Origin of the sequence: Micromonospora sp. NPDC049257 (assembly GCF_040678915.1) — a bacterium.
Lineage (GTDB): Bacteria > Actinomycetota > Actinomycetes > Mycobacteriales > Micromonosporaceae > Micromonospora > Micromonospora antibiotica.
This window is the reverse complement of sequence record NZ_JBFAQU010000016.1, coordinates 113,347-159,616: the sequence shown is the minus strand read 5'-3', so window position 1 is coordinate 159,616 and position 46,270 is coordinate 113,347. Positions and strand designations below refer to the sequence as shown.

The window sequence follows — 46,270 nt, the reverse complement described above, 5'->3', positions numbered from 1 at the left end:
GGGTAAGGCCCCCAGCTAGACGACTGGGTTGATAGGCCGGAAATGTAAGCCCGGTAACGGGTTCAGTTGACCGGTACTAATAGGCCGAGGACTTGATAACAAGGCTGCTACGCGTCCACTGTGCAACTCTGAACAAACACCAAACAACCCCCCACTGTGTGTTGTGTGGGTGTGTGTGTTGTTTGATATGTTCATAGTGTTACGGCGGTCATGGCGGAGGGGAAACGCCCGGTTACATTCCGAACCCGGAAGCTAAGCCCTCCAGCGCCGATGGTACTGCACTCGGGAGGGTGTGGGAGAGTAGGACACCGCCGGACAATCTTTGGTTGAGGCCGACCCTTCGGGGTCGGCCTCAACTGTTTTCACGCCCCGAACACGCCACCGGGCCGCCCCGTCCGCTCTGCTGCCGATTTCGGTCGGCAACAGCAGTCGCGGTTCCTGGCGTTCTGCGATCCGCCCAGGCCTGCGCAGCCCCGACGATACTGCGACCGTATCGACGAATGCAGATCGCCCCCATTTTTGTTGACCTTTATTGCGTCGTCATTCTGACATTCATGACTCTTTTTCCGTTGTCTCGGGAAGATGTAGTGGATGGACGAACTGACCAACCGGAAGCAGTCGTCGTCGGATCCGGGCCGGCCAGCAGAAGCCGAATCGTCGACGATCCGGGTCGTCGTGGTGGGTCCACCGGGCCTGTTGCGTACCGCGCTGGCAGCGGTGTTGGCCGCCGCCCCCGGGTTCGAGCTGGCGGGGGAGAGTGACCCCGACCACCAGGTCACCGATCGGGTCGTCACCCGTCGTCCGCACGTGGTCCTGGTCGACCTGGACGGGATCGACGACCCGGCCGTCCTCACCGGACGGTGGCACGCCAGGGTGCCGGAGTGCGCCGTGGTGGTGTTGACGTCCCGGCGGACCGCGCGGGTGCTGCGGCGGGCGCTCGGGGCGCGGGTGCGGGGCATCATCGCCAAGGACGTCCCGCCGCAGGAACTACTGGCTCAACTGCGGCTGGTCGCCGAGGGCAACCGGATGATCGACCCGGTGACCGCGCTGGCCGCGCTCGACGCCGCGGTCAACCCGTTGAACGAGCGGGAACGGCAGGTGACCGCCGCAGCTGCACGCGGTCTGTCGACCAAGGAGATCGCCGCCCACCTGCATCTGGCCCCCGGCACCGTCCGCAATCACCTGTCGGCGGTGCTGGGCAAGACCGGTGCCCGCAATCGTTGGGAAGCTGTCCTGCGCGCCCAGGACGCAGGCTGGATCTGACCAACCGTGAGAAGGGGTGTCGGTTCAGTTACGAGTTCAATAAGATTCCCAACCGTGCGTCATGGGTTGCGCACATTTCGTCAACACCTGCTTGATCTCGGGAGTTGCTTATGGTCCGCACACTGCTCGCTCTCCAGGGCGGGCTGCTTCGTGGCGCCCTCGCTCAGGTGCTCTCGGCCGAGCACGACATCCAGATCGTCGGCGAGGTGGACAGCCCGCACCACCTACGCGCTGCGGTCCGGGCCGAACGCCCCGACGTGGCCGTGATCGAGTTCGACATGCTGACCGTGGCGGAACTGATCCACCTGGCGACTGCCGACCCCGGTGCCGACCCCATGGCCGGTCCCGGAGCGGGGGCCATCGGCCGGGCCGACACCGTGACGGCGGGTTGTGGTCCGGTGGCCACGGACATCGCCGGTGCTGCGTCCCTGCGGCAACGCACTGCTTCTCCGGTCACCCCCGTAGGGTCCCTGCTGGTCCTGGTGGAGCAGCGGCGGGCCGGGCGGCTCGGGTCGGTGCTCGCCGAGTACGGGAACCGGATCGGCTTCCTCAGTCGGGACGTTCCACCCGGGCGAATCGTCGATGGGGTGCGCCAGCTCGCCGAGGGCCGGGTCGTCCTCGATCCGGATCTGGTGGTCGCCGCCCTGGAGGTCGCCGCCAGCCCGTTGACCAATCGGGAGCGTGAGGTGCTCGACGTGGTCGCCGAGGGGCATCCGGTCCAGGAGATCGCTGATCGACTGGTGCTGTCGACCGGGACGGTGCGCAACCACCTGTCGCGGATCATGGCGAAGACCGGGGCCCGGACCCGTTGGGAGGCGGTGCGTATCGCCCGCGAGTCGGGCTGGCTGTGACCCGTCCGCCCTACCTCGTTGCCCGCCCCGCCTCGTCGCGTGGTGCAACCCCCGGTGACGACCCGGCACCGGCGGCCTACGCGGCACCCCCCGCTCCGGTCGTCGACCCCGTTGCGGTCCGGGCTGTCGCATCCGACCCGGCCCGAGCCGTCGCCACCCTCGCGCCCCGGACCGTCCCGGTGCGGGGCGTCCTGTCCGTCCCTACGGCCGGTTCCGTCCCTGGCTTCGACGCCGGGCCGGTCCCCGCCTCGCCGTCCGGTGTCGTCCAGCAGGTGGCGATCGCCGGCGGCTCGTCCTGCGTCTCGCCGTAGCCGACCAGGGCGCGGTAGGCCGCCGAGCGGGTGAGCAACCCTTCGTGGGTGTCCAGCAGCGCGGTCCGTCCGTCCAGCAGCAGGACCTGCCGGGCCCGCAGGGCCGAACTGACCCGGTGTGCGATGACCACCAGGGTCCCCGGGCGGGTGGCGAAGACGCTCTCCAGTCGGGCCTCGGTCGCCGGGTCGAGGTGGCAGGTGGCCTCGTCGAGGATGATCAGCGGGGCGGGGGAGAGCCAGGCCCGCAGCAGCGCGACCTGCTGGCGTTCCCCTGCGGACAGTTTCCCCGGGCACAGCAGCGCGTCGTGGCCGCCGAGCCGGGCCAGCAGCCCGGTCAGGCCGAGCCGGGCCGCCGCCCGGTCGACCGCCTCGTCCGGCAGGCCGGGCGCCAGGTAGCCGAGGTTGTCGCGCAGCGTGCCGGTGAAGACATACGCCTCCTGGGGGATGAGCACCCGCCGGTCGGCCAGCTCTCCCGGTGTGGCGCCGGTCACCGGCAACCCTGCGACGTGGATGGTGCCGGACTGCGGATACAGCACCCCGGCGATCAGACCCGCCAGGGTCGACTTGCCGATCCCGCTGGCCCCGACGATCACCAGGTGGTCCCCGACGGGCACGTCGAGGTCGAGGTGGTCGAGCACCGGGTCGGCGTGGGGGCCGTACCGGAAGGTCACCGCACGCAGCGACAACGCCGTCGCGGCCCGCCGCGCTCCGGGGGGCGACCATCCGGGCGGGCCGGCGGCGGGCCGGCAGTCGTCAGGGGGGACAGCAGGTGCGGCAGCGGCCGGGCCGGCGGGCCGTGGCGCGGCGGGCCGGCCGCCGGTGGTGCCGGGGGGTGTGGTGTCCGCCGGTGCGGCGGTACGTAGCAGCCGGTCCAGGGTGACCGCGAACCGGAGGCCACCGGCAGCCACCCCCTGCACCAGGCTGTGCAGCGCCGGCTGCACCCCGCGCGTCACGTAGACCAGCGCGCCGAGCACGGCACCCGGCCCCAGGCCCTGGCGGACCAGCCAGGGCGTGGCCAGCAGCAGCACCGGAACGGGCAGCCAGCCGCCCAGTGCCAGGCTCAGACCGCGCGTCGCCGCCATGGTGGCCAGCCGCCGCTCCACCCGGGCCTGGGCGTCGACGGACCCGCCGACCCAGCCGGTGACCTGGTCCCGTGCGCCGCTGGCGGCGACGTCACGGTGGCCGGTCACCGCAGTCACCACGGCCCGGCCCAACTGCTCGTCGGCCTGCACGTACTCCCGTTGCCGGGTCACCATCACCGGCAGTGCCACGGCGAACAGGACGAGACCGGCCAGCACCGGCACCGCCACCACCAGGGCAACCGGGGCGGCCAGCGAGAACAGACCGAGCACGGCGGCGCCGAGCGCGAACAGGAAACCGCGTACCACCATCAGGAGACCGGCGTAGGTGTCCCGGACCAGCTCCACCTGGTGGGTGAGGCGGGCGACCGCCGCATTGTCGGCCCGGCCGCCGGCCGCAGCGGCGACCGCGCCGCGTACCACCCGGCGGAGCAGGTCGTCGCGGAACGGCTCGACCACGGCCCCGAGCAGCGCGTACGACCGGTGGGTGCCGGCCGCGCCGACCAGCACCGCCAGCCCCAGCAGGGCCAGCCAGGCCAGCCCGACGTCCGGCCGGCCGGCCAGGAAGCCGCTGTCGACGGCACGGGCGGTCAGCAGCCCGGACAGGGCCGCCGGGAGCACCTCCGCCGCCGACCAGCCGGCCAACCGCCACAGCTGCGCCCGCCGGGCCCGCAGCGCGGCCCGGGTCACCCCGACGACGGTGCTCACGACCGGAACACCTCCCGGTAGTCGGGGTCGGCCCACAGCGTCGGGTGCGGGCCGACCGCCCGGACCCGACCGCCCGCCACCCACGCCACCAGGTCCGCGCGGGCGGCCATGCCGAGCCGGTGACTGACCACCACCCGGGTACGCCGGTCACCGGGGCCGGTCAGCGCCCGGGTCACCTGGTATTCGGTGGCGGTGTCCAGGCTGGACGTGGCGTCGTCGAGGATGAGCAGCCGTTCGGCGCGCAACGCGCGGGCCAGCCCGAGCCGCTGCCGTTCACCGCCGGACATGGCGACCTCGGCCAGCGGGGTTCCGTACCGGTCGGGCAGCCGTTCGACGAAGTCGTGGATGGCGGCGGCCCTGGCCAGCGGCACCGGGTCCACGCCGACCCCGACGGCGGCGCCCACCGTGTCGCCGACCAGCACCGGCCGTTCGAACCCGTAACCCACCGCGGCGTGCAGGGCTGCCGGGGCCAGCTCCGGCAGCGGTACGCCGTCCAGGAGCACCACGCCGTCGTCGGGGTCGCGCAGCCGGCCGGCGACGGCGGCGAGCAGGGACTTGCCCGCACCCGAGGCACCCACGACGGCCAGCAGGGTGCCACCGGGCACCCGCAGGTCCACCCGGTCGAGCAGGGCCCGGCCCTCGGCGTCGCGCACGGTGACACCGCGCAGTTCCAGGGTGCCCGGCCCGGGTGGCAGGGCCCGGGTGCCGTACGGCCGGGCGGGTTCGGCGAGCACCTCGGCGGCCCGGCGGCAGCCGGCGCGTACCCGGACGGCGGTGTTCAGGGCGGCGACCACGGTGCCGAGGCCGGCACCGAGCGCGGCGTACTGGATGGCGGCCAGCAGTTCTCCGGGTGTCAGCCGGCCGGCGGTCAGCGACAACCCACCGACGGCGACGATCGCGACCTGGAGCAGCGGGTTGAGCACGGCACCCCGGGTCGCCGCCCCGGCCAGCACCGTCCAGGTGCGCGCGCCGTGCCGGTGCAGCGCGGCGAGGGGGGTCAGCACCCGGTCGACCTCCCGTTCGCCGGTGCCGGCGGCGGCGATGGTGCGCGCCCCGGCGAGGGTCTCCACCAGCCGGCCGGCGAGGTCGCCCTGGGCCTGCTGGTAGCCGGCGACGGCGGCGGAGGCGTCGGCGACGAAGCCGCGCAGCAGCAGGGCGAGCAGCAGCAGGCCCAGCACGAAGGTGACGCCGAGCCACGGGTCGATCAGGGTGAGCGCCACCAGGCTGCCCACCGGCGGCAACGCCACGGTGGCGGCCGTGACGACCGTGGGCGCGGCCTGCCCGGCGTCGGCCACCTGCCCCACCACCCGGCCGGCCAGGTCACCCACCGGGCGGCGGGCGGCGGTGCGCGGGTCGAGGGCGAACAGGTGCCGGACCAGGGTGTGCCGCAGGTGCGCCACCGACCGGGCGGTGGCCGCGCCGGTGCCGTAGTCGCGGATGACGCCGACGACGACCAGCAGGGCGACCAGGGCGGCGACGGCGGCCAGCCAACGGCCGGGGGAGGACTGCGGGGCGGCTCCGACGGCGGCGTCGACGGCCCGTCCCAGCACGGCCGGCAGGGCCAGTTCGGCTGCGGTGCCGGCCACGGTGACCACGGCAAGCGTCGGGGTCCACCAGCCGGCGGCGCGCACGGCCCGCAGCAGGAGCCGGTCGTCCGGTGTCATCGCGCCCCTTCCCACGCCGCGCGGCCCCGGACCGGCAGGTGCCGGTCCGGGGCCATGCGATACCGGTCGATCAGTTGCAGGTGGTGACGCTGAGCGAGCTGTCGCCGCAGAGCAGCAGGCTGGCCTGGCTGCCGCCGCCGGTACGCTCGGTGGCCGGCAGTTCCATCGCCTGGAGGTCGAGCAGAGCCATGGTCTTACCTCTTTCTGTCGTCATTGGACGTGCCTGGTGGTGAACCTCGTCGGGTCGTCGGGTCGACGACCGTCGGCTCAGTTGCAGGTGGTGACGCTGAGCGAGCTGTCGCCGCAGAGCAGCAGACTCGCCCGGCTTCCGCCGCCGGTACGCTCGGCGGCCGGCAGCTCCATCCCCTGAAGGTCGAGCAGGGCCATGTCTTTCCTCCTTTCCACAGGTGTCGGGTCGGGTGGCCCCGGGGTGACCCCCGGGGAGCGGGTGGGCCGTCAGTCGGCCGGGGTGGTGTCGGTCGGGCCCAGCAGCGGCAACCGCACCGGGTCGGTGGGCCGGCTGGCCGCGACGGCGGCCAGCACGCCGGCGGTGCCGGTGGCCAGGTCCATGGAGAGCCGCAGCAACTGGTCGCCGGGGAAGGCGGTGCCCTCGGCGTACGGCAGGGCGTGCCAACCCAGCAGCCGGGCTTGGGCGTGGGCCACCTCGTGCTCGCCCCGGCCGGCCAGGTAGGCCACGATGCCGGCGCGTCCGGCGAACAGTCCGGACTGGGCGTAGAACGGGAAGTCGGCGCAGCGGCGGATCTCCTCGGCCTGCTCGGCGAGGCCCTCGTCGGGCCGGTGACGCAGGTAGCGGTCGAGCACCAGTCCCACCCCGACGCTGCCCTCGGCGAGGTACGGCATGGTCCGCCAGCCCTCGTTGACCTCGAGGTGCCCGTCGTCGCGGCGGACGCACCGGCGCAGGTCCTGCCGTAGCGCGGTGGCGGCGTGGTCGAGTAGCCGCTCGTCGGGTTCCCGTTCGTGCCGGCCCAGCAGCATCAGCGCCACCCCCGCCCCGCCGCGCATCAGTCCCGCGTACGGGTGCCGGCCGCCGCTGACCTCGGCCACCGAGTCGACGTCGCCGAGCCGGTCGACGACCAGGTCGACGGCGTGCCGGGCGGCGGCTTCGTAGCGTTCCTCCCCGGTCAGGCCGGCGAAGTGGGTCAGGTTCAGCGCGATGCCGGGCAGCCCACCGACCAGGTCGTTGCCGAGTTCCGGCCACGGTTCGTCGAGGCAGCGGTCGAGCAGCCGGCGGGCCTCGTCGCGGTGCCCGAGCAGGTCCAGCACGTACGCCACCCCGTGCAGCCCGTCGAAGAAGCCGAGTCGGCTGCCGGAGGCGGGTTCCCGGACCCGGTCGATCAGCCACCGGACGTGGCGAGGGTCGACGGGGGCGCCGGTGGCGTGCAGCGCCCAGAGCACCCCGGCCGCGCCGTGGGCGAGGTTCAGCCCGCCGTCGTTGCCGCTGAACTGCCGGATGTCGCCGGGGAAGAGCCGGTCGTCGCGCTGGGGCGTGGCGCTGGCGGTGATCGCCCGGACCAGCCGGTCGCGCAGGCCCGGCCAGTCGTCCGGGTCGATGCGCACCACGTCCGGGTCCAGCCGGGCCCGGGTGGCCGTGTCGGGAGGGGTCGCCGCGTCGGGTGTGCCGGTGGTCGGTGGGTCGCCGACGATCACCGCGACGGTTTCGTCGAGCACCGCCCGGTCGACCGGGAAGTGCTCGGCCACCACGTCGGCCAGGTGCGCCGCCTTCGTCGGGGCCAGCCGCAGCATCGCGGTCAGCGGCAGGAACAGGGCCAGCCGCAGGCAGGCCAGGGCGTACCGGTCGACGTCGGGGCCGACCCGGTCGCGGGGCGCGGCGAACGCCTGGTTGCGCAGCGCCGGGCGGCTCGCCTCGGCGGCGGGTGCGGCGACCTCGAAGTCGATCAGGGTGACCGCCCCGTCGTCGCCGACCATGATGTTGAACATGTGCAGGTCGCCGTAGACGATGCCGTGCGCGTGGATGGCCTCGACCGCCTCGGCGACCTGCCGGTGCACGTCCAGCGCCCAGCGGGTGTAGCCGGCCCGGTCGGCGTCGGGGTGCACCAGCGGGTAGCGCTGCACCACCTCCTGGTTGAGCGGGCGGCCCTCGACGAACTCCAGGGCCAGGAACTCGTGCCCGCCGAAGCTGAACTCGTCGTGCACCCGGACCAGGTGCGGGACGTCGGCGAGTTGGCGCAGCACCTCGGCCTCCCGGCGCAGCCGGGTCACCGCGTCCGCCCCGGTGGCGTCGAGGCCGGCGTGCGGGCGGGCCTCCTTCAGCACCACCCGGGTGTCGGTCCGGGTGTCCCGGGCCTCGTACAGGCCGCCGCCGTTGGAGAAGTGGACGACCTTCTCGATCCGGTAGGGCAGCTCGGTGGTGCTGGCGGCGTTGCGGGCGGCCAGGTGCGGGGCGAGGAAGTCCGGCAGGGTCACCCAGTCGGGCAGGTGGAACACCGGGTCGCGGCGGTCGGGGACCAGGGTCCCCGTGGCGTCGGCGATCGCCGGCACCACCTGACCCTCGGGTGAGAGGCAGTAGCGGGCGGCGAAACCGCCGTAGCGCAGGTAGACCGGGCCGTCGCCGTAGCGCAGGTCGCTGAGGATGTAGGGCCCCTGCTCGCCGTCGAGCAGCGCCGACAACTCCTTGGCGGTCAGCTCCAGCTCGGCGTCGTCGCGCGGGTAGACGGTGACGAACTTGCCGCTGCCGCCGCGGCGGGCGTACTTGCTGTTGCGCATCAGCAGCATCCGGGGGCCGCGCAGGTGCTTGAAGGGGATGCCGCGCGGCTGGCAGTAGTCCATCACCTGGGTCAGCACCCGCTCGGCGTTGTCCAACCGGGCCGAGACGTGGATCTTCCAGCCCTGGGCGGGCAGGGTGCCGCCGACCGGCGCGTGGATCAGCCAGTCGTCCTTGACCTCGGACTCCCAGCCCGCCGGCTGCGGGCGGTCCGCGGCGTAGCCGATGCCGGTGGCGGTGGCGCTCGCGCTGGACAACGAGTCGTAGAAGAGCGGGTCGACCGCGCAGTACGCGTCGTATCTGTCGTCCATCTCGGCTGCCTCCCATCCCCTGATCGGTTGATGTCAATCCTGCGATCAGTGGGCCGTCGGGCACAGTGCGATGCGTCATCGACCAGCGGTGAGATTCCGGGCGGAAACTCGTGACAATGGCGGAGTTTGAAATCGTGAATACGGCATCACCTGCGGGGCGGCGCAGGTGGACACCCCCGGGCGGTCAGCGCCGTGCCGGGGCGGCTGCCCCGATCCCGGCCCCCTGCGGGCGACGTGGTCGGTGCTGACCACCCGGGCACGCCGACTCCGCGCGTCGCCGGTCGGGCGACGCGCGGAGCCGTGCGGGAGTACGCCGGCCGTGCCACGACCCGGTCGGCGTCGGTGGCCCGGCTGCGTCGCGGGCCGAGGTGTCGTCAGACGGTGTAGAGGACCTTCACGCCGCTGACGGTGGTCGCCGAGACGGCGGTGCCCCGGACGTTGGAGTTGAGGTTGCGCCAGCCGTTGTTGCTGGCGGCCTCGTGCACCAGGCCGCCGACCACGGTGTAGATGATCTTCACGCCGTTGAAGCTGATCGCGGCGAGGGCGTCGGAGTTGACCCCGGAGATGCCGGTCCACAGGTTGCGCCAGCCGTTGTTGCTGTTCGCCTCGTGCACCAGGCCGTTGACGACCGTGTAGATGTATTTGACGCCGTCCATACTGATCACGGCCAGGGCGTTGTTGCTGACGCCGGAGATGCCGGTCCACAGGTTGCGCCAGCCGTTGTTGCTGGCCGCCTCGTGCACCAGGCCACCGACCACGGTGTAGATGATCTTCACGCCGTTGTGGTTGATGGCGGCGAGGGCGTTGTTGCTGACCCCGGAGATGCCGGTGTTCAGGTTCTTCCAGCCGTTGGCGCTGGACGCCTCGTGCACCCAGCCGCCGACCACGGTGTAGATGTACTTGACGCCGCCCACGTTGATCACGGCGAGGGCGTTGTTGCTGACGCCGGAGATGCCGGTCCACAGGTTGCGCCAGCCGGTGTCGCTGGACGCCTCGTACACCCGGCCGTCGTTGACCGTGTAGAGCAGCTTGTTGGTGCCCATGACCATGGCCGCGGTGGCCGAGCCGGTGATGCTGTTGACCGGCAGCATCTGCCAGCCGCTGTGGCTGCCGGACTCGTACACCTGGCGGTTGGCGGCCTGACCGCAGTTCTGGCTGGTCATGTTCCGGGCCGGCGAGGTGGGGCCGGAGACGTAGAGCGGGCCGGTGGACGGGCTGCCGTCGGAGGTGATGCCGGAGGGCACGCCGTTGAAGTACGACTCGGTCTTGACGCCGTCGCGCACCTGCTCGTAGTGCAGGTGCGGGCCGGTGGAGTTGCCGGTGCTACCCACCCGGCCGAGCTGCTGGCCGGTCGACACCCACTGCCCGGCGCCGACCATCGGGGTCTCGATCATGTGCAGGTAGAGCGTCCGCCAGCCGTCGCCGTGTTCGATGACCACGTACCAGCCGCCGCTGCTGCCCCAGCCGGCGAAGGAGACCGTGCCGCTGGCGGAGGCGAGGATCGGGCGGCCGTTGCTGGCCCCGCCGGTGAAGGTCAGGTCGATGTCGTAGTCGTCGTGACCGTAGTAGGTGGCCATCCGCCAGGTCTCGCCGCAGGGCACCGGCATCTGGAAGTTCGGTCGGGGGCCGGCGGCCTGGGCCGGGGTGGTCACGACGGCGGCGGTGCCCGCGAGCGCGAGCACGGCGACGCCGGCGGTCGCGAGCGTCAGCCGGGCGGTGGCGAGGAGTCGGGTGAGTGGACCCGTCATGCGCGGTTCCCTCCAAAGTGGAGTGTGGGGTTGAAGGATGTCGATCCTACGGTCCCGAACCCCGTCCGGAGGGTCCGCGCCGCTCAGCCGACGGCGACCGAGACGGCGACGACCACCATGATCACGGCGATCACCCCGTCGATGACCCGCCAGGCCGCCGGATGGGCGAGCACCGGACCCAGCCGGCGGGCACCGAGCCCCAACCCGGCGAACCAGGCCAGGCTCGCCGTCACCGCTCCGGCACCGAACGCCCACCGGTTCGGGTCCTGATGGGCGACCGTGCCGAGCAGCACCACCGTGTCCAGGTAGACGTGCGGGTTGAGGAAGGTGAACGCGAGGCAGGCCAGCAGTGTCGCGCGCAGCGTGGCCGGCGGACGGTCCAGCGGGGTGAGAGTGGTCGGGCGCAGGGCGCGGCGGGCGGCCAGCACCGCGTACCCGAGCAGGAAGGCGACCCCGCCCCACCGGACCGCGGCCAGGACGGCGGGCGTCCCGGTGAGCAACGCCCCCAGGCCGGCGATGCCGGCGGCCATCAGTGTGGCGTCGCCGGCCACGCAGATCGCCACCACCGGGAGTACGTGCTCCCGGCGCAGCCCCTGGCGCAGCACGAAGGCGTTCTGCGCCCCGATGGCGACGATCAGCGCGAGGGAGAAGCCGAAACCGGCGAGCACGGAACCCATGGCGGCCAGGCTAGGGCGGGCTACTCCCACACTCCAGCTAAAGATTCTTCAGTAGCATTAGAATTGCTCATGTCACTCGACCCGGTCCAGCTGACGACCTTCCGGGCGGTCGTCACCCACGGCAGCTTCGACGCCGCCGCGCAGGCGCTGCGCGTCACCCCCTCAGCGGTCAGCCAGCGCATCAAGGCCCTCGAACGCGCCGTCGGGCAGGTCCTCGTGCGCCGCACCCGGCCGTGTGTGCCGACGGAGGCCGGAGCGCCCCTGATCCGCCTCGGTGGGCAGGTGGCGCTGCTCGAACAGGAAGCCCTCGACGCCGCGCGCGGCGCCCTGCGCGACCACACCCGGGTCACCGTCGTGGTCAACGCCGACTCCCTCGCCGGCTGGTTCCTACCGGCCCTGACCGCCGTCCCCGACGTGCTGGTCGACCTGCGCACCGACGACGAGGCGCACACCGCGCAACTGCTGCGCGACGGCACCGTGATGGCGGCCGTCACCACCGAACGCACCGCCGTGCAGGGCTGCCGGGTCCTGCGCCTCGGCGCGCTGCGCTACCTCGCCGTCGCCACACCCGCCGCCCACTCGGCGCACTTCGCCGACCGTGAGCCCGCCACCGCGTTCCCGACCGCGCCGATGATCCGCTTCGACCGCAAGGACACCCTGCAACACCGCTTCGCCCGTACGCTCACCCGCCGCGACGTCGACCCGCCGACACACTTCGTGCCGGGGACGGCCGCCTTCACCGAGGCGATCCGGCTCGGCCTCGGCTGGGGACTGCTCCCCGAGGCCGTCGCCCGGCCCGACCTCGCCGCCGGTCGCCTCGTCGACCTGGCCGCCGGCCGGCACCTCGACGTGCAGCTCTACTGGCAGTGCTGGCGGCTGGAATCCACGGCGCTGACAGCGCTGACGGCGGCGGTCCGGGCTGCCGCCAGCGCCGCGCTGTACTGACCGGACCCGAGGATGGGCGGGCGCGTCGTGGTACCGGTCGGGACTGGTGGGCGGTCCGGCCTGGCGACGAACACGGCGTAACCGTCGTCCAGCCGCTGGCACAGCATCGGGTGTACCCGGGCCGGTCACTCCCGGCGGTGACGGTGCACCACCTGCCGTCCCCGGCGGAACGCCCGTTCAGCCGGGCACCGACCCGGCGACGAAAGTCCTGCGGTACGCCTGCGGTGACACTCCACTGCGCCGCTTGAACTGGACCCGGAAGTGCGCCGGTGAGGCGAAACCGACGAGGTGGGCGATCCGGTCGACGCCGTGGTCGGTGCGTTCCAGCAACTCCTGCGCCCGGCGGACACGCACGGCCGCGACCCACTGCATCGGGGTGAGGCCGGTCTCCTCGTGGAAACGGCGGTTGAGCGTCCGCACGCTGAGCCCGGCCCGGGCGGCCACGTCGGCCAGGGTCAGCCGCTCGTCCGCGTGCGACTCCAACCACTCCAGGACCGGGCCGAGACCCACCCCGGCGGGGTCCGCACCGGGGCGCACGATGAACTGCGCCTGTCCGCCGTCGCGGTGCAGCGGGGCCACGGCCTGCCGGGACGCGTCGGCGGCGACCGCCGCCCCGTGGTCACGGCGGACCAGGTGCAGGCACATGTCCACGCCTGCGGTCGCCCCGGCGGAGGTGACGAACTGGCCGGTGTCGACGTACAGCACCGCCGGGTCCACCCGGACGGCAGGGAACATCGCCTGGAACCGCTCGGCGGCGGCCCAGTGCGTGGTGGCCCGCCGACCGTCGAGCAACCCGGCGGCGGCCAGGGTGAACGCGCCCACGCAGATCGAGGCGATCCGGACGCCGGCGGCAGCGGCCGCCCGCAGCGCGTCCAGCACCGCAGCGGGCAGTGGCGCGGCCGGGTCGTAGCGGCCCGGCACGATGACGGTGTCGGCGTCGGCGAGCGCGTCGAGGCCGTGGTCGACGGCCAGCCGCAGCGGGCCGGCGTCGACGACCGGCTCGCTGCCGCAGACCAGCACCCGATAGCCGGCCCGGCCGCCCGGCAACCGCACCCGGCCCAGCACCTCGATCGGGGTGGCCAGGTCGAACGCGATGGTGCCCGGGAGCGCCAGGACCAGCACGGTGTGCACAGCGGCACCTCCTTCGGATCGACGGCGGGCACCCCGCAACGTGCGGGATGGCAAGAAGCCGTCGGGCAATGGCAATCCTGCCACTGGCCGGCGGCTGCGGCGAGGCCGAGGATCGTGGACATGCCGATCCAGATCGTGTTGTTCGACGGGTTCGACCCGCTCGATGTCATCGCGCCCTTCGAGGTCCTGGCCGCCGGCGCCGATGCCGCCGGGAGTGCCCTGACGGTGGAACTCGTCTCGGTCGAGGGCCCCCGGGAGGTGGTCGGTGGCACCCGCGGCCTGACGCTGCGAGCGACCGCCCGGCTGGACCCGGCCCGGCCCGGCTACGTCGTGGTGCCCGGTGCCAGCGGACCCACCACCGGCGACCCCGACGAGGGCGTGGCGACGATTCCCGTGCTGCTGTCCCGGTTCGCCGACTCGGCGGCCGTACCGCTGCGCGCCGCCCTCGACAACCCCGACGTGACGGTGGCGGCCGTCTGCGGCGGGTCGCTCGCCCTGGCCATGGCCGGCCTGATCGAGGGCCGCCACGCGGTGACCCACCACCTCGGCATGGACGCGCTCGACGCCACCGGCGTGCACGCGGTGCCGGCGCGGGTCGTCGACGACGGCGACCTCGTCACCTCGGGCGGCGTCACCTCCGGCCTGGACCTTGGCCTGCACATCCTGGAACGGGAGTTCGGCCCCCGGGTCGCGCACGCCGTGGAGACCCTCTTCGCCTACGAGCGACGCGGCACCGTGTGGCGTGCCGCCGGCCGGTAGGTGTGGACCCCCGCCTGCACCGGTCGCGTAGGTCGAGCTCGCCCGGGTCGGCGGTCGGCGGGGTGAGGCCGGGACCAGGCCCGATGATCTTCGGGGGGAGACCCGGCGGAGCGGGGGGAGAGCCGTCGGAACCCATCACGCGCCTCCTGAGTGAGATCGGCTTGAGGTGGGAGGTGGATCAGGCGGCGGGGATGCCGACGACCTCGACGTCGACGTCCTCGGTGCGCAGCGCCTTTACCGCCCGGTAGAGCGCCACCTGGGCGAAGGTGAACAGCGTTCCGACGGTGACTGGCCGGCCGCTGCCCAGGGCGATCGCGTAGATCACTTTGCGGGGGCGGAAGTCCCCGCCGATCTCCCGACCGTTGGGCTGCCGGCGGACCAGCTCGGCCAGCCGCTCCCGGGCGTCCGTCTCGTAACGCAGGGCGTCCACCGAGGCGGCACCCTGGGCGAAGAGGTGGCTCAGCGGGGAGCTGCCGGAGGCGCGCTTGACGTGGATCAGCTCGCCGTCCGGGCCGAGCAGGTCGCAGGCCTCGATGCCGCGCCGGTGCTGAGCCGTGCGGAGCAGCTTCTTGTCCAGCAGGACCAGGCGGGGGTCGCGGTCGGCGGCGGCCCGGTTGTAGGCGTCCTCGTCGGGCAGGTCAGGCGTCCACGCTGGTAGGGCGATGCCGCAGGGGCGGGCCAGGATCTCGGCGATCTCCTGGTGCAGGAACTCGCGGTGCCGGTCGCCGATCTCGTACCAGCCGCCCTCGTGCAGCAGCAGGTGACTCGTGCCGACCGTCACCTCGGCGGTGATCCAGCGGGAGGCCGGCGTGGAGAGCGGTTCCCCGGCGCCGCCCGCGTCGGTGTGCAGGGTGATCCGTCCCCGCTGGAGCCCGGACCACCGGTCACCGGCGGGTACCCGACGGGTGTGGGCCAGCAGGGCCGGCAGGTTCAGCTCGGCCACGAGCGAGGTCCGCCGGCCGGACCTCGGGACCTGGATCCGGTAGGACCGCACCGCCTCGATGTCGTCGACGAGACCGCCGGGGACGGCCACCCCGAGCTGCGCCGGATCCGGCTGGCCGAGCCGCGCGTCCAGCTCGGCGGCGAGCGCGGGCAGCCGGGGGTCCCGGGAGGAGACCGGCCGGATCTGGGTGACGAAGGCCAGGTCGGCCAGCGGGAACTCCTGCCGGCAGACCCGGTCGATCTCCCGCAGGTCGGCGAGCAGCCGGGTGGGCTGCACGGCGAGGTGGATGCGCAGCGCGTCGCCGCCCTCGATCCGGGTGGGCCGGCCGGTGCGGCGGCACACGGTCAGGTTCGGGTTGTGGGCCGGTCCGCTGAGCTGGCCGACGATCTCGCCCCACTTGTCGATGCCGAACTTGCGGATGGGCTGGCCGGCCGGGACGAGGCTACGGTCCACCCGTCCGCTGGTGCCGATCATCCGCCGCCGGACCTGGCGGATCTCGCTGGGCAGCAGCGCCCGGACGGCGAAGGAGACGCCGAACGTCGGGTCGACCACGCCCTGGTCGATCATGTGCCGGCCCAGCGTGCCGTAGGCGAGGGCGTACGCCCGGTCGTCGACGGCCAGCAGGAGCAACCCGCCCCCGCTGCTGTGGCCGAGGTCGACCTCGCGGCCGGTGAGTGCGGTGAGGACGTCGCACCAGTCGGCGCGGGGTCGGGGCACGGTGCCGTGCACCAGCAGGGCGGGCGCTCCGGCGACCTGCCGGGTGTTGACCGGGAAGCCGCTGTCCACCAGGTACTGACGGTTGAGCGCCCGGGTCAGGCCGGCGGCGGTCGGATCGACCCGGAGTCGGTAGACGGTCGTCAGGTAGGTCCCCGGCGGTGGTGCGGGCACCGGGTGCGCGAAGAGGGGAGGCTGGGTGTTGCCGGGTCGGCGGGAGTCGTCCCGGGCACCGGGGCGGGTGGTCGGTCCGGTCATCCGGTGGTGCTGGGCGTGACGCATCTTCGAACTCCTCCTCGTGGTGCGGGGTGTTGCGGGGAACATGTTCACATTATCCGTGAACACTGTCAACGGACAAGATGTTTGACTGCTGTGGCATCATGCGAAGATGCAGGAGACACCGACCGTGACGGCAGCGGAGATCGCCCGGCTCGCCGGGGTCGGCCGGGCCGCCGTCAGCAACTGGCGCAAGCGGCACCCCGACTTCCCCGCCCCGGTGGGTGGCTCCGCGGCCAGCCCCGAGTTCGACCTGATCGAGGTCGAGCAGTGGCTGCGCGGCCAGGGCAAGCTGCCCGAACTCGACACCGCCGAGCGGCTCTGGCGACACCTCGCGGCGGCCGGCGACTCCCCGGCCGCCGCCCTCGCCGCCGTCGGCGCGAGACTGCTCGCCCGCCACCGCCCTCCCCGGGAGACCACCCCGCCTCCCACCGACCCGCAGCCCGATGCGGTGCCGCCCGCCGGCCCTTGGTCCGCCGCCCTACCGTCCGCGGACTCGCTTCCCGCCGCGCTGCTGGCCGACCTCGACGCCCTCGCTGACGACCGGGGCGCACCGGACGCCTTCGACGAGCTGTGGCAGCGGTTCTCCGGCCCCGGCCCCGGCCGGCCCCTCGCCACCCCGGACGACCTGGCCGACCTGATGGTCGGGCTCGCCGCCGTGGATGGCGGCAGTGTCCTCGACCCGGCCGTCGGCTCCGGGGCCACCCTGCGGGCCGCCGCCCGCGCCGGCTGTGCCGCCGCCTACGGGCAGGAGATCGACACGGACCTCGCCGCGCTCGCCGGACTGTGGTTGGCCCTGCGGGACGTGCCCGGAGAGGTGCGCATCGGTGACTCGCTGCGCGCCGACGCGTTCGCCGGCCAGCCGGTCGACGCCGTCGTCTGCCACCCCCCGTTCGGGGCCACCAACTGGGGCGACGACGAGCTGGGCCACGACCCTCGCTGGATCGTCGGCACCACCCCGCGTACCGAACCGGAGCTGGCCTGGGTGCAGCACGCCCTGGCGCACCTGCGGGTCGGCGGGCACGCGGTGCTGTTGATGCCGCCCACGGTGGCCAGCCGCCGGGCCGGCAAACGCATCCGTAGCGAACTCCTGCGCCGAGGCCACCTACGTGCGGTGATCGCGCTCCCGCCGGGGGTGGCCGGGTCGCACGGCGTACCGCTGCACCTGTGGGTGCTGCGGCGGGCCGCGACGGACGCGCCACCCCCGGCCCGGATGCTGCTGGTTGACGCGGCCGGCGGCGACCTCGCCGAGACCGCCCCCCGGGTGCTGGGCGTGTGGCGGGCCTTCGACGCCATGCCGGACGCCGAGGTCGACCAGGCCGGTTTCGCCCGCACGATCCCGGTGATCGAGCTGCTCGACGACGAGGTGGACCTGACGCCCGCGCGCCGGCAACCGGCCGTCGGCAGCGAGGTTTCGGGGGAGCAGTTGACACGCACCCGGGAGCGGCTGGCCGCCGTCGTCGCCGCACTGCCGGCGCTGATGCCGCCGGCCACCCCCGCACCGGACGGGACGGCCGGGCAGTTCCTCACCGTCGGGGAGCTGCTCCGGGCCGGCGCGCTGCACCTGCTCGGACCGGTGCGGGCCGGTGTGTCGGAGCCGGCCCCGGACGGGCCGCCCGTGCTCACCGTCGGGGACGTGCTCGCCGGTGCGCAGGCCTCCGGCCGGATCGACGACCGGTACGGCCAGCAGATCCCCATCGAGGTGGGGGACGTGGTGGTGCCGGTGGTCGCCCAGCAGCTCACCGCGCGGGTGATCACCACGACGGGGACGCTGCTGGGGCGCAACCTCTATCTGTTGCGGCCCGATCCGGGGGCGCTGGACCCGTGGTTCCTGGCCGGGCAGTTGCGCACGTCGGCCAACGAGAAGCAGGCGTCGAGCCTGTCCGGGACACTGCGGTTCGACATCCGGCGGGCGTCGGTGCGTCGGCTGGGTCTGCCGGAGCAGCAGGCATACGGCGAGGCGGCCCGGCGGCTGGACGACTTCGAGCGGGCGCTGCGGCTGGCGGCGACGCTGGGGGCGGAACTGGTGCAGCTCACCGCCGACGGGCTGGCCCGGGGTGCGATCCGACCGACGTGAGCGGTCCCCGCCACCCGGAGGTGACGGGGACCTGGTTGCGCTGGCGTCACGACGAGATCGTCAGGTGGAACGCCCGGTCGGCGGCCACTCCCGCCGAGGTGAACGTCTGGACGAACACGCCGTTCGGCACGCCGAACCGGCCGACCACCGCGATCTCGCCGCTGGGCGAGGCCCCGACGGAACCGGTCAGGCCGATGCTCCCCACGTACGCGGAGCGGGTCACGTCGTGGCTGAAGACCACCTGGTACTGCCCCACGGCGACGCGGGTGGACGAGACCACCCCGAAGCCACGGTTCAGGACCCCGTTGGCCGCGACCACAGCCCAGAAGAGCTGCGCGGTCGGCGGCATGCCGGCTGTGGTGGCGGGGACCAGGAGCGCGGCGGCCTCGGCGATGTCACTGTCGCTCGGGGCGGGCTGGTCGGCTTTCTTGGCGGACTCGGTGGACATGGTGCCTCCTTCGGGTGGCGCCGCAGCGATGCGGCAGCGTGGTGGTAAAGGGGTAAATTTGGTGATCAGAAGCAACTTGCCGGTTGAATCTGATCAATGCCCCTTTATGAGCTAAACGGTAGGCAGCCCGAACCAGGTCAGGCCAGGGTTGAAGCTGTCCAATCATGGACAGCCGACTATTTGATCAGGGCATTCACCTGCGCATACGTCATCACGACCGGAGGGAGGGCGACGTCCGTGGCCAGCATCCTCTGTGAACCCTGTCAACGGCTACGATGCGCGAAGGCTGCTGAGCGCTGCGCGGGTGCGGAGGATGTGGATCGTGACGGGGAGCGAGGATGGCCAGGCTCCCCGGGGCGGGGCGGCCGCCGCTGCGGGCGACGCGCCGTCGGATATCCGACCCCGGTTCAGCGGGTCGGGGTCTCCGGCGCGAACCTGGCAGATCAGGCGGATCGCACCGGGCAACCCCCTCAGCAGGGGTGGAGATCGGCACACGCCACCCCATCCCGACGATCCGGACGAAGGTCGGCCACCCGTCGGTCATCGCCCGATGACGCCTGGTTGATCATCGTCACCGGGTGGGGGAGCACGTCGGGTGAGCCCGACAGCCATAATTCTTGACTCAGAGCAATCGAAAGGAACCTGGTGAGCACCAAGCACCAAGAGTTGGCGAACTTCATCTGGTCGGTGGCGGATCTGCTGCGGGGCGACTACAAGCAGTCCGAGTACGGTCGGGTGATCCTGCCGTTGACCGTGCTGCGTCGGCTCGACTGCGTGTTGGCGCCGACGAAGGACGCGGTGCTCGACCGGCACCGGCAGCTCAGGGCGTCGGGTGTGCAGAACGTGGATCCGGTGTTGCGGCGGGCGGCGGGGTTGTCGTTCTACAACACCAGTGAGATGTCGTTCCGTCGGTTGCTCGGTGACCAGGACCATGTGGCGTTGAACCTGCGCGCCTACATCGGTGGGTTCTCGCCCGGTGCGGTGGACGTGTTGGAGAAGTACGGCTTCGACACCCAGATCGGCCGGCTGGCCGAGGCGGGGCTGCTCTATCAGGTGGTGGCGAAGTTCGCCGACATCGACCTGCACCCGGACGTGGTGTCCAACCACCAGATGGGTTACGTCTTCGAGGAGCTGGTGCGCCGGTTCTCCGAGATCAGCAACGAGACCGCCGGTGAGCACTTCACCCCCCGCGAGGTCATCCGGTTGATGGTGAACCTGCTGCTGGCCCCCGACGAGGACGACCTGGTCACCCCGGGCATCGTCCGCAAGGTCTACGACCCGGCGTGTGGCACCGGTGGGATGCTCAGCGAGGCGCAGGAGCACATCGAGGCGCACAACGCGCACGCCACGGTCGAGGTGTACGGGCAGGAGCTGAACGGGGAGACGTACGCGATCTGCCGTTCGGACATGATGCTCAAGGGTGGCGACCCGACGAAGATCGCGTTCGGCAACTCGTTCAGCCAGGACGGCCACGACGGCGAGCGCTTCGACTACATGCTGGCCAACCCGCCGTTCGGGGTGGAGTGGAAGAAGGTCGAGAACTACGTCAAGGCCGAGCACGCCCGGGGTCACGCGGGTCGCTTCGGTGCCGGGCTGCCCCGGATCAACGACGGTTCGTTGCTGTTCCTCCAGCACATGATCTCGAAGATGAAGCGCCCCGAGGACGGCGGTAGCCGCCTGGCGATCGTGTTCAACGGTTCGCCGTTGTTCACCGGTGCGGCCGGGTCGGGGGAGTCGGAGATCCGCCGCTGGATCCTGGAGAACGACCTGCTCGAAGGCATCGTGGCCCTGCCCGACCAGCTCTTCTACAACACCGGCATCTCCACGTACTTCTGGATCCTCACCAACCGCAAGGACGCGTCCCGCCGCCGCAAGGTGGTGCTGCTCGACGGCCGCGACTACTGGACCAAGATGCGCAAGAGCCTCGGCGACAAACGCAAGATGCTTACCGACGACCACATCGCCGAGCTGACCCGGGCCTACGTGGACGCGCTGACCATCGCCGACGATCCGGAGCACCCGCAGCACGCCAAGGTGAAGGTCTTCGCCACCACCGACTTCGGCTACCAGCGGATCACCGTCGAACGCCCGCTGCGGCTGCGCTTCGAGGTCACCGACGAGACGGTCGCCCTGCTCGCCGAGGCGCGGGCCGTCCTCAAGTACGCCGACCGCGAGTCGCTGCTCGCCGGGGCCAGGTCCCTCATCGGTACGTCGTCCGCGACGCGCGCCGAGTTCGCGATGCAGCTCAACGGGCTCGGGAAGCTGCCGGCGGCGGTGGAGAAGGCGGTCTGGGATGCGTTCTCGGTCAGCGACCCGGAGGGGGAGGTGCAGACCGACCGCAAGGGCAGGCCGCTGCCGGACACCGACCTGCGCGACAACGAGAGCGTGCCGCTCGACGAGGACATCCACGACTACCTCAAACGCGAGGTCCTGCCGCACGTCCCCGATGCCTGGGTTGACGAATCTAAGACCAAGATCGGCTACGAGATCCCGTTCACGCGCCACTTCTACGTCTACCAGCCACTTCGACCGCTCTCCGAGATCGACGCCGAGATTAAATCGTTGGAAGCGGAAGTCCAATCCCTGCTTGGTGAGGTGACGGCGAGATGACGAAGGTCCGCCTCAGACATGTGGTGCATGTAAACCCACCGTGCCCAAGGTTTGACAAGCTTCCGAATACGTCGGATCTCACGTTTTTGCCGATGGAAGCCATCTGGCCTGATGATCGGCTTGACACGAGGCGAGTCAAGGCCAAGAGCGAGGTCCTCTACGGTTACACGCGCTTCCAAGACGGTGACGTTTTGCTTCCAAAAATAACGCCAACATTCGAGGCGGGTCGTTCCGTGCTGATATCGAAGCTCCGGAACGGCGTTGGTGCTGGCACAACCGAGCTACACGTCCTTAGGCCGACAACGGAAGTTGAAGCTAGATATCTAAGTTACGTTACAAAGAGCGACCCTTTTTTGCGGCTTGGTGAAGGTTCTATGTATGGCGTGGCGGGGCAAAAAAGGGTCGATGAGGAGTTTGTGCGGAACTTCGTCATTAATGTTCCGAAATTGGAGGTGCAGCGTAGCATTGCGGATCGACTTGATGCCGAGGCATCATTAATTGGCGCTGCAAAGAAAGCTAGATTGCGTCAAGTTGCGCTTCTTGGTGAGCGAGTATTTAGTCACTTATCTGCTGTACTTACGCCAAAGTTAAGCTTGCGGGACGGGCTGCCGAAGAGCTCTTCAGGGGCGCAGCTTGTTCCGCTTAGACGAGTAAGCACGATTCAGTCCGGGGTCACTATCGATGCTTCTCGGGCGCTCGCGGGCGAACTTGTCACACGGCCCTATCTTCGCGTGGCTAACGTGCAGTCCGGGCACCTAGTTCTAGATTCTCTCGCGGAAGTGACACTTCCTCGCTTGGTGGCGCAACGCTACAAACTGCAGATCGGCGATGTGTTGATGACGGAAGGGGGGGACCTTGATAAGCTCGGGCGGGGGGCGGTGTGGAAGGGTCAGGTAGCCGACTGTCTTCATCAGAATCACGTTTTCGCGGTGAGGCCGAATGCTGCGGTTCTTGATGCCGACTACCTTGCACTTCTAACGCGGACGGCATACGCCAGGCACTATTTCGAAATTACGGGGACGAAGACGACGAACCTTGCCTCAACCAGTAGTTCAAAGATCCTCGACTTCGCTGTTCCTTTGCCAAGCATTCGGTGGCAGCGAGAGATCGTAAGAGAATTGCACATGCAGATGGACCAGCTTGAGCAACTGCGTACTGCCTTCCGGAGGCAAGTTGTGTTGCTCGATGAGGGATTCCGTGCCTTGGTCACTGCCTTAGTAAAGTAACCGGTAGCGTTTATCTATCAGTAGACAGGGGAAGAATGTCCGAGGTCCAACCGCAGGGAATCGATGGGCGCGGGTATAGCCTTCGTGAGCTCTTTGGTAAGAGGTATGGCCTCGAGCACTACCAGCGTGAGTATTCATGGGAGCGCGGTCACGTCCAAGAACTGCTAGTGGATCTATCCCGGCGATTTCTAAGTCAGTGGCGACCAGACCATGACCGGACCAGAGTATTAGAGTATCGGCCCTACTTCCTGGGGTCATTTGTGTGTTATCCCGCTGGGCCGGTTCGGAACCTGGTGGACGGTCAGCAACGATTCACGACTTTGCACTTGCTCCTAATTCACCTGCAGCGACTACTTGCTGAGCAAGGTGAAGGCGATGCTGCTGACATGGTTGGCCAATTGGTCAGTACTTATGCTGTAGGGCGTCGTCAATACACTATCAGTGTCCCTGAGCGTGACATGTGTCTGGAAAGGCTCAGGCAGGGTAGTGAGTATGAGATTCGCGCTGACACTCCGGTCTCCGTTCGGAATCTGTGGGCACGTGGGAACGAGCTAACAGAGGACTTTCCGGACGACCTCCGAGATGATGCACTCCCATTCTTTGCCGATTGGCTGCTGGATCGGGTCTTCATGGTTGAGATTTCCGCCTTTGATCGGGACCATGGCTGGGAGATCTTCGAAACCATGAATGATCGAGGGGCGAGGCTTACGCCTCTCGATCTATTGAAGAGCTTTCTTCTATCTAACGCCCATGAGCAGCATACCGAACTAAATGTTGTCTGGCGAGATATGCTGACTCGTTTAAGCCAATTTGGTCACCACGTTCCCAGCGACTTCTTTAAAGAGCTTCTGCTTGCAAGGTTCTCCTCCCTTGAGGGGGAGGATCCAAAGCGTATCGAAAACGCTTTCCATGAGTGGGTCAGAGAGAATTGCGAACTCCTGGGCCTTCGGCGCAGGGGCGAGGATTTTCGGGTCTTTATAACGGATCTAATGGTTCCTCTCTCTCGCTTTTATGCGACCGCGATGGCGGCATCTCTTGAGTTGATTGATGGGCTTGAGGAGCTTTTTTTCAATCATTCGAATGGCATAGATTCTCAGCTGCTTTTGATCATGTCGACCCTTCAGCCGACCGATACCGAATATGACTTCAATGAAAAATGTAGGCTGATTGCTAGGTACCTTGACCTCTTGCATGTCCGCTGGTTTGTAAATAACAAACCAGTCCAGCCTGGAGACTTCCGGGAAGAGGTCGAGCGTCTGCTTCCTAGAGTTCGTGCGACCTCGAGCGTCGATGAGTTGCGCAGGTTGCTGGGGCAGGAGGTTGCTGCGCTCGAATTCGACTTCGGTGCAGTGCCCTCGGTTGTCTATCAGGATAAGAAGTCGCATTTGAGATATCTTCTTGCGAGAATGACTTCGTTCGTCCAGGTTGGCAGTGGTCGAGGAAATGATATAAAAACATATCTTGGGATTGGTTTAGAGTTTCCCTGGGAGGTTGAGCATATCTGGGCAAATAAGTTTGAGCGGCATCAGAGCTCCGATGTTCCAAATGAAAGCAAGTTTCAGCAATGGCGGAACAAGATTGGCGGTTTGCTGCTGCTTTCGAAGCCGGATAACGCGAGTTTCGGCGCTGATCCCTACGCGAGCAAGTTGAATCACTATCGGCAGCGCGTGTTGCTGGCGGCCTCTTTGCATCCCGATACCTACTTCCGTGACCCGGGTTTCCTGAATTTCGTGAAGCGGTCCGGTCTTTCTGAAGATTTTAAGCCATACCCTGATGGTTTCGATGTGGAGAGTATCAGGCAACGATCACAGCTTTACAGGAAGCTTTGTGATCTGATCTGGGACCCTTCGCGGCTTGGCTTCGAGGAGCCGGCAGTGGTCGTACCACCGCAGAGGCGCCGGCGGCGGGCCAATTATAAAGTCTCGATGGCGCAGCTCTTGCGGGCAGGGTTCATAGCGGAGGAGGCGTCCATTTTTGGAGTACGAGGCGGGCAGCGGTATGAGGCCCGGGTAACAAGAGAGGGAAGGGTCGTCCTAGATGACGGACGTCCGTTTGATTCGCTCTCGACGGCTGGTAGCGCGGCGCTTGGCGGCTCGTCTTGCAACGGCTGGACATTCTGGAGCGTCCAGGAGGGAGGTTCGATTACTTCGATGGCATCTATCCGAAGGGCTGCCCTCGAAAGCGGTATTCTTGATGGGCAGGGGGTGATGTAGGGGCCGTAATGCTTTGTGCGCGGCGGAAATTCTATCCTGCGATAGCCGGTGCTGGTTCCTGCTCAGCACCTAGTCCGCCCGAGCCGCCGCGCTCGTGTCAGCACCCAGCAGTATTCCATCGTCGGATGTCTTATTCTCTCTCTATGGAAATGTATATCGCATGAGTGAACGGTCCTTTGAGGCGGCGATCGAGACTGCGCTGCACCACGCCGGATGGCTGGCTGGTTTCCCTGGCTACTACCACCGATCGCTCGGTCTCGACACCGCCGAGTTGTTCGCGTTCGTCGGGGACACGCAGCCGGAGGAGTGGGCGCGGCTGCTGGCGTACCACGGGAACGATCCAGATGTGGCGCAGCGGGGGTTTACGCAGTACCTCGCCAGGCAGCTCGATGAGCGTGGCCCACTTGACGTCCTCCGCCGTGGCGTGAAGGACAAGGGCGTGCTGATCCGGCTTGCTTACTTCAAGCCCGCGCACGCCATCACCGACGACGCGCTCACCCTCTACCGGGCCAACCGGCTCACCGTCACACGGCAGCTCGCCTACTCGACAAGCAACAACAACACCCTCGACCTGGTGCTCTTCGTCAACGGCATCCCGTTGGCCACCGCCGAGTTGAAGAACCCGCTGACCGGGCAGACCGTCGAGGACGCCAAGGAGCAGTACCGCAGGACCCGCGACCCGAAGGAACTGCTCTTCGCCCGGCGTACCCTCGTGCATTTCGCCGTCGATCCTGACCTGGTCTTTGTCACGACGAAGCTGGCGGGGGAGAAGACCCGGTTCCTGCCGTTCAACACCGGGTCCAACGGGCCGGGGGTGTCCGGCGGTGCCGGAAACCCGCCCGTCGGGGCGAGCGGCTACCGCAGCTCCTACCTGTGGGAGCAGATCTGGCACCCGGACACCTGGCTGGACCTGATCCGCCGGTACCTGCACACCGACCGGGAGTCCCAGGCGCTGATCTTCCCGCGTTACCACCAGTGGGACGCGGTGACCCGGCTGACCGAGCACGCCGCCCGGCACGGCTCCGGCCACAACTATCTCGTCATGCACTCGGCCGGGTCGGGCAAGTCGAACACCATCGCCTGGCTGGCGCACCGGCTGTCCAGCCTGCACACCGCGCACACCCTCGACGAGGACGCCCGCGCCACCGGGCTGCACCCCGACGAGGCGGTCTTCGACAAGGTCATCATCATCACCGACCGGGTGGTGCTCGACCGGCAACTCCAGGACACGGTGTTCCAGTTCGAGCACGTGCCGGGTGTGGTGCAGCGGATCGACAAGGACTCCGCCCAGCTCGCCGCCGCCCTCCAGGGCGAAACCGCCAAGGTCGTCATCACCACCATGCAGAAGTTCCCCTACATCCTCAACCAGGTGCAGGGGCTGCGCGGCAAGCGGTTCGCGGTCATCGTCGACGAGGCGCACTCGTCGCAGTCCGGTGACTCGGCCGCCGCGTTGAAGAAGGTACTGCTCCGGCTCGGCAGCGACGACGTGGACGAGTCGGGCGACCTGCTCACCGCGTCCGCGCTGGCCCGGGGACGTCACCAGACGCTGTCGTACTTCGCGTTCACCGCCACCCCGAAGGCGAAGACGCTTGAACTGTTCGGCACCCCGCACCCGGTCACCGGCGACGCCCAGCCGTTCCACACCTACTCGATGCGGCAGGCCATCGAGGAGGGCTTCATCCTCGACGTGCTGCGCAACTACCTGACCTACAAGTCGTACTGGAAACTGGCCAACGCCAACCCCGACGACCCGGAGGTCGACCCGAAGAAGGCCGGCGCGCAGCTCGCCCGCTTCGCCAGCCTGCACCCCACCATGCAGGCGCAGAAGGCCGAGATCATCGTCGAGCACTTCCTCAAGCACACCGCGCCGCGCCTCGGCGGGCGCGCGAAGGCCATGGTGGTCACCGCCTCCCGCGAGGGCGCGGTCCGTCTGCACACCGCCATCAGGAAGTACGTCGAACTGCACGGCTACGCCGGCTGCGGCTCCCTCGTCGCGTTCTCCGGAGAGCTGGAGGTCGACGGCGTCGAATACACCGAGGCCCGGGTCAACGGCTTCGGCGAGGGCGAACTGACCGACCGCTTCGCCTACACCGCCGCCGACGACAGGCACGCCGGCACGCCCAGGGCCAAGCAGGCGGTGGAATACCGGCTCCTGGTGGTGGCCGAGAAATACCAGACCGGCTTCGACCAGCCGCTGCTGACCACGATGTACGTCGACAAGCTGCTCAAGAACGTGGCCGCCGTGCAGACCCTGTCCCGGCTCAACCGCACCCACCCGCTCAAGACCCAGGGCGACGTGTTCGTGCTCGACTTCGTCAACGAGGCCGGCGACGTCGCCGCGCACTTCCGGCCGTACTTCGAAACCGCCGCCACCACCCCCACCGACCCCAACCTGCTCTACACCGCGCAGCACGCGGTGACCGGCTACCCGGTGCTCGTCGAGTCGGAGATGCAGGCGTACGCCGAGGCGCTGCTCGCCGCCGAAGCCAAGGCCACCACCGACACCGGCCTGCAACGGGCGCACGCCGCGCTCTACCGGTTCACCGAACCGGCAGTCGACCGCTTCAAGGCCCTGGCCGAGCAGGACCCGGAGGCCGCGACCGGCTTCCGGTCCGCGCTGCGCGACTACACCCGGATGTACGCGTTCCTCAGCCAGGTCGTGCCCTACCACGACGAGGACCTGGAACGGCTCTACCTGTACGGCCGGGCGTTGCTCAACCGGCTGCCCCGCCAGCAGGACCCGTCCGTCGACATCGGTGAGGTGCAGCTGACCCACCTGCGGGTCAGCAAGACCGGTGAGCACGACGCGTCCCTGTCGCCGGAAGGTGAGCAGATGCTGCCCGGCTTCCTCGGCGGGGCGGTCGGCACGCAGAACGACCCCGACCGGGTGGCACTCTCCGAGCTGATCGACGCGTTCAACGACCGGTTCGGCATCGGCCTCGGAGAGGCCGACAAGGTCTGGGTCGAGCAGCAGATCGTCGCCCTGGCCGAGGACGGCACCCTCGAAGCCGCCGCCATGGTCAACGACGAGAGCAACTTCGGCGTGGTCTGCGACCGGCGGATCGAGGACGTGATCCTGTCCCGGCACGACGACAACGGCAAGCTCATGCAGCGCTACCTCGACGACGAGAGCCTGCGCTCCCAGCTCAACCAGTTCGCCCGCCGGCAGGCGTACCAGATGATCCGCCGCCGCAAGGGCATCGCCTGACCGCGTCTGTGAAAGGAGGACGGGTGCCCCCGTCCGACCACCCCTTCCAGGTCTGGATCGCTACGGACGACACGCAGACCGTGGTGGCTCTCGCCCCGCTCAAACTCTCCGGCGCGTCGCTGCGGCGCGAGTGGGGGAACGTCACCGACCTGAGGGCCGTGCCGGTGGCATCCGCCGGCACGAACGTCGTCGGACTGGTGGTGCTCGCCGCACTGGTCTTCCTCTTCACCCTCGGGCTGTGCCTGTGGCAGGCACCGATCATGGTGATCTTCTTCCTGATCGCGTTGACGGTGGGCATCGGGCTGACCGTGGTGCTGTCGAAACCCGCACCGGCCCGGGTGGTCGCACCCGAGATCGCGAAGTTCCCACAGATCCACCGGACCATCGCCTCGATCGAGTCGCGCCATGCGTTCTTCGGTCTCGTCGAACTGGCCGAACGTGCCGGGCGTACGCTGCCCGCACTGTCCGACGTGGTCGATCCGGTGGAAGGCGGCCAGTCACTCGCCGAAGCACTCTGGGTGGGGGCCGACGTGCTCAGTCGTCGGGACCACCTGCGACCGCCGGCACCCCGCAGCCAGCAGCAGCCGATACCCGCGACGGGCCGCGCCGCCGACGCCCTGTCCGCGCAGCGCGAGGTGGCCAGGGGCCGATGGGCGCAGGTCAGCAGCGAACTGGGCCGGCTACAGACCGCCCTCGAACTCGCGGCCGTCGCCGGCGAGAACGCCGAACACGACCAGGACGCCCTGGTCGCGGGCCAGGAGGCGTACCGGGAACTGGCCGAGCTGTACGACGGCGGAGCCGAGCCCACCGACGACGAGCACCGGCAACCGTGACGACGGCGGGATGCTGATGCGGGCGCAGGAGCGGGTGGCGGACCGGTACGAGTTGACCTATCCGGTCGGCCACGGCGGGATGGGGGAGGTGTGGGCCGGGTTCGACGAGAAGCTTGACCGGCCGGTGGCGATCAAGTTCCTCCGGCAGCTCACCGTCCCCGAGAGCGAGCGGGAGAACGCGGTCGAACGCTTCATGCGGGAGGCCCGGGTCACCGCCCGGCTCGACCATCCGGGGGTGCCGAGCGTCCACGACGTCGGCTATCACGGCGACGACATCTACCTCGTCATGCAACTCGTGCCGGGCATGGTGCTGGCCGACCTGATCGCCGAACGTGGCCCGCTGTCGGTGCCGTGGTCCGCCGCGATCGGTGCCCAGATCTGCTCGGTGCTGGCCGCCGCCCACGTGGCGTCCCTCGTGCACCGGGACCTCAAACCGCAGAACCTGATGGTCACCCCGACCGGCACGGTGAAGGTGCTCGACTTCGGGGTGGCCGCGCTGCTCGGCCCCACCGACGGCCCCCGGCTCACCGCCACCGGGCACACCCTGGGCACCCCCACCTACATGGCGCCCGAGCAGGCCATGAGCAGCGTGGTCGGCCCGCGCGCCGACCTGTACGCGCTCGGCTGCGTGCTCTTCGAGCTGCTGACCGGCAGCCCGCCCTACCGGGCCGACAGTCCCCTCGGCATGCTGCACCGGCACCTGAACGACCCGGTCCCGTCGGTCGCCGAGCACCGGGCCGGCGTGCCCGACGGGCTGGTGCGACTCGTGACCCACCTGCTGGCCAAGGACCCACAGCACCGGCCGGCGTCAGCCGCCGAGGTGTACGAGATCCTGATGCCCTTCGGCAGCGTCGCGCCGGAGATCGCGGCCGACCTGGCAGTCACCGTCGCCGACGGGCAGGTGGTGGACCCGACCCTGCCCTACCGCTACCCCTTCGGCCCGGTGCCGCAACAGGAACCGCTGCCGCCGGCCCGGCGGGACGTCGTGCCCCGGCCGGTGCCGGTGGACCGCGTCCAGCCACCCTCGTTCGAGGAGCTTGCCGAGGCGCAGGACCGGGCCTGGGAACTGGCCGAGCAGGAGCGCTTCACCCAGGCTGCCGAGCTGCTCGAAACGGCCTTGCGGAACGTTCCGAAGGGGCAGGTCAAGCTGCCGAGAATCCTCGAACTGCGGTTGAACCTGGCCAACCTCCACGTCCTCGCCGGTGCCTACCGCCAGGCGTTGCCCGAGTTCCAGCGGCTCGTCGGCGACCTACGGCAGCGTCCCGTACCGGACCAGGAGCTGATCTGGGGATGCCGGCAACAGGCGGCGGTGTGTCAGGTCGAGCTGGGCGAGGCTACGGCGGCGCTGACCGAGTTGCGCTCCCTGCTCGCAGAGCAACGGCAGGCGGTGGCGGACCCGGCGGACCTGTTCGAGCTCCGTCAGCAGATCGCTGCGCTCGCCGCCGGCATCGGTGCCGTGGCCGACGCCAGGCGGCAGCTCGAAGACCTGCTCGGCGACGTGCGCGGGCGGTACGGCGCGCAGGCACCGGCCGCCGCCGAGATCGAAGCGCTCCTCGCCAACCTCGACCGCCTCGGAGACGGCAGCACGAGCCCCTGACATGCGGATTCGCGCCGCAGCGGGCTACGAGGTCTGCTGCGGCGAACCGGCGACGAAGACACCGATGCCCTGCCTGCCCTCTAAGACGCCCGACTCGATCAGGATGTCGATCGCCTTCCGGACGGTCACGCCCGAGGTGTCGTACTGGTCGGCGAGCTCCCTGGTCGTCGGCAGCTTGTCGCCGGGCTTGAGGATCCCGGCGCTGATCCGGTCCAGGATGTCCTGCCGGATCCTTCGCCACAGCGGCACGTACGGCACCATGCGCCGACTCCATCACGGCCGACTTGACGTGGTGCAACCTATGCCTTGTTTAAAGTCTATGGCTTGAATAGCTTGTTTGGTTGTAAACTTGCGTGGGTCATGAAGGGGAGGCGGCATGGGTAGGCGGTGGAAGTGGTTTCTGCGGTCGGGGACGGTCGCGGTGGACCTGACCGCGCAGGTGGTGCCCGACGGGGACGATCCGGGGCGCTGGCGGCGCAGGACGGTCGAGGGCGTCGTACCCGATGGGGTGGCGACGTCGCGGTGCGATGGCGCGACCGTCTACGAGTGGCCGGCGCGGCGGCGGGCGGGGGACGTGCCCAACCAGCGCGCGGACCGCTACCGGGCACGGTTGCCCCGCCAGCGGCGTCGGGAGGGTTCCGATGGTTGAGGTCACGGGCTCGTCGGTGCCGCGTCGGCACCTCGGACGGGTGCTGCGGGAGTTGCGCACCGAGGCGTGCATGACGCTGGACGCGGCGGCCGAGGCGCTGGAGTGCAGCCGGCACAAGATGTGGCGCATCGAAAGCGGCCTCGGCATGGTGCGCGGGGTCGACGTGCGGGCCATGTGCGAGCTGTATGGGGCGCGGCGCGCGCTGACCGCCGCACTGGTCGCGCTGGCCGGCGAGACGCGGGGAAGGGGCTGGTGGCACGCGTACGGGGACCCCGTACCCGAATGGTTCGACCTCTACGGCGGCCTGGAGTCCGCCGCGTGCCGGCTCCGCGAGCACGCCGGGGCGCTCGTCCCCGCCCTGTTGCAGACCCGGGCGTACGCCGCCGCGACCTGCCCGCACCGGCCCGGCGCGACCGACGACGAGCGGGAACGGCCGGTCGAGGCGCGGCTGCGGCGGCAGGACCTGCTCCGACGGCGACTGCCCCGACCGCCGCGCTACGAGGTGCTGCTCTGCGAGGCGGCGCTGTTGCGGGAGGTGGGCGGCGCGGCGGCCATGGCCGGACAGCTCCGGCACCTGGCGAAGGTGAGCCGGTTGCCGCAGGTGTCGATCCGGGTGCTGCCGCTGGCCGCCGGGGCGCACGACGGGGCGCTCACCGGCTCGTTCGTCCTGCTGGAATTCCCGCTCGGCCTGCGCGCCGACCCCGACCCGCCGGTGGTCTACCAGGAGTCGTTGACCGGGGCGCTCTACCTCGACCGGCCGGCGGAGTGGGCCGCCTACGAGCAGGTCTGGGCGGGCCTGGACGGGGTGGCCCTGGACGAGGAGGAGTCACGCCGGCTGATCGTCAAGATCGGCGAGGAGCTGCACCCCGGCTGACCGGCCCCGATGACCGTGGAGCCTTGACGAGGATCGTGCCGGTGAGGCACACCGGCATTCGTGTCGTCGGCGCACCCGACGGAGACCCCGACCCGTCGGGTGCGTGAGGAAGGATGGGGGTATGCAGAGCTTCCTGACCCCGGAGCAGATCGCCCAGCGGACCCGGCGTGCGGTCGACGCGGCCGTCCACGCCGGACGCGCCCGGGGGCTCGACGTGACCGACGCCCGCGTGCTCTACGAAGCCTTCTCCGTGGTCGTGCACCTCGCGCCGTCGCCGGTCGTGGCCCGGGTGCCCACGGTCCTGCCCGCTTATGCGGACCTCGACAGTGTGGCCGGTCGGCAGCGGGCGGAACTGGACGTGACGGCATGGCTCACCGAGCGGGGCGTGCCGGTCATTCCGCCCAGCCCCCTCGTGCCCCGCGAACCCGTCCGACACGACGGCTTCTCGATGACGTTCTGGCAGCTGATCGAGCTGGCCCCGGACGGGGAACCCGACTACGTGGCGAACTGCGGCCTCGTCCCCGAACTGCACGCCGCGCTGCGCCACTACCCGGGTGAGTTGTCGTTCCTGTCCGCCGCCGAACCGCAGTTCGTCGAGGACGGCCTCGTCGCGCTCGACGGCCAGCCCGAGCTCATCGACCCGGCCGACCTGGACCGCGCCCGCCGCGAATGGCAGGTGCTGGCACCACTCGTACGCTCCCGCGAACTGTTCGAGAAGACCTTTCCCGGGGTCGACCTCCAACCCGTCCACGGGGACTCCCCGGTCGTGAACATGGTCGCCGGGGTGGACGGATACCGCTACGCCGACTTCGAGATGGTGACGCTGGGACCCGTCGAGTGGGACGTCGTCGGCGTCGGTCCGGAGGGGGAAGCCGCTTACCGGAGTGCGGCGCAGCTTCGGGACATGCGGCAGCTCGACGAGGGCGTGCTGCGCTTCGTGACGGCGGTGGGGATGCTGCGGGGCGTCGCCTGTCTCGCCCTGGCCCCCCAGTTGCCGATGCTGGCGGACGCCCTCGGCGGCATGCTCGACCAGTGGCGGTCGACGCCTTTCGCCGGAGGGCTCCGCTGACGGCGGCGACGAGCCCCGCGCGGTCGTGCTGATCGTCGCATCGTTCGTGGCCGCCCAGGTACCTCAAACCACCCGTCGCCCGGTCAGCCCCGATCTGCTCCGGCCCGTCCCGCTCGCTCACGTCGGTCGAACCGAGTCGGGCCCGGTAGGTCGAACCGCTCGCCGGGAGCACGCCCACGAGAGCCGGACCTGCATCGTCCGTTCGTGCGGGCATCCGGTAGGGCTGCTCGACCATCGCCGGAGGTGGCAACGAGCCGCGTGATCCCCGCCCCGCTGGTTGTCGTGTTTCTGACGCGGCGGCGGTCGCCATCGACGCGGATGGCGATGTGCGCCCGCTCCCCGGTCTCGCTGACGGTACGAAAGCGCAGGTGAGCGAGGACTGCGGCGGCGTTCTCCTCGGCCGTTCACGAGCGAGGGCGGTGCCCTGCCGTGGTGTTGCCCCACCGGTCGTCGATCTGGTTGTGTTGCCGACTCTCGTACCTGTCGTTCGCTGCTGGTGAGCACGAGCCCTCGAAGGAGAAACGTGCCGCAACCCCTGACTCTCGCCGAGATGCTGGCCGTGCTCGACGATCCCCGGTCGGTCTCCGACCTGCACAGTTACTACCTGGCCACCGGCGACGCGGCGTTCACCGGCGGACAGTTCGACCAACTCGGTGGTGGCGGTAGCCGCCCCGAGACGGCCGGCACCATCACCGCCGAAGACCTCGTCGCGGTGGAACTGCTCGGTGTACGGGTGCCCCCACGGCAGGCACTCGACCTGTTGCAGGGGCAGCCCGGTGAACGGATCGCCGCCGACCTGGCAAGGATTCCGGTCGACGTCGCGCTGGGCACCGATGAGGCGTACCCACTGGTGGTGGCGGGCGGTGCCGCGGACGCTGCGTGGCGGGCGCTGCGTGACACGAACGGCATCGGATGGGTCATCGCCGGCAAGGTGCTCGCCCGCAAGCGTCCGAAGCTGGTGCCGGTGTACGACACGGTGGTGTCCTGCGCCTACCGCACCGGCACCGGCTTCTGGGAGTGGCTGCACGGCATGCTCCGTGAGGAGGAGGGCGTGTTGGGGCAGCGGCTTCGGGCACTGCACGAGAAGGCGGTCCTGCCCGAGGCGGTGAGTATGCTCCGCGTCCTCGACGTGGTGTTCTGGATGCGGCACCGCCACGAGCACAGCAGCAACCACTGCGCGGGAATCCGCCGGCCATGAGCCAGGACGAGCGGGAGTTCACCGTACGCCTCCGGGGTGTGGGACCGGGCCGGTACGCCGACATCGTCAACGCGGTGTGGTTGCAGATGCAGGCGGTCGGCTGCGACTTCACCGTCACCCCGGACGGGCATGTGAAGGCGGCTGCACTCGACGCCCGCTGGGACGACTACAGCAAGGTGTCCTGGACAGAAGGCGGCCGGGGCGGGACCCCACAGGCCAAGGCGGCCCGTGCCCATCGGGCCCGCAACCGGCGCTCCGCCGGCACCGGCGGATGACGACGCGACGGTCGAGGGCCAGCCGACCCACGGAGTGCATCTGCGTCAACTGCGGTGAGGTGGTGCACGGGCGGGCGAACACCCGTCAGCGCGGCCCGGACACCGCCTGGTTCGCCCACTGCCGACCCTGCGCGGATCTGATCGCCGACCAGATGCAACCGCTCGGTCTGCTGCCCGACCATAGCGTCGACGTCTACCAGTGCCGCGCGTGTGGCAGCCTCCGGGTCTGCCGTACCGGCTGGCGGACCCGGTGCCACATCTGCCTGGACGAGCGGTCCGCCGGGCTGAGCCTGGCCGCCGGCAACCGCCTGCTGGCCCGGCTACCGGACGAACCCGGACTCGCCGACCAGGTACGCCACTTCGCCGGCCTGGCGGCCATCGACACCATCCCCACCCGGGCCGCCGCCGAGTTCCAGGCCGCGATCGCCCTCGGCGAGGAACTCGACCGGCACCGCCGCGACGGCTGGATCGACCTGGCCGGCGACGTCCACGGCCTACCGTGGTACGGCGAACGGCAGGCACCCTACTCGCACGGGATCTGGGGCCTGCACCTGCGCTGCGACTCGTGGCAACGGCTGCGTGACCGCACCTGCGCCCAGTGCCCACCCGAGCCCGACGACCGGACCTTCGCCGCGCTGCGGGACACGCCGTACCTGCTGTATCTGGTGCGGCACCGCGGCTTGCTGAAGTTCGGCGTCGGCGGGGCGAGCCGGGTACGGCAACACCTGCGTGCCGGTGCCCAACTGGTGGAGGTCGTCGAGGGTCGGCACGCGGACGTCATCGAGGCGGAGGCGGTCCTCAAGCGGCAGAAACGGGCCGCGGGGGAGCCGTTGCGCTGGTGGCGTACCCGGCGGATGCCGGAGTCGTTCGGCGCGGGCACCGAAGTGGTCCGGAACGGAGTACGGATCAGGCTCGGCGACTACCTGCGTGACGGAATCGACGTGACCGACAGCTTCACGAGCACCCCCGGTACGACACGGGACAGTGCCCGGTGATTTCGCTGTTCTACCGGGCGAGTGGAATGGTGAGTGGATTGCCTGAGGGTGCTACGTGATGAGGCGGTAGTTGGGGATGCCCCGGGTGCGTTCCCCGGCAGGCAGATCAAGGGAGAGTGCCGTGACTCCGTCGGGAATGGGTGCCCTGGAGAGGTGGATTCCCTCTAGGCAGGTGTCGCACCAGAACGAGGCGTAGCCGTGTCGAGTTCCTGGGGGTGCGGTGAAGGCCAGGCGCAGCGTCTGATGCCCGCAGTTCGGGCACGGAAGATCGGAGGGGGCCGGCAGGGCGCGGTACACGACGTCGTACGCGTCCAGCCACTCGTCGAAGCTTGCCATCAACGCACTCCCTCTGGCCTTACTGGATGGTCGTTCCACCATCGTTCCTCATGGGCATATGCCCGGTCCTCGAAGGCGTCGGCCTCGTCACGGGTGGTGGGGTAGGGACGGCCGTCGCGGAGCTCCGACACGTGGAACTTCTCGTGCTCAAGGGTCCGGGCCAGATCCTCCTCGCTGCGGAATGCCTCGCGGCAGAGCATGACCGACTGATCGGGTCTGGTCACCCCACACACGCCTGAGATCCGGTTGTTGATGTTGAAGCGAATGCTGGATACGTCGATGCTGTATTTTGTGGCGACCTGCTGTACCGACTCCAGGGTCATGGGCATCCGGGGCCCGTGGCCTTTGGCTCGTACTCGATTAAGGTCATCAGCGGCGGGGTCGGCGTGCCGGAGCCGGTTGAGGGCCTGCTTGAGTTTCTCGATGAGGTCGCCGAGGCGGCGCAGTTCCGGCAGCAACCGCCGCAGGCTTGCCAGCAACCCGCGCAGCAGCCGGGCGATCCGCGCCGCCCACGAGCCCACCAGCGTGGTCACCTGCTCCACCACCCACGGCGTGGCGAGTCCGCCGGTGGCGAGTAGTTCGCCCGCGTACACGATGAGGCGGGAGACGCAGGCGGCGATGGCGTCGCGGACGAGGAGCCGGACGGCGGCGACGAGGCCGGCGGCGCCCTCGGTGGCGGCGGCGAGGGTGTCGGCGCCCCGGGCGAGGCCGGTGATCGCCTGGTGCTGCCCGGCGGCCCAGGCCCGGTAGGCGGTGCCGGCGTCGCCGCCCCAGCCGGCGACCTCGGTACGCACCGCGTGGGTCAACTCGACGGCGTCTGCGCGCAGGGCGGCGGCGACGTTGCGCCAGGTCTGGGCGTGGGCGGTGATCTGGGCGGGGTCACCGGCGAGCCAGTCGAGGGCCTCGCTGAGGGGCTTGACGTGTTCGATGAGCCAGGCGATGCCGTACTGGAGCAGCGCGCCGACCGGGTCGGAGACGAGGGCGAGGGCGTCCAGGCCGGCGCTGACCACGCCGAGGCTGCCGTCGATCCAGCTGCCGGTGCGGACGCCCTGGGCGATGAGTTCGATGTCCTCGCAGATCCAGATCCCGGCCCATGCGCTGGGGCCGGCGTCCGACGCGGTGGCGACCAGCGGGTTGCCGGTCACCGACGGTTCCGTATCTGGTCGAGTTGTCGGGCGGCGCGGGTGTCGGCGGCCCGGTAGCTCTCGGCGCTGCGGCGGAGCTTGCCGGCGGTGTCGCGGACCGATCCGGCGGCGGTGTCGACGCCGTCGACCAGGGTCCGTTGGAGGCCGCCGAGCAGCGTCGGCATGATCGCGCAGAGCTGCCCGTACGCATCGGCGTCGAGCCGGACGTGGTCGCCGGCCTGTCGGGCGGTGTCCAGGCTGTCGGCGCGGCGGTCGAGGTGGGCGGCGTGCGTGGTCAGGTCGTCCGGATCGACCCGGATGCCGTCACCGGTGAGCATCCGGGGTGTCCTGGCCGGGGTCGAGCCGCTGCCGGTGCGACGCGATGATCGCCTGGGCGGTCGGGTCGTCGGCACCGAGGACCCGGGTGGTGGCCTCGGTGAGCTGCCGCAGCAGGTCGGTGCGCGCGGCGTGGGCGGTGGCCATGATCTGCCGGGCGGTGTGGGCTGCGGAGTGTCGCCGGGTCTGTTCGTCGAGCCGCAGGTCGACCAGCAGACCGGTGGGGTCGACGGTGACCTCGACGGTCCGGTCCGGGCTGCGGGCGGTGCCGGTCAGGGTCTGCACCTGTGCGGCGAGGCGCTGCGCCCGCTCCGCCCGGTCGGTGAACGATGCCTCCCACCCGTCGAGGCGGCGGGTCGCCGCGTCCAGGGCAGCCTCATCCGCCCACATTCCACCCTCCCCGGGGGACAGTCACCGACGCCGGCCCGGCCTGGCCGGGACGCCTCGGTCAACGGCGGACCGTGGTCACCGATACCGTACCAACCGGTTACGCAAGGCAGTGTCCCGTCGGAGCCGGTCTCGGCGGACGGCCGCGACCCGGGGTGTCGAGTCGGCTTCCCGACTGGGGCGCGACGATCCGGGGGTTGTCCGGGGGTGCCACACCGTCCATTATGCTCACAGCGCGTGCCGGCGACGATGCCCTCGGTAGTCACGCGCCTGAACGAAGGGACCTCTGCATGAACTGGACCGAGCGGATCAGCCCACTGCTGCGGCGGCGGGGCCCGGGGACGACCACCCCGCTGCATGCCGTCCTGGCCCTGCTCGCCGTGCTGGTCGCGGGGGTCGCCGCCACGCTCGCCGTCGCGACGCCGGCCAGCGCCGCGACCACCACGATCTGCAAGAGCTCGCCGATCCCCGCCGGCTACGTGATCATCGCGGAGGGCTCGTCGGCGTCCTGCCCGTACAGCTTCCCCAACACGTGGACGATCACCACGCCCTCCACCACCTCGACCACCGTGATGTGCAAGGCCTCCGCCGTGCCGACCGGCTACGTGATCCTGGCCGAGGGCTCGTCGGCGTCCTGCCCGTACAGCTTCCCCAACACCTGGACCATCAAGATCCCGCCGACCGGCTCGGCGAGCGTGATGTGCAAGGCGTCCACCCTGCCGTCCGGTTTCGTGATCATCGCGCAGGGGTCGTCGGCGTCCTGCCCGTACAGCTTCCCCAACACCTGGACCATCACCACCCCGTCCACCACGGGCATCACCACCATCTGCTCGGCCTCGCCGATCCCGGCCGGCTATGTCGTGGTCGGCACCGGGTCCTCGGCGTCCTGCCCCTACAGCTTCCCGAACACCAGGAGCATCAGGCTGCCCTGACCGGCGGGCTCCGGCTGCGGCCCCGGACGGGGGCCGTGGCCCAGCTCGCCGCCGACGCCGAGCCCCGCGCGTCGCGCCGGTCCGCCCCGGGTGCGTAGAGTTCCCGGGTCGGGCCGGCGGTCGGCCCCGGATGGCAGGGCGGGACGATAGCGGACATGACGGTGGACAACGTCGGACAATCGGGCAACGCCGGCAGCCGGGGGCGCGACGCCGGCACCCCGGGTGTCGACCAGGACGAGTTGGCGGTCGCGCTGCGGGTCTTCGCGGCGCTGGAGGCGCTGCCCAGCGACCACCCGGACGTGGTACGGGTGCAGCGGGCCACCGCCCGGCTGTTCAAGATGGTGAAGCAGCGGCGACGCGAGGAGCGGCGGGAGAGCGTCCTGGCCCACGACCGCGCGGTCACCGCCGCCACCGCCACGGGTGCACCGGGCCGGATCGACGACGAGACCAAGGGCATCCCGCTCGCCTCACCGACCGCCGGTGACTCCGCCGGCACCCTGATCAACCCGCGCGGCTGCTACATCTGCAAGACCCGCTACCGCCAGGTCGACGCGTTCTACCACCAGCTCTGCCCCGACTGCGCCACCCTCAACCGGGAGCGCCGCGACGCACGGTGCGACCTGACCGGGCGGCGGGCGCTGCTCACCGGGGGACGTGCCAAGATCGGCATGTACATCGCGCTGCGCCTGCTGCGCGACGGCGCGCACACCACGATCACCACCCGGTTCCCGCACGACGCGGTCCGCCGCTTCACCGCCATGCCGGACAGCGCCGACTGGCTGCACCGGCTGCGGGTGGTCGGCATCGACCTGCGCGACCCCGCCCAGGTGGTGGCGCTGGCCGACTCGGTCGCCGCGCAGGGCCCGCTGGACATCCTGATCAACAACGCCGCGCAGACGGTACGCCGCACCCCCGGCGCGTACGCCCACCTGGTCGCCGCCGAGTCGGCGGCGCTGCCCGAGGGGCCGCTGCCGGAGCTGCTCACCTTCACCGGTGGCCGGGGCGTCACCCTGGCGCTGCCGGACGGGACCGTGCCGGCGGCCGCCATCGCCCCGCATGCCCTCACCGCGCTGGCGCTGACCGGCCGGTCCGCCACGCCGGAGCGGATCGCCGCCGCCACCGCCATCGACGCCGGTGGGCTCGCCCCCGACCTCGGGGACACCAACAGTTGGGTGCAGCGGGTGCACGAGGTCGACCCGGTCGAGCTGCTCGAGGTGCAGCTGTGCAACGTCACGGCCCCGTTCGTGCTGGTCAGTCGGCTGCGGCCGGCGTTGGCCGCCGCACCGGCCGGGCGGTCGTACGTGGTGAACGTGTCGGCGATGGAGGGGCAGTTCGCCCGGGGTTACAAGGGGGCGGGGCACCCGCACACCAACATGGCCAAGGCGGCGCTGAACATGCTCACCCGCACCAGCGCCGAGGACATGCGCGCCGACGGCATCCTGATGACCAGCGTCGACACCGGCTGGATCACCGACGAGCGTCCCCACCCGACGAAGATGCGCCTTGCCGACGAGGGCTTCCACGCCCCGCTGGACCTGGTCGACGGGGCCGCCCGGGTGTACGACCCGATCGTCCGGGGCGAGCGGGGCGAGGAACTCTACGGTTGCTTCCTCAAGGACTACGCGCCCTGCGCCTGGTGAGCGGCGGTAGCGGTGGGCGGACCGACCCGCAGCCGGGCCGTGGTCGCGCCCGGGACGGCCGCCTCCGGGGTCAGGCGACCCGGGGGACCGGCAGCACGCCCCGGTGGGTGGTGCCCGAGATGTCGCCGGTCTGGTCGACGACCGGTGACCTCGGTGCGACCCGGGCGGCGGCGTCGACCGGGCCGGGTGGCCCACCGGCGGGCGGGACGGCCGGCAGCACCGTGGTCGGGGCGAGCGAGGCCCCGATCTCGGCCAGCAGGCCGTGCAGCCGGGACACGTCGTCGAGGGCCATCCGGAACGAACCCCGACACGTCACGCCGCTCCACAGGGACAGCACCACTGCTCCGCGTTCCGGGTGGTAGCTGACCCGCATCGTCCGTTCGTCGCTCCGTACGTCGGTGAACAGGTCACCGAAGCTGGGCATCGGCAGTACCTCTCCCATCGATCCAGCATGCCCGAGCCGGCGGCGCCGGGGAAGCCCCGACGGATCAGTCGGGCAATCGGGGCATCTCCAGGCCGGGGCGACGGCCGAGCAGGGTGGCCCGGGTCAGCGCCGCCGCCCCGAACCGGTCCCGAACGGCGTCGACGGCGCTGTCCAGCTCGATGTCCCGGTCAGCGTCGAACGGCAGTTCGGGCTGCACCGGGGCGTCGTCGAGGTTGCCCACCGCCACCCCGATCAGAGTGACCCCGCGTCGGGTGAGTTCGGGCTGGGCGGCGCGCAGCAGCGACCGGGCGGTGTTCAGCAGCGGTGTCGTCCGGTCGGTGGCCCGGCGCAGGGTCCGGGACCGGGTGGCCGAGGTGTAGTCGGCGAACCGCAGCCGCAGGGTCACCGTCCGGCCGGTGCGGCCGGCGGCCCGCATCCGGCGGGCCACCCGGTCGACCAGCCCCGCCAGCGTCGCATCGACGTCGGCGGGGGAGTGCGGCCCGGCCCCCAGGGCGTGCTGGGCGCCCATCGACGACCTGCGCCGGCCCACCTGCACCGGCCGTGGGTCGCGGTTGTGGGCCAGCGCGTGCAGGTGCCCGCCCGCGCCGACGCCGAGCAGCGACTCGAGGGCGGGAACGTCGAGGCGGGCGACCTGGCCGACGGTCCGGATGCCCCGGGCGCGCAGCTTCGCCGCGCTGACCGGGCCGACGCCCCAGAGCCGTTCCACCGGCAGCGGGTGCAGGAATGCCAGCTCGCCGTCGGGCGGCACCTCCAGCAGGCCGTCCGGCTTGGCCACCCCGCTGGCGACCTTGGCGAGGAACTTCGTCCGGGCCACCCCGACCGTGATGGGCAGCCCGACCTGCTCGCGCACCACCCGACGCAGCCGGGTCGCGATCTGCACCGGCGATCCGGCGAGCCGGCGCAGGCCCCCCACGTCGAGGAACGCCTCGTCGATGGAGAGCCCCTCCACCCAGGGGGTGGTGTCCCGGAAGATGGCGAACACCGCCCGGCTCGCCGCCGTGTACGCGGCCATCCTCGGCGGCACCACGACCGCCCCGGGGCAGAGCCGCCGGGCCTGCCGGCCGCCCATCGCGCTCTGCACGCCGTACGCCTTCGCCTCGTAGCTGGCCGCGAGGACCACCCCGCCGCCGACGATCACCGGCCGGCCGCGCAGCCGGGGGTCGTCCCGCTGCTCGACCGAGGCGTAGAACGCGTCCAGGTCGGCGTGCAGGATGCGGGCTCCGGTCGACACCGAACCATGCTCGCACACATGTTCGAAGAATGGTGCTGAGCTGCCCGGTTCGGGTCGCGGGTCAGCGCTGGGCGGTGGCCGAGGGGAGGGCGCTGCCACCCCGGGGTGCCTCGCCGGCCATCAGCCGGGCGATCTCCGCCCGGTCGGCCGCCGACGGCAACCCCCACTGCGGCTGGTAGCCGTAGACCTCCCGCAGGGGGCGGGCCGAGGTCCGGCCGTCGAGGATCTCGACCGCGTCGGTGTCGATCAGCCCCGGATGCTCCACCCCGCACGCCTCGGCGACCTTGACCAGATCCCGGCGCAGGGTGCCGATGTAGTTCGCCGCCCGCACCGACTTGCGGGCCGGGTCCAGCCCTCGGGCCAGCCAGGCGTTCTGGGTGGCGACGCCGGTGGGACAGGTGTCGGTGTGGCACTTCTGGGCCTGGATGCAGCCGATCGCCAGCATCGCCTCCCGGCCCACGTTGACCAGGTCGCAGCCGAGTGCGAAGGCCACCACGGCGTTGTCCGGCAGGCCGAGCTTGCCCGCGCCGACGAAGACGGTCTGCTCGTGCAGTCCCCGCTCGGCGAAGGTGCGGTAGACCCGGGCGAAGCCCTGCTGGAACGGCAGCGACACCGAGTCGGTGAAGATCAGCGGCGCGGCGCCGGTGCCGCCCTCGCCGCCGTCGACGGTGACGAAGTCGACGCCCCGCCCGGTGTCGCGCATCAGCGTGGTCAGCTCCTCCCAGAACCCCAGGTCGCCGACGGCGGACTTGATGCCGACCGGCAGTCCGGTCTCGGCGGCCAGCAGCTCCACCCAGTCCAGCAGGCTGTCGCAGTCGGAGAACTCGGCGTGCCGCGACGGGCTCACGCAGTCCTGCCCGGGGGTGATGCCCCGGGTGGCGGCGATCTCGGCGGACACCTTCGCCCCGGGCAGCAGCCCGCCCAGGCTGGGTTTCGCGCCCTGGCTGAGCTTGATCTCCAGGGCCCGCACCGGAGCGCCGGCGACCAGGTCGCGCAGCCGGGCGAGGTCGAACCGGCCCCGGGCGTCCCGGCAGCCGAAGTACGCCGTCCCGAGCTGGAAGACCAGCTCGCCGCCGTGGCGGTGGTACGGCGACAGCCCACCCTCGCCGGTGTTCTGCAGGCAGCCGGCCAGCGCAGCCCCCTGGTTGAGAGCGGACACCGCGTTGCCGGACAGCGAGCCGAAGCTCATCCCGGAGATGTTGACCACCGACCCGGGGCGGAACGCCTTCGCCCGGCCGCGTGGCCCGCCGAGCACCTTGGCCGCCGGCAGCCGTACGTCGTGCCCGGCGGTCGGCACCGACGACGGGACGGTCCGGGCGAACGTGCGGTGTTTGATGATCGGGTAGCCGGGGCTGCGTTCGATGTCGTTGTCGGTGCCGAAGCCGAAGTAGTTGTTCTCCTGCTTGGCCGAGGCGTAGATCCACCGCCGTTGGTCCCGGGTGAACGGGCGTTCCTCGTCGTTGCCGGCGACGATGTACTGCCGCAGCTCCGGGCCGATCGCCTCCAGCAGGTAGCGGGCCCGCCCGACCAGCGGGAAGTTGCGCAGCAGCGCATGGTCACGTTGGAGGACGTCCCGGGCGGCGAGGCCGGCGACGGCGGCGGCGATCACGGGTACGGTGCGGCGGGCCCACGTCATGCCGGCCACACTCCCCGCTGCCGCCGTCGCCCAAACAGCCTGCCGGTGTGGCGTGTGGTCAGTGCCGCAGCGACTGCCGCACGATGCCGCCGACCAGGGCGCACCAGGTTTCGGTGGAGACCGTGCCGGTGCGGGGCAGGCCGTGCAGCGCCTGGAGGTCCTGCACGGCGCGGCGGGTGGCCGGGTCGTAACCGCCGGTGACGGTGACCTCGGCGTAGCCCTTCCAGTTCAGGATGAACTGCACCGCCTGCACGGGCAGGCCGGTGGCGTCGCGGTCGAGTTCGGGCGCGAGGGTTTCCCAGGTGGGGGCGGTCAGGGTGGCGTCGACGTCGACCGGGATGCCGTTGCGGGCCTGCCAGTCGCCGACCGCGGCGACGGTGGCGGCGTCGAACGTGCCGCTCGGGGTGACCGGGTAGCCGCGGTGGGCCAGCAGGTACTGGGCGACCTGGACACCGGGGGCGTTGACGAAGCGCCACAGGTCGGGCCAGCGGCGGGCCGGTGCCTCGCCCGCCCGGGTGCCGAGCCGGTGCGCGACCTGCCGGCGGATGCCGGGGAAGAGGCGGTAGAACTGCGCGCCGGGGCAGAGCGTGGCGCGGAAGTCCCAGTGGCCGAAGATGTCGTGGGCGTGCAGGCCGTACTGCCGGCAGACGGTGGTGCAGAGCCGGACCAGGGAGTCGAGCAGCGCCTGTGGCGGCGTGTCGGTGACGTAGGTGCCCTCGTTCTCGATGCCGATGGCCCGGCCGTTCTCGCCGGGGCAGTGCGCCGAGACCATCTGCCGGTCACCGGCCCGTAGCCGCTCCAGGCTGCCGTGCCGTCCCTCCAGGACGTACCCGCCCCGGCTGACGGTGAAGTGCTGGCCGGTGTCGGACCAGCCGTTGCCGTCCATGTGCAGGTCCTGGCAGTCGTGGGCCAGGGTGACCGCCTGCTCGCGGGAGTGGTCGGTGACGTTCGGGAAGGCCATGTGGTGCACGATGATCTTGTTGGTGGGGATCGTGCTGACCGACAGCGGGTCGGCGGGCGGGCGGGCGTCCCACTCGTCGCAGTCGATGATCCAGTCCAGGTCCGCGCCCGGGGCGGCCTCGGCGACGCCCGGCAGGGCCAGGTCGGACCCGACGACCGTGACGGTGGCCGCGCCGAGACCGGCCCGCAGCAGCGTACGACGGTCGAGTGCGGGGCGTACGACGGACATGGCATCTCCTCGGCGAGCGACGGCGGCGCTGACGACGAAAACTAGCTCCAGTGACTCCGCGTGTGATGGAGGATATTGCCACTCCGGCGGTCGGCGCTAGAGGGCGATATCGATCGATTCTGCCCGTCTTCGAGCCGTGCCGGGCAGAACTGTCCGAATGTCCTGCCGTCGGGGGATGGACCCGGGGCGACCGCTCAGTCGGCGACGGCGAAGTCGTCCAGGGCGGCCAGCAGGTGCCGCCGGGTCTGCGCCGTGCCGAAGTGACCCGCCCCCTCGACCACCTGCAGGCGCGAGCCCGGCCAGGCCCGGTGCAGCGCCCAGGCGGTCGCCAGCGGGCTGCCCAGGTCGACCCGGCCGTGGATCAGCACCCCCGGGATGCCGGCGAGCCGACCGGCGTGCCGGATCAGCTCACCCTCGGCCAACCAGGCCCCCTGGGAGAAGTAGTGCGCGCAGATCCGCACCATCGCGGTCCGCTCGGCCGACGGGCGGTCACCGTACGGGTTGCCCACCCCCTCGGCGGAGACCACCGCGTCCTCCCAGGCGCACCAGTCGCGCACCGCCCGCTCGCGGACCGCCGGGTCCGGGTCCTGCACCAGCCGGGCGTACGCGCCGACCACGTCGTCGTCGGGGCCGACGCCGCCGCCGGCGAGGAACCGTTCCCACTCGCGGGGGAAGTACCGGCCGACACCCCGGTAGAGCCAGTCGATCTCCGACCGGCGGGTGGTGGTGACCGCCCCGATCACGATCGCCGACACCCGCTGCGGGTGCCGCTGCGCGTACGCCAGCAGCAGCGTCGAGCCCCACGAGCCGCCGTAGAGCAGCCACCTGTCGACGCCCAGGTGCCCGCGCAGCCGTTCCATGTCGGCGACCAGGTGCGCGGTGGTGTTGTGCCGCAGGTCGGTGGCCGGGTCGGCGGCGTGCGGGGTGCTGCGTCCGCAGTTGCGCTGGTCGAACAGGACCACCCGGTAGCGGTCGGGGTCGAAGTACCGCCGGGCCCACGGGCCGCAGCCCGAGCCCGGTCCACCGTGGACGACCAGCGCGGGCCGCCCGGCCGGGTTGCCGCACACCTCCCAGTAGACCGCGTTGCCATCGCCGACGTTGAGCATGCCCTGGTCGTAGGGCTCGATCGGTGGGTACCGCTCGTCCATCGGTGGCCTCCCCGGGAGCGCGAGATACAACAGCGCTGTTACATTACGGCATGCCCGACGAACCGTCCGACCCCGCACTGCTCGGCACCCGACTGCGGCACCTGCTCGACCTGCTCGACGGTGACGTCGCCGCCGTCTACGCCGACCTCGGGCTGCCCGGCTTCCGACCCCGCTACACCCCGGTGCTGATCGCGCTGGACCGCCTCGGGCCGGCGTCGATCCGTACCCTGGCCGGGGCGACCGGGGTGACCCACTCCGCCGCCAGCCAGACCGTCGCCCGGATGGCGGCCGACGGGCTGGTCACCCTCACCCCCGGCGTCGACGCCCGGCAACGCGTCGTCACCCCCACCGACCGGGCCCGGCACCTGCTGCCCGTCCTGCACGCCGAGTACGCCGCCACCGCCACCGCCGCCCGCCGGTTCGAGGCGGAGCTGGCGTACCCGCTGAGCCGCCTCGTCGACGAGGCGCTGG

The 46,270-nt window shown here is 70.7% G+C and carries 40 protein-coding genes and 2 rRNA genes (1 of these 42 cut by a window edge); 22 read left to right on the top strand and 20 right to left on the bottom strand.

Going from position 1 to position 46,270, the window contains the following annotated elements; translation table 11 throughout:
* The 4 genes from AB0K25_RS22515 to AB0K25_RS22500 all read left to right on the top strand — a co-directional run.
* Positions 1-100, top strand: a 23S ribosomal RNA gene (locus AB0K25_RS22515); the annotation flags it as partial.
* Positions 101-200: 100 nt separating this feature from the next.
* Positions 201-317, top strand: a 5S ribosomal RNA gene (gene rrf / locus AB0K25_RS22510).
* Positions 318-591: 274 nt separating this feature from the next.
* On the top strand, positions 592-1,263 hold the full coding sequence (locus AB0K25_RS22505; protein WP_363822462.1) for a response regulator transcription factor: 672 nt from the start codon (positions 592-594) through the stop codon (positions 1,261-1,263).
* Between the two features lie 110 nt (positions 1,264-1,373).
* Positions 1,374-2,114: a response regulator transcription factor gene (locus tag AB0K25_RS22500; protein ID WP_255597586.1), complete on the top strand. Its 741-nt coding sequence runs from the start codon at positions 1,374-1,376 to the stop codon at positions 2,112-2,114.
* 76 nt (positions 2,115-2,190) lie between these two features.
* Here AB0K25_RS22500 and AB0K25_RS22495 read toward each other — a convergent pair whose 3' ends face one another.
* The 7 genes from AB0K25_RS22495 to AB0K25_RS22465 form a co-directional block, all read right to left on the bottom strand.
* Positions 2,191-4,212, bottom strand: a complete 2,022-nt coding sequence (locus AB0K25_RS22495) for an ABC transporter ATP-binding protein (RefSeq protein ID WP_363822459.1) — start codon at positions 4,210-4,212, stop codon at positions 2,191-2,193.
* Positions 4,209-5,876: an ABC transporter ATP-binding protein gene (locus tag AB0K25_RS22490; protein ID WP_363822456.1), complete on the bottom strand. Its 1,668-nt coding sequence runs from the start codon at positions 5,874-5,876 to the stop codon at positions 4,209-4,211. Before AB0K25_RS22490 ends, AB0K25_RS22495 begins: the two co-directional genes overlap by 4 nt.
* Positions 5,877-5,946: 70 nt before the next feature.
* A complete protein-coding gene (locus AB0K25_RS22485) occupies positions 5,947-6,066 on the bottom strand; it encodes a SapB/AmfS family lanthipeptide (RefSeq protein ID WP_067312693.1) in 120 nt (39 codons plus the stop codon).
* A gap of 77 nt (positions 6,067-6,143) precedes the next feature.
* Positions 6,144-6,263 (bottom strand): SapB/AmfS family lanthipeptide, encoded by a 120-nt coding sequence (locus AB0K25_RS22480; protein WP_088647629.1) that lies wholly within the window; start codon positions 6,261-6,263, stop codon positions 6,144-6,146.
* A 69-nt stretch (positions 6,264-6,332) separates the two neighbouring features.
* Positions 6,333-8,930: a class III lanthionine synthetase LanKC gene (lanKC, locus tag AB0K25_RS22475; protein ID WP_363822453.1), complete on the bottom strand. Its 2,598-nt coding sequence runs from the start codon at positions 8,928-8,930 to the stop codon at positions 6,333-6,335.
* 374 nt (positions 8,931-9,304) lie between these two features.
* Positions 9,305-10,678, bottom strand: coding sequence for a M23 family metallopeptidase (locus tag AB0K25_RS22470; RefSeq protein ID WP_363822450.1), 1,374 nt, complete (start codon positions 10,676-10,678; stop codon positions 9,305-9,307).
* Positions 10,679-10,761: 83 nt separating this feature from the next.
* Positions 10,762-11,355, bottom strand: a complete 594-nt coding sequence (locus tag AB0K25_RS22465) for a LysE/ArgO family amino acid transporter (protein ID WP_357538351.1) — start codon at positions 11,353-11,355, stop codon at positions 10,762-10,764.
* Between the two features lie 69 nt (positions 11,356-11,424).
* Here AB0K25_RS22465 and AB0K25_RS22460 point away from each other — a divergent pair, with 69 nt between their 5' ends.
* Complete coding sequence (locus AB0K25_RS22460; RefSeq protein WP_363822447.1) at positions 11,425-12,300, top strand: LysR family transcriptional regulator ArgP; 876 nt, start codon at positions 11,425-11,427, stop codon at positions 12,298-12,300.
* Between the two features lie 177 nt (positions 12,301-12,477).
* Here AB0K25_RS22460 and AB0K25_RS22455 read toward each other — a convergent pair whose 3' ends face one another.
* Positions 12,478-13,431, bottom strand: a complete 954-nt coding sequence (locus tag AB0K25_RS22455) for a helix-turn-helix domain-containing protein (RefSeq protein WP_357538355.1) — start codon at positions 13,429-13,431, stop codon at positions 12,478-12,480.
* A gap of 120 nt (positions 13,432-13,551) precedes the next feature.
* Between AB0K25_RS22455 and AB0K25_RS22450 the strand changes: the two genes are divergently transcribed.
* Entirely contained in the window at positions 13,552-14,190 is a 639-nt protein-coding gene (locus AB0K25_RS22450) for a DJ-1/PfpI family protein (RefSeq protein WP_219462182.1), read from the top strand.
* A 178-nt stretch (positions 14,191-14,368) separates the two neighbouring features.
* On the opposite strand, the gene AB0K25_RS22445 is transcribed toward AB0K25_RS22450, so the two are convergent.
* Positions 14,369-16,129 (bottom strand): DUF6119 family protein, encoded by a 1,761-nt coding sequence (locus AB0K25_RS22445; protein WP_357538358.1) that lies wholly within the window; start codon positions 16,127-16,129, stop codon positions 14,369-14,371.
* Positions 16,130-16,235: 106 nt separating this feature from the next.
* Between AB0K25_RS22445 and AB0K25_RS22440 the strand changes: the two genes are divergently transcribed.
* Complete coding sequence (locus tag AB0K25_RS22440; RefSeq protein WP_363822443.1) at positions 16,236-18,200, top strand: N-6 DNA methylase; 1,965 nt, start codon at positions 16,236-16,238, stop codon at positions 18,198-18,200.
* Between the two features lie 46 nt (positions 18,201-18,246).
* Here AB0K25_RS22440 and AB0K25_RS22435 read toward each other — a convergent pair whose 3' ends face one another.
* The gene (locus AB0K25_RS22435) at positions 18,247-18,648 is read right to left on the bottom strand and encodes a hypothetical protein (RefSeq protein WP_219462177.1); all 402 of its coding nucleotides are present in this window, start codon (positions 18,646-18,648) and stop codon (positions 18,247-18,249) included.
* A gap of 645 nt (positions 18,649-19,293) precedes the next feature.
* Between AB0K25_RS22435 and AB0K25_RS22430 the strand changes: the two genes are divergently transcribed.
* From AB0K25_RS22430 to AB0K25_RS22405, 6 genes are all read left to right on the top strand, one after another.
* Complete coding sequence (locus AB0K25_RS22430) at positions 19,294-21,258, top strand: class I SAM-dependent DNA methyltransferase (protein ID WP_363822440.1); 1,965 nt, start codon at positions 19,294-19,296, stop codon at positions 21,256-21,258.
* Between the two features lie 92 nt (positions 21,259-21,350).
* Positions 21,351-22,484: a hypothetical protein gene (locus tag AB0K25_RS22425; protein WP_363822437.1), complete on the top strand. Its 1,134-nt coding sequence runs from the start codon at positions 21,351-21,353 to the stop codon at positions 22,482-22,484.
* Between the two features lie 35 nt (positions 22,485-22,519).
* Positions 22,520-24,697 carry a DUF262 domain-containing protein gene (locus tag AB0K25_RS22420; protein ID WP_363822434.1) on the top strand — a complete coding sequence of 726 codons (2,178 nt, stop codon included), beginning with the start codon at positions 22,520-22,522 and terminating at the stop codon, positions 24,695-24,697.
* A gap of 160 nt (positions 24,698-24,857) precedes the next feature.
* Positions 24,858-27,905, top strand: coding sequence for a type I restriction endonuclease (locus AB0K25_RS22415; protein ID WP_363822431.1), 3,048 nt, complete (start codon positions 24,858-24,860; stop codon positions 27,903-27,905).
* Positions 27,906-27,928: 23 nt separating this feature from the next.
* Positions 27,929-28,738, top strand: coding sequence for a hypothetical protein (locus tag AB0K25_RS22410; RefSeq protein ID WP_219462171.1), 810 nt, complete (start codon positions 27,929-27,931; stop codon positions 28,736-28,738).
* Between the two features lie 10 nt (positions 28,739-28,748).
* A complete protein-coding gene (locus AB0K25_RS22405) occupies positions 28,749-30,335 on the top strand; it encodes a serine/threonine-protein kinase (protein WP_363822428.1) in 1,587 nt (528 codons plus the stop codon).
* Positions 30,336-30,359: 24 nt separating this feature from the next.
* Here AB0K25_RS22405 and AB0K25_RS22400 read toward each other — a convergent pair whose 3' ends face one another.
* Complete coding sequence (locus tag AB0K25_RS22400) at positions 30,360-30,596, bottom strand: GntR family transcriptional regulator (protein ID WP_357538372.1); 237 nt, start codon at positions 30,594-30,596, stop codon at positions 30,360-30,362.
* Positions 30,597-30,711: 115 nt separating this feature from the next.
* Here AB0K25_RS22400 and AB0K25_RS22395 point away from each other — a divergent pair, with 115 nt between their 5' ends.
* The 6 genes from AB0K25_RS22395 (at position 30,712) to AB0K25_RS22370 (ending at position 35,395) form a co-directional block, all read left to right on the top strand.
* Positions 30,712-30,984: a hypothetical protein gene (locus tag AB0K25_RS22395; RefSeq protein ID WP_357538374.1), complete on the top strand. Its 273-nt coding sequence runs from the start codon at positions 30,712-30,714 to the stop codon at positions 30,982-30,984.
* A complete protein-coding gene (locus AB0K25_RS22390) occupies positions 30,977-31,858 on the top strand; it encodes a helix-turn-helix transcriptional regulator (RefSeq protein WP_363822424.1) in 882 nt (293 codons plus the stop codon). The genes AB0K25_RS22395 and AB0K25_RS22390 overlap by 8 nt, the downstream gene beginning before the upstream one ends.
* Before the next feature lie 121 nt (positions 31,859-31,979).
* Positions 31,980-32,927, top strand: a complete 948-nt coding sequence (locus AB0K25_RS22385) for a hypothetical protein (protein WP_363822421.1) — start codon at positions 31,980-31,982, stop codon at positions 32,925-32,927.
* 523 nt (positions 32,928-33,450) lie between these two features.
* The gene (locus AB0K25_RS22380) at positions 33,451-34,125 is read left to right on the top strand and encodes a DUF6308 family protein (RefSeq protein WP_357538379.1); all 675 of its coding nucleotides are present in this window, start codon (positions 33,451-33,453) and stop codon (positions 34,123-34,125) included.
* Positions 34,122-34,400, top strand: coding sequence for a hypothetical protein (locus tag AB0K25_RS22375; RefSeq protein ID WP_363822418.1), 279 nt, complete (start codon positions 34,122-34,124; stop codon positions 34,398-34,400). The genes AB0K25_RS22380 and AB0K25_RS22375 overlap by 4 nt, the downstream gene beginning before the upstream one ends.
* Positions 34,397-35,395 carry a hypothetical protein gene (locus AB0K25_RS22370; protein WP_363822415.1) on the top strand — a complete coding sequence of 333 codons (999 nt, stop codon included), beginning with the start codon at positions 34,397-34,399 and terminating at the stop codon, positions 35,393-35,395. Before AB0K25_RS22375 ends, AB0K25_RS22370 begins: the two co-directional genes overlap by 4 nt.
* A gap of 51 nt (positions 35,396-35,446) precedes the next feature.
* On the opposite strand, the gene AB0K25_RS22365 is transcribed toward AB0K25_RS22370, so the two are convergent.
* Genes AB0K25_RS22365 through AB0K25_RS22350 form a run of 4 tightly spaced genes read right to left on the bottom strand, consistent with a single transcriptional unit; the run spans position 35,447 to position 37,581 of the window.
* The gene (locus AB0K25_RS22365) at positions 35,447-35,731 is read right to left on the bottom strand and encodes a hypothetical protein (RefSeq protein ID WP_363822412.1); all 285 of its coding nucleotides are present in this window, start codon (positions 35,729-35,731) and stop codon (positions 35,447-35,449) included.
* Positions 35,731-36,876 (bottom strand): WXG100 family type VII secretion target, encoded by a 1,146-nt coding sequence (locus tag AB0K25_RS22360; RefSeq protein ID WP_363822409.1) that lies wholly within the window; start codon positions 36,874-36,876, stop codon positions 35,731-35,733. Before AB0K25_RS22360 ends, AB0K25_RS22365 begins: the two co-directional genes overlap by 1 nt.
* Entirely contained in the window at positions 36,873-37,193 is a 321-nt protein-coding gene (locus tag AB0K25_RS22355) for a type VII secretion target (protein ID WP_219462156.1), read from the bottom strand. Before AB0K25_RS22355 ends, AB0K25_RS22360 begins: the two co-directional genes overlap by 4 nt.
* Entirely contained in the window at positions 37,180-37,581 is a 402-nt protein-coding gene (locus tag AB0K25_RS22350) for a YbaB/EbfC family nucleoid-associated protein (protein ID WP_219462154.1), read from the bottom strand. Before AB0K25_RS22350 ends, AB0K25_RS22355 begins: the two co-directional genes overlap by 14 nt.
* Positions 37,582-37,868: 287 nt before the next feature.
* Between AB0K25_RS22350 and AB0K25_RS22345 the strand changes: the two genes are divergently transcribed.
* The gene (locus AB0K25_RS22345; protein ID WP_363822406.1) at positions 37,869-38,510 is read left to right on the top strand and encodes a hypothetical protein; all 642 of its coding nucleotides are present in this window, start codon (positions 37,869-37,871) and stop codon (positions 38,508-38,510) included.
* 155 nt (positions 38,511-38,665) lie between these two features.
* The gene (locus AB0K25_RS22340) at positions 38,666-40,150 is read left to right on the top strand and encodes an SDR family NAD(P)-dependent oxidoreductase (RefSeq protein WP_357538395.1); all 1,485 of its coding nucleotides are present in this window, start codon (positions 38,666-38,668) and stop codon (positions 40,148-40,150) included.
* A 70-nt stretch (positions 40,151-40,220) separates the two neighbouring features.
* On the opposite strand, the gene AB0K25_RS22335 is transcribed toward AB0K25_RS22340, so the two are convergent.
* The 5 genes from AB0K25_RS22335 to pip form a co-directional block, all read right to left on the bottom strand.
* Positions 40,221-40,592 carry a hypothetical protein gene (locus tag AB0K25_RS22335; RefSeq protein WP_219462142.1) on the bottom strand — a complete coding sequence of 124 codons (372 nt, stop codon included), beginning with the start codon at positions 40,590-40,592 and terminating at the stop codon, positions 40,221-40,223.
* Positions 40,593-40,638: 46 nt separating this feature from the next.
* Positions 40,639-41,826: a DNA polymerase IV gene (gene dinB, locus AB0K25_RS22330; protein WP_357538397.1), complete on the bottom strand. Its 1,188-nt coding sequence runs from the start codon at positions 41,824-41,826 to the stop codon at positions 40,639-40,641.
* 61 nt (positions 41,827-41,887) lie between these two features.
* Positions 41,888-43,462 carry an FMN-binding glutamate synthase family protein gene (locus AB0K25_RS22325; protein WP_219462141.1) on the bottom strand — a complete coding sequence of 525 codons (1,575 nt, stop codon included), beginning with the start codon at positions 43,460-43,462 and terminating at the stop codon, positions 41,888-41,890.
* 58 nt (positions 43,463-43,520) lie between these two features.
* On the bottom strand, positions 43,521-44,651 hold the full coding sequence (locus AB0K25_RS22320; protein ID WP_219462140.1) for an N-acetylmuramoyl-L-alanine amidase: 1,131 nt from the start codon (positions 44,649-44,651) through the stop codon (positions 43,521-43,523).
* A gap of 194 nt (positions 44,652-44,845) precedes the next feature.
* Positions 44,846-45,799: a prolyl aminopeptidase gene (gene pip, locus AB0K25_RS22315; protein WP_363822401.1), complete on the bottom strand. Its 954-nt coding sequence runs from the start codon at positions 45,797-45,799 to the stop codon at positions 44,846-44,848.
* Between the two features lie 50 nt (positions 45,800-45,849).
* On the opposite strand from pip, the gene AB0K25_RS22310 reads away from it, so the two are divergent.
* Positions 45,850-46,270, top strand: partial view of a MarR family transcriptional regulator gene (locus AB0K25_RS22310; protein WP_219462137.1) — the 5' portion only. It continues 104 nt past the right edge of the window; the window shows 421 of its 525 coding nt (coding positions 1-421); its start codon is at positions 45,850-45,852; the stop codon falls past the right edge of the window.

Coding starts and splice junctions, on each gene's coding strand:
- AB0K25_RS22505 (WP_363822462.1), top strand. CDS start 592: ATGGACGAACTGACCAACCGGAAGCAGTCGTCGTCGGATCCGGGCCGG.
- AB0K25_RS22500 (WP_255597586.1), top strand. CDS start 1,374: ATGGTCCGCACACTGCTCGCTCTCCAGGGCGGGCTGCTTCGTGGCGCC.
- AB0K25_RS22490 (WP_363822456.1), bottom strand. CDS start 5,876: ATGACACCGGACGACCGGCTCCTGCTGCGGGCCGTGCGCGCCGCCGGC.
- AB0K25_RS22485 (WP_067312693.1), bottom strand. CDS start 6,066: ATGGCTCTGCTCGACCTCCAGGCGATGGAACTGCCGGCCACCGAGCGT.
- AB0K25_RS22480 (WP_088647629.1), bottom strand. CDS start 6,263: ATGGCCCTGCTCGACCTTCAGGGGATGGAGCTGCCGGCCGCCGAGCGT.
- lanKC (WP_363822453.1), bottom strand. CDS start 8,930: ATGGACGACAGATACGACGCGTACTGCGCGGTCGACCCGCTCTTCTAC.
- AB0K25_RS22470 (WP_363822450.1), bottom strand. CDS start 10,678: ATGACGGGTCCACTCACCCGACTCCTCGCCACCGCCCGGCTGACGCTC.
- AB0K25_RS22465 (WP_357538351.1), bottom strand. CDS start 11,355: ATGGGTTCCGTGCTCGCCGGTTTCGGCTTCTCCCTCGCGCTGATCGTC.
- AB0K25_RS22460 (WP_363822447.1), top strand. CDS start 11,425: ATGTCACTCGACCCGGTCCAGCTGACGACCTTCCGGGCGGTCGTCACC.
- AB0K25_RS22450 (WP_219462182.1), top strand. CDS start 13,552: ATGCCGATCCAGATCGTGTTGTTCGACGGGTTCGACCCGCTCGATGTC.
- AB0K25_RS22445 (WP_357538358.1), bottom strand. CDS start 16,129: ATGCGTCACGCCCAGCACCACCGGATGACCGGACCGACCACCCGCCCC.
- AB0K25_RS22440 (WP_363822443.1), top strand. CDS start 16,236: ATGCAGGAGACACCGACCGTGACGGCAGCGGAGATCGCCCGGCTCGCC.
- AB0K25_RS22435 (WP_219462177.1), bottom strand. CDS start 18,648: ATGTCCACCGAGTCCGCCAAGAAAGCCGACCAGCCCGCCCCGAGCGAC.
- AB0K25_RS22425 (WP_363822437.1), top strand. CDS start 21,351: ATGGAAGCCATCTGGCCTGATGATCGGCTTGACACGAGGCGAGTCAAG.
- AB0K25_RS22420 (WP_363822434.1), top strand. CDS start 22,520: ATGTCCGAGGTCCAACCGCAGGGAATCGATGGGCGCGGGTATAGCCTT.
- AB0K25_RS22415 (WP_363822431.1), top strand. CDS start 24,858: ATGAGTGAACGGTCCTTTGAGGCGGCGATCGAGACTGCGCTGCACCAC.
- AB0K25_RS22405 (WP_363822428.1), top strand. CDS start 28,749: ATGCTGATGCGGGCGCAGGAGCGGGTGGCGGACCGGTACGAGTTGACC.
- AB0K25_RS22400 (WP_357538372.1), bottom strand. CDS start 30,596: ATGGTGCCGTACGTGCCGCTGTGGCGAAGGATCCGGCAGGACATCCTG.
- AB0K25_RS22395 (WP_357538374.1), top strand. CDS start 30,712: ATGGGTAGGCGGTGGAAGTGGTTTCTGCGGTCGGGGACGGTCGCGGTG.
- AB0K25_RS22390 (WP_363822424.1), top strand. CDS start 30,977: ATGGTTGAGGTCACGGGCTCGTCGGTGCCGCGTCGGCACCTCGGACGG.
- AB0K25_RS22385 (WP_363822421.1), top strand. CDS start 31,980: ATGCAGAGCTTCCTGACCCCGGAGCAGATCGCCCAGCGGACCCGGCGT.
- AB0K25_RS22375 (WP_363822418.1), top strand. CDS start 34,122: ATGAGCCAGGACGAGCGGGAGTTCACCGTACGCCTCCGGGGTGTGGGA.
- AB0K25_RS22370 (WP_363822415.1), top strand. CDS start 34,397: ATGACGACGCGACGGTCGAGGGCCAGCCGACCCACGGAGTGCATCTGC.
- AB0K25_RS22365 (WP_363822412.1), bottom strand. CDS start 35,731: ATGGCAAGCTTCGACGAGTGGCTGGACGCGTACGACGTCGTGTACCGC.
- AB0K25_RS22355 (WP_219462156.1), bottom strand. CDS start 37,193: ATGCTCACCGGTGACGGCATCCGGGTCGATCCGGACGACCTGACCACG.
- AB0K25_RS22350 (WP_219462154.1), bottom strand. CDS start 37,581: ATGTGGGCGGATGAGGCTGCCCTGGACGCGGCGACCCGCCGCCTCGAC.
- AB0K25_RS22345 (WP_363822406.1), top strand. CDS start 37,869: ATGAACTGGACCGAGCGGATCAGCCCACTGCTGCGGCGGCGGGGCCCG.
- AB0K25_RS22340 (WP_357538395.1), top strand. CDS start 38,666: ATGACGGTGGACAACGTCGGACAATCGGGCAACGCCGGCAGCCGGGGG.
- AB0K25_RS22335 (WP_219462142.1), bottom strand. CDS start 40,592: ATGGGAGAGGTACTGCCGATGCCCAGCTTCGGTGACCTGTTCACCGAC.
- AB0K25_RS22325 (WP_219462141.1), bottom strand. CDS start 43,462: ATGACGTGGGCCCGCCGCACCGTACCCGTGATCGCCGCCGCCGTCGCC.
- AB0K25_RS22320 (WP_219462140.1), bottom strand. CDS start 44,651: ATGTCCGTCGTACGCCCCGCACTCGACCGTCGTACGCTGCTGCGGGCC.
- pip (WP_363822401.1), bottom strand. CDS start 45,799: ATGGACGAGCGGTACCCACCGATCGAGCCCTACGACCAGGGCATGCTC.